At 43.9% G+C, this 57,671-nt stretch carries 49 protein-coding genes and 1 tRNA gene (1 of these 50 only partly in view); 31 read left to right on the top strand and 19 right to left on the bottom strand.

The window, feature by feature from the left end; all coding sequences use genetic code 11:
* Positions 1-245: 245 nt before the first annotated feature.
* The 4 genes from ACO1R6_RS02795 (at position 246) to ACO1R6_RS02780 (ending at position 9,340) form a co-directional block, all read left to right on the top strand.
* Positions 246-2,891, top strand: coding sequence for a DUF7133 domain-containing protein (locus ACO1R6_RS02795; RefSeq protein WP_486261992.1), 2,646 nt, complete (start codon positions 246-248; stop codon positions 2,889-2,891).
* 568 nt (positions 2,892-3,459) lie between these two features.
* Positions 3,460-5,316 carry an alpha-amylase family glycosyl hydrolase gene (locus tag ACO1R6_RS02790; RefSeq protein ID WP_486261990.1) on the top strand — a complete coding sequence of 619 codons (1,857 nt, stop codon included), beginning with the start codon at positions 3,460-3,462 and terminating at the stop codon, positions 5,314-5,316.
* A 202-nt stretch (positions 5,317-5,518) separates the two neighbouring features.
* The gene (locus ACO1R6_RS02785; protein WP_486261988.1) at positions 5,519-7,615 is read left to right on the top strand and encodes an outer membrane protein assembly factor BamB family protein; all 2,097 of its coding nucleotides are present in this window, start codon (positions 5,519-5,521) and stop codon (positions 7,613-7,615) included.
* 174 nt (positions 7,616-7,789) lie between these two features.
* Positions 7,790-9,340, top strand: a complete 1,551-nt coding sequence (locus ACO1R6_RS02780) for a M20/M25/M40 family metallo-hydrolase (protein ID WP_486261987.1) — start codon at positions 7,790-7,792, stop codon at positions 9,338-9,340.
* 302 nt (positions 9,341-9,642) lie between these two features.
* Here ACO1R6_RS02780 and ACO1R6_RS02775 read toward each other — a convergent pair whose 3' ends face one another.
* Both ACO1R6_RS02775 and ACO1R6_RS02770 read right to left on the bottom strand, forming a co-directional pair.
* The gene (locus tag ACO1R6_RS02775; RefSeq protein WP_486261985.1) at positions 9,643-11,235 is read right to left on the bottom strand and encodes a hypothetical protein; all 1,593 of its coding nucleotides are present in this window, start codon (positions 11,233-11,235) and stop codon (positions 9,643-9,645) included.
* 363 nt (positions 11,236-11,598) lie between these two features.
* Complete coding sequence (locus ACO1R6_RS02770) at positions 11,599-13,023, bottom strand: MATE family efflux transporter (protein WP_486261983.1); 1,425 nt, start codon at positions 13,021-13,023, stop codon at positions 11,599-11,601.
* A gap of 941 nt (positions 13,024-13,964) precedes the next feature.
* Here ACO1R6_RS02770 and lptB point away from each other — a divergent pair.
* The 3 genes from lptB to ACO1R6_RS02755 all read left to right on the top strand — a co-directional run bounded on the left by lptB (position 13,965) and on the right by ACO1R6_RS02755 (position 16,988).
* Positions 13,965-14,696, top strand: coding sequence for an LPS export ABC transporter ATP-binding protein (gene lptB, locus ACO1R6_RS02765; protein ID WP_486261981.1), 732 nt, complete (start codon positions 13,965-13,967; stop codon positions 14,694-14,696).
* 285 nt (positions 14,697-14,981) lie between these two features.
* The gene (locus tag ACO1R6_RS02760; protein WP_486261979.1) at positions 14,982-16,493 is read left to right on the top strand and encodes a GH3 auxin-responsive promoter family protein; all 1,512 of its coding nucleotides are present in this window, start codon (positions 14,982-14,984) and stop codon (positions 16,491-16,493) included.
* A 105-nt stretch (positions 16,494-16,598) separates the two neighbouring features.
* A complete protein-coding gene (locus ACO1R6_RS02755; protein ID WP_486261978.1) occupies positions 16,599-16,988 on the top strand; it encodes a hypothetical protein in 390 nt (129 codons plus the stop codon).
* Positions 16,989-17,287: 299 nt separating this feature from the next.
* Here ACO1R6_RS02755 and ACO1R6_RS02750 read toward each other — a convergent pair whose 3' ends face one another.
* Together ACO1R6_RS02750 and ACO1R6_RS02745 are read right to left on the bottom strand one after the other, a co-directional pair.
* Positions 17,288-17,926: a response regulator gene (locus ACO1R6_RS02750; protein WP_486261976.1), complete on the bottom strand. Its 639-nt coding sequence runs from the start codon at positions 17,924-17,926 to the stop codon at positions 17,288-17,290.
* A 434-nt stretch (positions 17,927-18,360) separates the two neighbouring features.
* Entirely contained in the window at positions 18,361-19,473 is a 1,113-nt protein-coding gene (locus tag ACO1R6_RS02745) for a PAS domain-containing sensor histidine kinase (protein WP_486261974.1), read from the bottom strand.
* Positions 19,474-19,660: 187 nt separating this feature from the next.
* Between ACO1R6_RS02745 and ACO1R6_RS02740 the strand changes: the two genes are divergently transcribed.
* On the top strand, positions 19,661-20,797 hold the full coding sequence (locus tag ACO1R6_RS02740; protein ID WP_486261972.1) for an ATP-binding protein: 1,137 nt from the start codon (positions 19,661-19,663) through the stop codon (positions 20,795-20,797).
* Between the two features lie 15 nt (positions 20,798-20,812).
* Positions 20,813-21,283 (top strand): response regulator, encoded by a 471-nt coding sequence (locus tag ACO1R6_RS02735; RefSeq protein WP_486261970.1) that lies wholly within the window; start codon positions 20,813-20,815, stop codon positions 21,281-21,283.
* A gap of 56 nt (positions 21,284-21,339) precedes the next feature.
* On the opposite strand, the gene ACO1R6_RS02730 is transcribed toward ACO1R6_RS02735, so the two are convergent.
* Entirely contained in the window at positions 21,340-22,224 is an 885-nt protein-coding gene (locus ACO1R6_RS02730) for a cyanophycinase (RefSeq protein ID WP_486261969.1), read from the bottom strand.
* Between the two features lie 577 nt (positions 22,225-22,801).
* Here ACO1R6_RS02730 and ACO1R6_RS02725 point away from each other — a divergent pair.
* Entirely contained in the window at positions 22,802-23,059 is a 258-nt protein-coding gene (locus ACO1R6_RS02725) for a hypothetical protein (RefSeq protein WP_486261967.1), read from the top strand.
* Between the two features lie 185 nt (positions 23,060-23,244).
* On the opposite strand, the gene ACO1R6_RS02720 is transcribed toward ACO1R6_RS02725, so the two are convergent.
* The 3 genes from ACO1R6_RS02720 to gltX all read right to left on the bottom strand — a co-directional run bounded on the left by ACO1R6_RS02720 (position 23,245) and on the right by gltX (position 26,273).
* Entirely contained in the window at positions 23,245-24,009 is a 765-nt protein-coding gene (locus tag ACO1R6_RS02720) for a TIGR00266 family protein (RefSeq protein ID WP_486261965.1), read from the bottom strand.
* Between the two features lie 89 nt (positions 24,010-24,098).
* Positions 24,099-24,404 carry a hypothetical protein gene (locus tag ACO1R6_RS02715; RefSeq protein WP_486261963.1) on the bottom strand — a complete coding sequence of 102 codons (306 nt, stop codon included), beginning with the start codon at positions 24,402-24,404 and terminating at the stop codon, positions 24,099-24,101.
* A 327-nt stretch (positions 24,405-24,731) separates the two neighbouring features.
* Positions 24,732-26,273, bottom strand: coding sequence for a glutamate--tRNA ligase (gltX, locus tag ACO1R6_RS02710; RefSeq protein ID WP_486261961.1), 1,542 nt, complete (start codon positions 26,271-26,273; stop codon positions 24,732-24,734).
* 250 nt (positions 26,274-26,523) lie between these two features.
* Here gltX and ACO1R6_RS02705 point away from each other — a divergent pair, with 250 nt between their 5' ends.
* On the top strand, positions 26,524-27,513 hold the full coding sequence (locus tag ACO1R6_RS02705; protein WP_486261959.1) for a YihY/virulence factor BrkB family protein: 990 nt from the start codon (positions 26,524-26,526) through the stop codon (positions 27,511-27,513).
* Positions 27,514-27,549: 36 nt separating this feature from the next.
* Here the strand turns inward: ACO1R6_RS02705 and ACO1R6_RS02700 are convergent, their stop codons facing one another.
* On the bottom strand, positions 27,550-27,933 hold the full coding sequence (locus ACO1R6_RS02700) for a RidA family protein (protein ID WP_486261957.1): 384 nt from the start codon (positions 27,931-27,933) through the stop codon (positions 27,550-27,552).
* 34 nt (positions 27,934-27,967) lie between these two features.
* Here ACO1R6_RS02700 and ACO1R6_RS02695 point away from each other — a divergent pair, with 34 nt between their 5' ends.
* On the top strand, positions 27,968-28,657 hold the full coding sequence (locus ACO1R6_RS02695) for a 3-hydroxyacyl-CoA dehydrogenase family protein (protein ID WP_486261956.1): 690 nt from the start codon (positions 27,968-27,970) through the stop codon (positions 28,655-28,657).
* A 72-nt stretch (positions 28,658-28,729) separates the two neighbouring features.
* Here the strand turns inward: ACO1R6_RS02695 and glmS are convergent, their stop codons facing one another.
* The 3 genes from glmS to ACO1R6_RS02680 all read right to left on the bottom strand — a co-directional run bounded on the left by glmS (position 28,730) and on the right by ACO1R6_RS02680 (position 32,812).
* Complete coding sequence (gene glmS / locus ACO1R6_RS02690; RefSeq protein ID WP_486261954.1) at positions 28,730-30,565, bottom strand: glutamine--fructose-6-phosphate transaminase (isomerizing); 1,836 nt, start codon at positions 30,563-30,565, stop codon at positions 28,730-28,732.
* Between the two features lie 68 nt (positions 30,566-30,633).
* The gene (locus tag ACO1R6_RS02685) at positions 30,634-32,016 is read right to left on the bottom strand and encodes a DUF4270 family protein (RefSeq protein ID WP_486261952.1); all 1,383 of its coding nucleotides are present in this window, start codon (positions 32,014-32,016) and stop codon (positions 30,634-30,636) included.
* On the bottom strand, positions 32,000-32,812 hold the full coding sequence (locus tag ACO1R6_RS02680) for a glycogen/starch synthase (protein ID WP_486261950.1): 813 nt from the start codon (positions 32,810-32,812) through the stop codon (positions 32,000-32,002). The genes ACO1R6_RS02685 and ACO1R6_RS02680 overlap by 17 nt, the downstream gene beginning before the upstream one ends.
* 135 nt (positions 32,813-32,947) lie before the next feature.
* Between ACO1R6_RS02680 and panC the strand changes: the two genes are divergently transcribed.
* From panC to ACO1R6_RS02645, 7 genes are all read left to right on the top strand, one after another.
* On the top strand, positions 32,948-33,793 hold the full coding sequence (panC, locus tag ACO1R6_RS02675) for a pantoate--beta-alanine ligase (protein ID WP_486261948.1): 846 nt from the start codon (positions 32,948-32,950) through the stop codon (positions 33,791-33,793).
* Positions 33,794-33,893: 100 nt separating this feature from the next.
* Positions 33,894-34,241 carry an aspartate 1-decarboxylase gene (gene panD / locus ACO1R6_RS02670; protein ID WP_486261946.1) on the top strand — a complete coding sequence of 116 codons (348 nt, stop codon included), beginning with the start codon at positions 33,894-33,896 and terminating at the stop codon, positions 34,239-34,241.
* Positions 34,242-34,250: 9 nt separating this feature from the next.
* Positions 34,251-35,294 carry a lysylphosphatidylglycerol synthase transmembrane domain-containing protein gene (locus ACO1R6_RS02665; RefSeq protein WP_486261944.1) on the top strand — a complete coding sequence of 348 codons (1,044 nt, stop codon included), beginning with the start codon at positions 34,251-34,253 and terminating at the stop codon, positions 35,292-35,294.
* On the top strand, positions 35,275-35,763 hold the full coding sequence (gene rfaE2, locus ACO1R6_RS02660) for a D-glycero-beta-D-manno-heptose 1-phosphate adenylyltransferase (protein ID WP_486261942.1): 489 nt from the start codon (positions 35,275-35,277) through the stop codon (positions 35,761-35,763). The genes ACO1R6_RS02665 and rfaE2 overlap by 20 nt, the downstream gene beginning before the upstream one ends.
* A gap of 10 nt (positions 35,764-35,773) precedes the next feature.
* Positions 35,774-36,460 carry a zinc metallopeptidase gene (locus tag ACO1R6_RS02655; RefSeq protein ID WP_486261940.1) on the top strand — a complete coding sequence of 229 codons (687 nt, stop codon included), beginning with the start codon at positions 35,774-35,776 and terminating at the stop codon, positions 36,458-36,460.
* Between the two features lie 190 nt (positions 36,461-36,650).
* The gene (locus ACO1R6_RS02650; RefSeq protein ID WP_486261938.1) at positions 36,651-37,790 is read left to right on the top strand and encodes an acyl-CoA dehydrogenase family protein; all 1,140 of its coding nucleotides are present in this window, start codon (positions 36,651-36,653) and stop codon (positions 37,788-37,790) included.
* A 160-nt stretch (positions 37,791-37,950) separates the two neighbouring features.
* The gene (locus ACO1R6_RS02645) at positions 37,951-38,874 is read left to right on the top strand and encodes an AraC family transcriptional regulator (protein WP_486261935.1); all 924 of its coding nucleotides are present in this window, start codon (positions 37,951-37,953) and stop codon (positions 38,872-38,874) included.
* Positions 38,875-39,290: 416 nt separating this feature from the next.
* On the opposite strand, the gene ACO1R6_RS02640 is transcribed toward ACO1R6_RS02645, so the two are convergent.
* From ACO1R6_RS02640 to ACO1R6_RS02630, 3 genes are read right to left on the bottom strand one after another with little or no spacing between them, the layout of a single operon-like run.
* Positions 39,291-40,064, bottom strand: coding sequence for a phosphoglycerol geranylgeranyltransferase (locus ACO1R6_RS02640; protein ID WP_486261934.1), 774 nt, complete (start codon positions 40,062-40,064; stop codon positions 39,291-39,293).
* Positions 40,054-40,647 carry a hypothetical protein gene (locus ACO1R6_RS02635; RefSeq protein WP_486261932.1) on the bottom strand — a complete coding sequence of 198 codons (594 nt, stop codon included), beginning with the start codon at positions 40,645-40,647 and terminating at the stop codon, positions 40,054-40,056. Before ACO1R6_RS02635 ends, ACO1R6_RS02640 begins: the two co-directional genes overlap by 11 nt.
* On the bottom strand, positions 40,644-41,018 hold the full coding sequence (locus ACO1R6_RS02630; RefSeq protein ID WP_486261930.1) for a phage holin family protein: 375 nt from the start codon (positions 41,016-41,018) through the stop codon (positions 40,644-40,646). Before ACO1R6_RS02630 ends, ACO1R6_RS02635 begins: the two co-directional genes overlap by 4 nt.
* Before the next feature lie 164 nt (positions 41,019-41,182).
* Between ACO1R6_RS02630 and ACO1R6_RS02625 the strand changes: the two genes are divergently transcribed.
* Positions 41,183-42,274: a tetratricopeptide repeat protein gene (locus ACO1R6_RS02625; RefSeq protein ID WP_486261929.1), complete on the top strand. Its 1,092-nt coding sequence runs from the start codon at positions 41,183-41,185 to the stop codon at positions 42,272-42,274.
* 3 nt (positions 42,275-42,277) lie between these two features.
* Here ACO1R6_RS02625 and ACO1R6_RS02620 read toward each other — a convergent pair whose 3' ends face one another.
* Positions 42,278-43,189: an isoaspartyl peptidase/L-asparaginase family protein gene (locus ACO1R6_RS02620; RefSeq protein ID WP_486261928.1), complete on the bottom strand. Its 912-nt coding sequence runs from the start codon at positions 43,187-43,189 to the stop codon at positions 42,278-42,280.
* Positions 43,190-43,615: 426 nt separating this feature from the next.
* On the opposite strand from ACO1R6_RS02620, the gene ACO1R6_RS02615 reads away from it, so the two are divergent.
* Entirely contained in the window at positions 43,616-45,847 is a 2,232-nt protein-coding gene (locus ACO1R6_RS02615) for a glycosyl hydrolase family 28-related protein (RefSeq protein ID WP_486261926.1), read from the top strand.
* An 8-nt stretch (positions 45,848-45,855) separates the two neighbouring features.
* On the opposite strand, the gene ACO1R6_RS02610 is transcribed toward ACO1R6_RS02615, so the two are convergent.
* Entirely contained in the window at positions 45,856-46,839 is a 984-nt protein-coding gene (locus ACO1R6_RS02610) for a phosphotransferase (RefSeq protein WP_486261924.1), read from the bottom strand.
* A gap of 152 nt (positions 46,840-46,991) precedes the next feature.
* Between ACO1R6_RS02610 and ACO1R6_RS02605 the strand changes: the two genes are divergently transcribed.
* The gene (locus tag ACO1R6_RS02605) at positions 46,992-47,354 is read left to right on the top strand and encodes a hypothetical protein (RefSeq protein WP_486261922.1); all 363 of its coding nucleotides are present in this window, start codon (positions 46,992-46,994) and stop codon (positions 47,352-47,354) included.
* A gap of 120 nt (positions 47,355-47,474) precedes the next feature.
* Here ACO1R6_RS02605 and ACO1R6_RS02600 read toward each other — a convergent pair.
* A tRNA-Phe gene (locus tag ACO1R6_RS02600) sits at positions 47,475-47,550 on the bottom strand.
* Positions 47,551-47,713: 163 nt separating this feature from the next.
* On the opposite strand from ACO1R6_RS02600, the gene ACO1R6_RS02595 reads away from it, so the two are divergent.
* The 7 genes from ACO1R6_RS02595 (at position 47,714) to ACO1R6_RS02565 (ending at position 55,498) form a co-directional block, all read left to right on the top strand.
* A complete protein-coding gene (locus ACO1R6_RS02595; protein WP_486261920.1) occupies positions 47,714-49,078 on the top strand; it encodes a 4Fe-4S dicluster domain-containing protein in 1,365 nt (454 codons plus the stop codon).
* Between the two features lie 202 nt (positions 49,079-49,280).
* Positions 49,281-50,054 (top strand): (Fe-S)-binding protein, encoded by a 774-nt coding sequence (locus ACO1R6_RS02590; RefSeq protein ID WP_486261995.1) that lies wholly within the window; start codon positions 49,281-49,283, stop codon positions 50,052-50,054.
* 209 nt (positions 50,055-50,263) lie between these two features.
* Entirely contained in the window at positions 50,264-50,449 is a 186-nt protein-coding gene (locus tag ACO1R6_RS02585) for a hypothetical protein (RefSeq protein WP_486261918.1), read from the top strand.
* Positions 50,450-50,519: 70 nt separating this feature from the next.
* Positions 50,520-51,002 carry a hypothetical protein gene (locus ACO1R6_RS02580; protein WP_486261916.1) on the top strand — a complete coding sequence of 161 codons (483 nt, stop codon included), beginning with the start codon at positions 50,520-50,522 and terminating at the stop codon, positions 51,000-51,002.
* Positions 51,003-51,086: 84 nt separating this feature from the next.
* Entirely contained in the window at positions 51,087-53,015 is a 1,929-nt protein-coding gene (locus tag ACO1R6_RS02575) for a CHU_0125 family OmpA-like outer membrane integrity protein (RefSeq protein WP_486261915.1), read from the top strand.
* A gap of 191 nt (positions 53,016-53,206) precedes the next feature.
* Positions 53,207-54,370 (top strand): AIR synthase related protein, encoded by a 1,164-nt coding sequence (locus ACO1R6_RS02570; RefSeq protein ID WP_486261914.1) that lies wholly within the window; start codon positions 53,207-53,209, stop codon positions 54,368-54,370.
* Between the two features lie 405 nt (positions 54,371-54,775).
* Positions 54,776-55,498: a proline and serine-rich protein 1 family protein gene (locus ACO1R6_RS02565; protein WP_486261912.1), complete on the top strand. Its 723-nt coding sequence runs from the start codon at positions 54,776-54,778 to the stop codon at positions 55,496-55,498.
* A gap of 118 nt (positions 55,499-55,616) precedes the next feature.
* Here the strand turns inward: ACO1R6_RS02565 and ACO1R6_RS02560 are convergent, their stop codons facing one another.
* A complete protein-coding gene (locus ACO1R6_RS02560) occupies positions 55,617-56,114 on the bottom strand; it encodes a DUF4293 domain-containing protein (protein ID WP_486261911.1) in 498 nt (165 codons plus the stop codon).
* Between the two features lie 352 nt (positions 56,115-56,466).
* On the opposite strand from ACO1R6_RS02560, the gene truA reads away from it, so the two are divergent.
* Both truA and ACO1R6_RS02550 read left to right on the top strand, forming a co-directional pair.
* Positions 56,467-57,258: a tRNA pseudouridine(38-40) synthase TruA gene (gene truA / locus ACO1R6_RS02555; RefSeq protein WP_486261909.1), complete on the top strand. Its 792-nt coding sequence runs from the start codon at positions 56,467-56,469 to the stop codon at positions 57,256-57,258.
* 119 nt (positions 57,259-57,377) lie between these two features.
* A protein-coding gene (locus ACO1R6_RS02550) for an ABC transporter ATP-binding protein (RefSeq protein WP_486261907.1) crosses the window boundary here: on the top strand, positions 57,378-57,671 show its start. 1,476 nt of this gene lie beyond the right edge of the window; the window shows 294 of its 1,770 coding nt (coding positions 1-294); it begins with the start codon at positions 57,378-57,380; the stop codon falls past the right edge of the window.

Genomic DNA, 57,671 nt, shown 5'->3' with positions numbered 1-57,671 from the left:
GAATATTTAAAAATAAAAAGGATAAATAATTGTAAAATAAAAAGGTTATAAGATCAAGCAATTAAGCAAGTATGGCCTTATTAGCTATTATACATAATTCGAATATATATCAAAAATATAAAACACTTATTTTGAAACGATTAGTAAACTTGAGTATATTAGCAGGCTCAAGATAGGTGTATAATTGAATTATTTAGCGAGCGCTGGTATTTCAAAGAAAAGCAGTAATTATTAAATTTTATTACATGTTAAAAATTCCTCTTATTCTTTTTTATATATTTTTATTGTGGTTTGGTATAGTTGAAAAATTAGGCCTTTCACAAACTAAAAACCAGGTAGAAACTACCAAAAAGATTAGTGCGCGGGCAACTGCACCAGAGGGACCAGCCGAGTTAGTAATAACCAATTTTACGGGTCCTGATCTTACTCCTAGTCCGGCCTGTTTAGCCGTAGCGCCAACCGGCGAAGTATTTGTAGGAGTAGATATGATGGGCTCTTTGGGCAAAAGCCCGGATAAAGGCAGCATTGTTAAACTGGTAGATAAAGACAATGACGGTAAAGTAGATCAGCATACTACTTTTGCCAAAGTTGATAATCCGCGCGGCATAATTGCCCTCGGCGACCAGGTTTTTGTTTTGCACACTACCTTTTCCCCGGAAACTGGTAAAGCATCGGGTATGGATCTGGTCGTTTTTGAAGATAAAAATCAGGATGGGACAGCCGATGGACTATCTAAACCGCTTATTCAAAATATTAGCTCGCCTAAATTTTTGCAAAGCCGAGGCACCGACCATGCTACTAATGGTATCCGGATGGGTATTGACGGTTGGATTTACATTGCTGTTGGCGATTTTGGCTTTCATGATGCAGTAGACCGGACCGGTAAAAAAATGACTATGTTGGGTGGCGGTATTGTGCGGGTGCGCCCCGATGGTACCGAAATGGAAGTTTATACCCACGGTATGCGCAATATTTACGACGTAGCCATAGACCCATTCATGAATATTTTTACCCGGGGCAATACCAACGATGGTGGCGGCTGGAACATCCGGTTCAGCAACCAAATTCAATCCGGCGAGTACGGTTACCCGGTATTATTTAAGCATTTCACCGACGAAATTATTCCGGCTCTGGTAGACGTAGGTGGTGGCTCTGGTACCGGCGCTTTATTTATGGACGATGCTACCTGGCCCGAAAAATACAATAACGTACCCATGATGGCCGATTGGGGTAGAAGTCAGTTGTACATTCATCGGGTAACGCCAGATGGCGCCAGCTTTAAACAAAAAGAAGAGGAATTTATCAAGCTCCCCCAAATCACAGATATTGATATTGATGGTTCCGGGCGGGTATATATGTCGGCTTGGGATGGTGCCGGTTATTCGGGTAACCCCGGTAAAGGTTTTGTAGTACGGGCTGTGCCTAAAAACTGGAATTATAAGCCGTTTCCTAACCCCAAGAAAGCTTCGGAGAAACAATTAACAGAATTATTAAAATCTAATAGTTCGGTGGCCCGCTTACACGCACAACAAGAGTTGTTATTACGCTCCGATAAAAAAGCTGCCAAAATAGCGCTTAAAATTGCTAACGATAAAAGTTTATCGCTGGCGGTTCGGGTAGCTGGGGTTTATACCTATGCCCAGGCAGCCGGCGAAAGTGGCGTAAAAGAATTGGTTAAGCTAACCGCCGAACCCCAAATGCGGGAGTTTGCTTTACGAGCCCTAGCCGACCGGAAAACCCGTTTAAAAGGAGTACCTGCCGAACCATTTATGCAAGGCTTAAAAGATTCATCGCCACGGGTACAGGTAGTAGCTGCAGTAGGCTTAAGCCGGTTAAGCTATAAAGATGCAGCTGCCGCTTTGCTGCAAACCAAAGTGCCGGCTTCTTTTATTGCGCCAGCCAAAGGTACAGAAGGGCCACATGCAACCCCCAATTCTGCCATTATTCCGCCGCATATTGCCGTGCGCTCTTTGGTAAGCCTGCAGGCGGTAGATGCCTGTGTGAATGCCATTGGTACCGAAAACTCTACTTTGGCACTTTGGGCTTTACGTTACCTGCACGACCCCAAAGCGGTGGATGGGCTAATTGCGGCTTACCAAAAAACCAAAGACGAAAAGCTGAAAAAAGAAATACTTACGACGGTTTCTCGCTTATACCACCAAGAAGCGCCTTACGATGGTTCGTGGTGGTGGAGTACCCGCCCCGATACCCACGGACCTTATTATAAAGGCATTGCCTGGGAAGCATCGCCCAAAATAGAAAGCTTCCTGAAAGAAGAATGGAATAAAGCCACCGACAAGCAGTTTTTTGCTGACCTGAACGCCCGGCACCGAATGGGCATAACCGAATTTGGCGGCGAAGAGAATTTAGCCAGTACAGAAGAAGTTAAAGTCGATTTGGAGAAAATCCGGAACCAAAAAGGCCAGATTGGTAAAACATCTATTGAAGACGTAATGTTAGCCATGGCGAAAATAAAAGGCGACCCCATTAAAGGAAAAGCCCTTTTTGCCCAGCAAGGTTGTATTGCCTGCCACAGCCTGAACAAAGGTGAAACCATGAAAGGGCCATTTATGGGCCAGATTGGTTCTATCATGAACCGCGAACAAATTGCCGAATCTATTTTAAAACCCAATGCTTCAATTTCGCAGGGCTTTGCTACGGTACAGCTAACGGCTAAAGGTGGCAAAAACTATATGGGTTTTATCTCGGAAGAGTCGGGCGATAAGCTGGTGATGCGCAATATTGCCGGTGAAGTTTTTACCATTAAAACCAGCGATATTGTTTCGCGCAAAGAATTAGAAACTTCTATGATGCCGGCCGGACTGGCCAATTCTTTATCGTATGAAGAGTTTGCTTCGCTTATTACTTTCCTGTCGCAGCAAAAGAAATAAATATTCCCATCCCATGCGCTTACGTATAGGTTCATTACCTGTAACGTAAGCGCTTTTTTTAAAGTAGTTTAGCCTTTCACCAATCAATTGTAAAGTCTTTTATCTAACAGAATACAAATTTATACCGATATTAAATCGATAGTGTGCTTAATCAAATGCTCTCGCCAGTGTTCCGCTGGTGAGGCTTTCTACCGGCCTCTGGCCCCTATTATTCCTGAAAATAATCAAAGGGCAAGTGTATAGCGGCCGGAGGTCGGGAAATAAGACCCGGGTGAGGCGTGCCCGCACCATATACCACTTGGTGCTTATTTTCTTTAAGCGCAGAACTAAACGAATTATGGTGTAATTAAGTAAATGGCTGTAGTAAATGCTGAATGTACTTAGGTTCAAATTGTTTTCTTTTCTAAAAAAAATACTTAAAATTTAGTATTGCTAAAGGCTGGCAGAAGAAATATATTGGCTTGATCCTCCAAAGAGCTTAAAATTAGCTTAAGTAAAAAATATTCTTTTTCTCAGAAGAGGTATGTACGCTGATTGCTAATATTATTTTTCTTAATCAACGCCAATCATGAAACCGAAGCGCATTGCCGAAATTGATCTAGAAGCTTTAACCAACCGGACCTTTCATCCGTCGCCTTTTGCCTGGGAAGACCAGGTTTTATATTTTTTAATGCTCGACCGGTTTTCGGATGGAAAGGAAAACCGGTACCGCGATAATAATAATGAGCTGGTTACTACCGGTTCTACGCCGCCTTTTAACATAGAACAGCCTAATTACATAAGCCGCGAAATATGGGAGCAGCAGGGGCATGGCTGGTGCGGCGGTACTTTAAAAGGGCTTACAAGTAAAATTGGGTATTTAAAACGGTTGGGCATTACCGCCATCTGGATTAGTCCTATTCTCAAGCAGGTTTCTTTTCAGGATACTTACCACGGTTACGGCACCCAGAATTTTCTGGATATTGATCCGCATTTTGGTACTGCCCAGGACTTACAAGAATTAGTAACTGTAGCCCACGCCCAAGGCTTATACATAATTCTGGATGTGATTCTGAACCACGCTGGCAATATTTTTTCTTATAGCCCAGATCGCTATTGGACCGAACGAGATGGTAACTGGTTTTTAGAACCCCGTTGGGATGGTAAACCGTACACCATTGCCGGTTTTAATGATAAAACAGGTCAGCCCACTATCTCTTTCGATGCTGTAAATAAGGCTGCCTGGCCCGATGGCGCGGTTTGGCCGCAGGAACTGCAAGCTCCGCAAACCTTTACCGGAAAAGGCCAGATTACCAACTGGGACCACGACCCGGAATACCTGGAGGGTGACTTTAGTGATTTAAAAGAAATTAAATTAGGTAGCGGCCCCACCGACCAGTACGTACCTTCTCCGGCGCTTTTAACTTTAATTGAGTGTTATAAATATTGGATTGCTTTTGCCGACCTGGATGGTTTCCGGGTAGATACCGTAAAGCACATGGATACGGGTGCCGCCCGCTATTTTGCCTCGGCTATTCATGAGTTTACGCAATGTATTGGCAAAGAAAACTTTTACCTGATTGGCGAGATAACCGGCGGACGTAAATTTGCCTACGAAAAGCTGGAAACCATTGGCATGAATGCCGCTTTGGGCATCGATGATATTCCGGATAAATTAGAATATTTGGTAAAAGGCTACCGCAACCCCGCCGATTATTTTAACCTGTTTCGCAATTCGGTGTTAATGCATAAAGAGTCGCACGTTTGGTTCCGAAATAAAGTAGTAACCATGTTCGACGACCACGACCAGGTGCGTAAAGGCAAGTGGAAAGCCCGTTTTTGTGCCCACGACCAAGGCTGGCGGGTAATTTTAAATGCTCTGGCCCTAAATGCCACTACTTTGGGCATACCCTGTATTTACTACGGCTCAGAGCAAAGCTTTAACGGTAAAGGAATTACCGAAAGAGATGGCAACGATTTATTTCTACGGGAATGTATGTTTGGCGGTCGGTTCGGGGCTTTAGAAACCCAGAACCAACATTTTTTTAACGAAGATAGCTGGGTTTACCAGGAATTATCTAAAATATTGGCTATCCGGAAAAATAAAATGGCGTTGCTCCGTGGCCGGCAATATTTGCGCGAAATTTCGGAGAATGGCCAGGGTTTTGGCTTGCCCACCTTAGTAGGTAATGAGCTGCGAGCCGTAGTGCCCTGGTCCCGTATATTTAATAACGAAGAAATTTTGCTGGCCATTAATACCGATTATGATAATGCGCGGGCGGCCTGGGTTATTATTGATAACAACCTGCACCCAGTCGGAAGTAAATTAACCTGCTTGTATGCAACCGATGCTACCAAAATTGGACAGGAAATTACCGTTGAAAATAAAGAGGGTAAAGCCGTTTGGCTCGAAGTGCCCGCCGCTGGCTTTGTTATATATGCATAAATTAAAATAAAGAATATTTTTAGCTTGAGTAGCCTTCATAAATATTTAGCTATTGCGCTGTGAACCCAGGTAATAAACCTGCGCCGTTATTTTAATTTCAGCCAGTTTCAGAATAATTAGTATATTCGGATTATTGGGTTAACTATAAGTTTAAACCGGATTTTCTGCTCTTCTGGTAAGTACCTGTAATAGTTTAAGCTGGATGAAAAATAAAGTATTACTCCTTCTCTCCGTAGGGCTTTTTACTTCTTGTATCAATTCTTTATTACCCAACACCAATTGGAGCGAGTACAATGGCGATGAAGCCAAAAGTCATTATTCACCGCTCCGGCAAATAACTAAACACAACCTTAAAAGATTAAAACCGGCTTGGGTATATGCCTCCGGCGGAGCCGATACCGTACAGAATAAATCCCAGATGCAGTGTAACCCGATTATAATAGACGGAACTTTGTACGGGGTTTCGGCTAATACACAGGCATTTGCTTTAAATGCGGCTACTGGCCAGGAGCGCTGGAAAACAAATCTGCAAAATGTTGGCGGTACCATTAGCCGGGGTGTAACTTATTGGGCCGCTGATAGCGATAAGCGAATATTTTTTGGGGCCGGCGAATGGTTGTATGCACTAGATGCTAATACCGGTTTGCCCATAGAAAGCTTTGGCCAGGCGGGCCGAATTAATTTAAAAGTGGGTATAGAACGCCCCGGTGCCGATAATATGGTACGGCCCAATACGCCCGCTACAATTTATAATAACCTGGTTATTGTGGGAGCAAGGCTAGCCGAAAGCGAAACCGCGCTGCTCGGCGATGTCCGGGCTTATGATGTACGTTCGGGTAAGCTGGTTTGGACTTTCCGGACCATTCCGGCCGAAGGGGAGTTTGGCTATAATACCTGGGCACCGGCTCACCCGCGGGAGCGCCTGGGTGGCGCAAATGCCTGGGCCGGTATGGCTATCGACCGGAAACAGGGCATTTTGTTTGTTCCAACCGGGTCGGCGTCTTACGATTTTTACGGCGGCAACCGCAAAGGCGATAACTTGTTTGCCAATTGCTTAATTGCCCTGGATGCCGCTACTGGTAAGCGCCTCTGGCATTTCCAGTTGGTACACCACGATATTTGGGACCGTGATTTACCGGCACCACCTAATTTATTAACTATTCGGGCGGGAAAAGGTAAAAAAGTGGCAGCCGTGGCCCAGGTTACAAAGCAAGGGCAGGTATTTGTATTTAACCGCGTAACCGGCGAGCCGCTTTTCCCGATTGAAGAGCAACCGGTGTCTACCGATGCCATTTCCGGCGAACATCCCAGTCCTACCCAACCGGTACCCCTAAAGCCCGCGCCTTTTACAAAGCAAACCTTCACCGAAAAAGATATAAATCCGTTTGCGGCTAACCCTGAGGCTATTGCGGCCACTCTAAAAAAAGCGCGCACCGGTAGCCCGTACCTGCCTTTGGGTAAAGACATGACCATATTCTTTCCGGGTACCGACGGCGGAGCCCAGTGGGGTGGGGCGGCCACTGATCCCAAAGGCATTATTTACATTCCGGCAAAGCAAAATCCGGTTTTTTCGGCATTGGTAGAGCGGGAGCAGATTAAAAACAAAGGTGTAGTAACCGGTGCGCAGTTGTATACCCGTACGTGTGGTGCTTGCCACGGCCCCGACCGCCAAGGCAGCCACGACGGCACGTATCCGTCGTTATTGGCGCTCGATAAAAAATTGTCTTCTGAAAATGTTTACCAGATATTACGTACCGGGCGGGGCCGCATGCCTTCTTTCTCGCATTTACCGGAACAGGAGCAAAAAGCAATTGTAGATTATCTATTTAATAAAGCCGATACCGAAGTAAAGGTAAACAGCCCCCAGGAAGGTATGCCTTACCAACATACGGGTTATAACCGCTGGTACGATGCCCATGGTTACCCGGTAAGTGCACCGCCCTGGGGCACGCTAACGGCTATAAATTTAAATACCGGCAAGCATTTATGGCAAGTACCCTTGGGCGAGTATAAAGATTTAACGGCCCGCGGCATTCCGCCAACGGGCACCGATAATTACGGCGGGCCTTTACTTACGGGTAGCGGATTAATTTTTATTGCCGCCTCTAAAGATGAGCAGTTCCGGGCTATAGATAAAAAGACCGGGAAAATATTGTGGCAGGTTTCCTTGCCGGCTGCCGGGTACGCCTCGCCGAGTACTTATGCGGTAGGAGGTAAGCAGTACGTGGTTATTGCCTGTGGCGGCGGTAAACTCAATACCAAATCCGGCGACAAGTACATTGCTTTTGCCTTGGAGTAGCAAATCAGGTTCTTTTATGGCTCTGCAGTAACCGGATGATTAAATTTTTAAAGCAGCTAAAAAGCTAACGCTCCTACATTTGTATGTAGTCGGGCTCAGGAAATGGCCATAACTGCTTAATATTTTGATTTATTCTGTAATTTCGGTGATTAGTTATCAGCAAAAAGAAATTACATGAGAAAAATTTCGCAAATATTCTTCCTTTTGTTTCTGCTATTGGGTAACGGAGTCTTTGCCCAAAGTAAAGACCCCGTAGTAGATAATATTGTAAAAGAAGCTACTACCAATTCGCAGTTAGAAAAGCTGGCCCACGAATTAATGGATGTAATTGGGCCCCGCCTGGTGGGTACACCGCAAATGAAACAAGCCAACGATTGGGCCGTTGCCCAGTACCAAAGTTGGGGTATAAACGCCCGCAACGAAAAGTGGGGCGAATGGCGCGGTTGGGAAAGAGGTGCATCGCACATCGATCTGGTTTACCCGCGCACCAAAACCCTGGAAGGCATGCAACTGGCCTGGAGCCCCAACATGAAAAAGGCGGTTACAGCCGAAATGATTATTATTCCGGAGGTAACTGATTCGATAGCATTTAAAAACTGGTTACCGGCCGTAAAAGGCAAATTTGTCATGATTTCGATGCTGCAACCAACGGGTCGGCCAGATTACAACTGGAAAGAATTTGCCACGCCCGAATCTTTTGAGAAAATGAAAGCAGCCCGTTTGGCCCAGACCGAGGCCTGGCGCAAGCGCATCGGCAAAACGGGGCATACGGCGCGTACCTTACCGGTAGCTTTAGAAAAAGCTGGTGCAGCGGGTATTGTAATGTCTAACTGGTCTAACGGGTTTGGCGTAAACAAAATATTTGGTGCTTACACCAAAAAAATACCTACCATTGATATTGCTCTGGAAGATTACGGCCTACTTTACCGTTTAACCGAATCGGGAAATAAACCCCGAATTACCGTACGTACCGAGTCTAAAGAAAAAGGCGTGGTACCTACTTTTAACACCATTGCTGAAATCAAAGGTACCGAAAAACCCGAGGAGTACGTGATATTATCGGCCCATTTCGATTCCTGGGATGGCGGCACAGGCGCTACCGACAACGGCACCGGCACCTTAACCATGATGGAGGCCATGCGCATCCTGAAAAAAGTTTACCCTAATCCCAAACGGACCATTCTGGTGGGTCACTGGGGCAGCGAAGAACAAGGCTTAAACGGCTCGCGCGCCTTTGTAGAAGACCACCCGGAAATTGTATCGAATACTCAGGCGGTATTTAACCAGGATAATGGTACCGGCCGGGTCGTAAACCTTTCGGGACAAGGCTTTGTAAATTCGTATGAATATCTGGGCCGTTGGCTAACCAAAGTTCCCGACGATATCCGGTCGCAAATCCAGACGAGTTTTCCGGGTACGCCCGGCACTGGCGGTTCCGATTTTGCTTCTTTTGTGGCAGCAGGGGCTCCGGCTTTTTCTTTAAGTTCTTTAAACTGGTCGTATGGCACGTATACCTGGCATACCAACCGCGATACTTACGATAAAATTGTGTTTGATGATGTGCGCAGCAATGCCATTCTAACCGCTATTTTAGCTTACATGGCCAGCGAAGACCCGCAAAAAACTTCGCGCGATAAAAGTGTTTTACCCCTCGATGCCAAAACCGGTAAACCCGGCAACTGGCCAACTCCCGTTAAACCTAACCGGCGTGGTGGCTTGAATTAAGTAATCAGTTTTAAGTGATCAGTAGTAAGATCTTATAAAATTGTTCTTTAACTACTTATAAGAATAAATGATGTAAGATAATGCTGCCCTAATATTTAATTAGATATAGTGCTTAGAATATTATGAGTTTATTGCGCTTCTTGCGCTTCTTGTCAAAACATGTAAGGCTGTTATAGCACCTTTGGCAAGTTTAAAATAGCCAAGACGCGGGTTATAGTAATTTCTGGTTTAAAGGTAGTACAAAATAAAAGCGCCTGGAGAAAAGAATCTCCAGGCGCTTTTATTTTATAGCCAAGTTTGGGTTAATTTTCGGGATTAAAGTCTTTAAAAGTTTTGCTGATGTTTTCGTTGGTGGCTTTGTTTTTATTTTGCCAACCTGAATCCAATTCCAGCGCTACCAAGCCTTTTAAATTAAGCACCGCTACAAACTCATCGGTTTCTTTTACAAATTCTGACCGGCGCCGGGCCGATTTAAGCGAATATTTACGGGCATAAATATCGCCTTTGGTTTGTAACTCATTGCGTTTTTCAATAATGTAATTCAGGCGGTCTATTAAATCTTTCGTAGAACGGCCAATTACTTCGGTTGCTTCCAGGGTCCCAATGGTCATAACCAGGGTGCCTCCAATGGTAGTTATTTTTTTGGTGGTGTTGGGCACTTCTATTACAACCGGCGAAATACCGGTAGCGGCTCCCAGGGTAGCACTGGTGAGCGAACGGCCTTTTTTGCCTTTACGGGCCCGGTTGTATTTACGCTTCAGGTCTTTTTCGGCTTGCTTTAGTTGTTCCATCAGGTCATAAGCCCGCACCAACGACGAACGGTATTCGCTGTATAGTTTCTGGTCACTCTCGGCCTCGTTAACCGCATTCACAACTGAAAAGGCTATTTTACGTTCATGCTGCTTATTTGATTTATCCAGCACAAAAAACGTAATATTAAAAGAAACCGAATCTTGCGGATCTTTTACAAAGTCGTAGCCCGGTTTCCAGATAAATTCATACTGAGACGGGGTGTTTTTTACAAGTGCACTGGGAGGTACACCCGGATTTTCCGAAATAAAGCTAAACGAAGCAATATCACTTTCTCCGTTCGGGTCGTCTAACTGAAACTTTAAATTAAGGGTAACATCTTCTTTAAACTTAAACCTTTTCTGGGAGGGAATGAGTATGATATTAGGAGGCAAATCCTCCTGGGTTACTTCAATTTTGAATTGACCTTTAGTGCGGGCTTTGGTTGGTTGGTCTTCTACGTAAAACTCCAGCTCTATGGGGGTGTTCCGCAACTGGTTAAACTGGGTACGCGAAGGTTTCCAGGAAAATTCTCCCTGCGCCGACAGTTTAGCGCCTTGCGGCATGCTACTTAAAATAGGAATAATAGTAGTGGGATCATTGTCTTCATCTTTTATAGCCGAAGATTCTATGGTATAGGTGTTATTGGTATTATTTTGCACATACAAAGGCTTTAGTTCGCCTACAATGGGTGCTCGGTTTACGTGCTCAACCTTAAAATCCACTACCTGGCTTACCCGCTCGTCTTTTTCGTTTTTTGCTTCAAATAAAAGTTGTACGGTCCGTTCTTTGGCCAACCTATCCACAAAATCGTAGCTCGGTGTCCAGGAAAAATGGCCTAGGGTATCAAACTCCAGCCCTTCTATACGGCCTTGCGTAACCGAATACGTAAACCGGCTACCGGTCCCGCCGGTGGCTTTTACCTCAAACTGAAGTTTTTTCCCTTCTTTAAGCACATTCCAGCCTGCCTGATTGGGAAAAACAAGTTTTAAAGGGGCATTTGAAGCGGCGGGTGTAGCTTTGACCGCATCAGGTGTTATTTCTTGGGCATGGGTTTTAACCAGGAGTAGTAAAACAGCAGAGAAAAAAAGAACGCTCTTCTTCATGAAAAGGAATTAATGTATTAAAGCTGAAATCGACTTTAAAGGTAACAAAGACTTTAATGTTAGCCAAAGTAAAGATGCTACAATCATTTAATGCAAATAAATTTACGACTTAGCCATAAGAGATAATTCTTTAAAACAAAGATTATTCCAAAATAGGCCAGGATTATTAAACAAATATCAAATACATTTAAGTTGAAGTCTGGGAACGAGGAAATTTAAACGAATATTCTGTAGCAAACCTGAAGCATTGTCAAAAATCAGCATTCTTCAACGTTCCGGCATCAAAAGTAGCTTCAATTAGGTAGCCAGCCTAATTGTGGTTGGCTACCTAACTGAAGCTAATAATTTAAAAACTGAAAAGATTTACACCTTAACTTTTTTCCAGTTGCCTTTCCGGAACAAAATAATGCCGGCTATAGAAATAGAAGTTTCGGAAATGGGTATTGCTACAAACACCCCCGTTGGTCCCATACCGGCGTAAATGGCCAGGAAATAGGCCAACGGAATCTGGAATAGCCAAAACCCACCTAAATTTACCCAGGTAGGTGTCCAGGTATCGCCGGCACCGTTAAATGCATTTATTAGCACCATGCCAATGCCGTAAAAAATATACCCCAAGCTCATAATCTGGATGGCCCGGACGGCAATAGCTTGTACCTGGGCATCGTTCGTGAAAAACGAAATAAACAAAGGAGCGCCGCTTAAACTTAAAACGGTAATTACGGCCATAAACAGCACATTGTACTTAGCGGTTGTAATTACAGCCTGTTCGGCCCTTTGCAGTTGTTGTGCGCCCAGGTTCTGGCCAACCAGCGTAGATGCCGCATTACTTAAACCCCAGGCCGGCAGCATAAAAAACATAAGCAGGCGCAAAGCCGTTTGATAACCCGCCGAACCATGGTCGCCGCCGGTAGTAGCCACCAGTTGGGCCAGAAATATCCAACTGCACGAAGCAATTACAAATTGTAGCACCGCCGGCGACGCAATCTGCACCAAGGATTTAATTTGTGCCCAATCGGGCAGAAAATGGCTTAGCCTTACTTTTAGCGTATTGTTGCCGTTAAATAAATGATAAGCTTGGTACAAAACGCCTAAACCCCGGCCCACAGTAGTAGCAATGGCCGCCCCCGTAAGGCCAAAGGCTGGTACCGGCCCCCAGCCGTTAATAAACAAGGGGCAAAGAATAATATTGGCCACATTGGCTACCCACAGGCTTTTCATGGCAATAGCCGCGTTGCCGGCGCCTCTAAAAATGCCGTTTACCAGGAACAGGAGCATAATAAAAATACTACTGCCCATCATAATCTGCATAAATGGGGTGCCTTGCTTCGCCGACTCGGCCGAGGAACCCATGAGCAGTAAGATATCGGTAGCGTAAATAAGGCCCAGGGCACTGATAATTGTATTTAGGGCAACAGCAATTAAAATGGCCTGCATACCGGCTTTGGCGGCAGCAACCGGGTCTTTTTCGCCGATGCGCCGGGCCACTACCGCTGTTGCCGCCATACTTATACCAATGGCCAGCGAGTAAATAACCGTTAAAACCGATTCGGTAAGACCAACTGTTTGTATGGCATAGCTGCTGTTGTGCAGGTGCCCTACAAAATATAAATCTACCAGAGCAAATACCGATTCCATAATCATTTCCAGCATCATAGGGATTGCCAGTAAAATGACCGCTTTTTTAATACTGCCGGTGGTATAATCTACTTCCTCGCCTTGCAAGGATTGTTTTATAATATGGTAAGCACCAGATAATTTTCTTCTGAATAGTCCGGATGAAGACATAAAACTAAAATAATAATATAGGAAAAGACTGGGTAGCCTGCAGAGCGCTACCAAATTGATAAGCTAGAAAGGAGAATTGCCCTTACCGCGGAGGGAGGGCTGCTAAAGCTATCATAGTCATTTAAAATCTGGTGGACAAATATAGTATATTACTGGGGCTCCGTATAACTTTTAATATTATTTTTTCTGGGAAAGACCTAAAACAGTCAGAAATCAGGCCATAAATATTACTTTTTACCCACAAGGCAACAAGCATCGGAATGCCATAAGAAAAATATAGAAAGGCTAATTACAGAAAAGATGCATCAGTTCAGTTTCCGTACCCAAGTCGATTAGAATAATATGAAGACACTTTTTCTTTAGTCTGAAGTATCATATTTAAACAAGAGCCGAGATTATTGGAATATGACTCTGTCTTTCGGGAATAGGTGGTAAATACCTAGAAATAAGTATTGTTCTGCACTATAAACATCAGCAAGTTTGTGCATTAGCTTAACCAGTCGCCAAAAGGTAAAGGAGTATTGGGTCGCAGCTTTTTAACAATTGCTATACACCGGAATATTCAAAAAGTTAAAGACATGTTGGTTTGTTGGTTTACCAGATAAGTACATTGTTCAAAATAAAATTGCCGGTATTAGCTTCATATTTCTTAAAAACAATTACTGGCTATTTCGGCTGGTCTTGCTAGGTCTCTTTATTAATTAAAATTGCTGTGTTTGTATTTGGGTGAAAAGCCGGTACTTATGGTACCGGCTTTTATTTTTTTCAGGTTAAGGCCAGCCATACACTTTTAAACTTTAGCGGGCGTTCAAAAGTAAACCTTTACAAACTAAACGGCGGTAAAAACAAGCGCTATTTAAAAGCAAAATAAACCGTAGGTTAGGCCGCCAAAGTATACCTTGGCTTGTTCTATCCCGTTTAATTTCCTTAATTTTGAACCAATGATACTGAAGGCAGAACATCTTTTTAAAAAATATAAAGCACGCACCGTAGTAAACGACGTGTCGGTAGAAGTAAACCAGGGCGAAATTGTGGGTTTGCTGGGCCCAAATGGGGCCGGTAAAACCACGTCTTTTTATATGATTGTGGGCCTGGTAAAACCCAATACCGGTAAAATTTACCTCGATACCGAAGAAATTACCAGCTTACCCATGTACCGGCGGGCCAAAAAAGGTGTGGGTTACCTGGCGCAGGAAGCTTCGGTTTTCCGGGATTTAACCGTAGAAGAAAATATACTGGCCGTACTGGAAATGACCGATAAGCCCAAAGTTGAACAACGCGAGAAAGTAGAAGCCTTGCTGGAGGAGTTTTCTTTAACGCACGTGCGCAAAAACAAAGGAATGGTGCTGTCGGGTGGGGAGCGGCGCCGGACCGAAATAGCACGGGCCCTGGCTGTAGATCCTAAGTTTGTGCTGCTCGATGAGCCTTTTGCCGGCGTAGACCCCATTGCCGTAGAAGAAATCCAGAGTATTGTGGCCAAACTAAAAAACAAAAATATTGGTATCCTCATTACCGACCACAACGTAAACGAAACGCTCTCGATAGTTGACCGCGCTTATTTGCTTTTTGAAGGCAAAATATTAAAGTCTGGTACCGCCGAAGAACTGGCCGCCGACGAGCAGGTGCGGCGCGTTTACCTGGGCAAGCACTTTGAGTTAAAACGAAAAATTTAAGTTGAGAAGCAATTAATCCTAAACCACTCAACATGGCGAATGTAGATTGGTTTAGCGCGGCTATTTTGTGTTTTACTGAAGTAATAAAAGATAGTAATAAAATAGGATAAACACAGTTAGCAATGTGTTAAATTGGATGCTTTGTGTTTAAAAAGCCGGCATAAAATATACCTGAGAAAGCAATTGCTAAATTATTTAAAACCATTCGCGGCTGAAAGATTATTTACTACATACTAATTTGTGAATATTTATTTTCTAATTACTAAAAATTAAGACCGGAAAGCTTTGGAGATAATTAATTCGATCATGACCTGGGTCATGAAAAAGCGCATACACCAGATTGAATTATTTAGGAAGTACCCGCACGATGTGCAGCGCGAATTATTTATTAACCTGCTGCAAACCGCCAAAAATACTGATTGGGGTAAAAAATACCGTTACGACGAAATCACCTCGCCGGAGCAGTACCGGCAACGCGTACCCATATCGGCTTACGAAGATCTGTATCCCGAAATAGAACGCACCATGAAAGGCGAGGCCAATGTGCTGTGGCCGGGCGTAATTACCTGGTTCTCTAAATCGTCGGGTACTACCAATGCCCGGAGCAAATTTATTCCGGTTTCTAAGGAGGCTCTGGAAGATTGCCACTACAAAGGCGGCAAAGATATGCTTTCGATTTACGCCAACATGTACCCCGAAACAAAGCTGTTTAACGGTAAAATGCTTTCGATTGGTGGTAGTTTGCGCCCCAATGAGTTTAATTCCAATAGCCAGTGCGGCGATATATCGGCAGTAATTATGCAAAATTTACCCATCTGGGCCGAGCTGGGACGCACGCCGCCGCTAAAGGTTGCCCTAATGGATAAGTGGGAAGAGAAAATAGAAGCCATGGCCGAAGCTACCATTCCGGAAAATGTTACCGGCATTTCGGGGGTGCCCACCTGGACCTACGTACTCCTAAACCGCATACTGGAAATAACCGGCAAAAAGAATATTACCGAAGTTTGGCCTAACCTGGAGCTGTTTGCCCACGGTGCCGTAGCTTTTAGCCCTTACCGGCCGCTGTTTGCCAATATTATTCCTTCCGATAAAATGCATTATCTCGAAATTTATAATGCTTCGGAAGGTTTTTTTGGCATTCAGGACCAGCCCGGTACCGATGACGAAATGCTGCTGATGCTGGATTACGGCGTGTATTACGAGTTTATTCCGGCCGATCAGTTGGACGCTGAACAACCCCTAACCATTGGTTTAGACCAGGTAGAGCTAAATAAAAATTACGCGCTGGTAATATCTACCAATGCCGGTTTATGGCGCTACAAAATTGGCGATACCGTTAAATTTACCAACCTGGAACCCTACCGCATTAAAATATCGGGCCGCACCAAACATTTTATCAATGCTTTTGGCGAAGAAGTAATTATAGAAAATGCCGAAGCTGCGGTTACGGCCGCCTGCGAGAAAACCAACGCTATTATTTATAATTTTACGGCGGCACCGCTGTATTTTGAAGGCCGCAACCGCGGTGGCCACGAGTGGATTATTGAGTTTTCGCGGCAGCCCGAAAATTTAAGCCAGTTTACCCAGGTTTTAGACCAAACGCTCCGGCAAATTAATTCTGATTACGATGCGAAACGGCAAAACGATATTGCCCTGCAGGAACCTATAATCCATGCCGCACCAACAGGTACTTTTTACCGCTGGCTTAGCCAGAAAGGTAAATTGGGCGGGCAACACAAAGTACCCCGTTTATCTAACACGCGCGAGCACCTGGACGAGATTCTTAAATTACTGTAACTGGTTTATTGGTAGTAGTTTATATTCTCCAGTGCAGCTTGTTTTTTGCTGCTCAATGCAACCAAAATAAATCAGAGTGGGTCATGGTTATAAAAGGATAAAGCCATGAAAAAGATATTATTGTTTGCTATCGCAATTACACTGATGGCCTTTTCTTGTGAGAAAGAAGATGAGCCCTATTTATTAACCGCAGTGAATACCTGTGCTGTAGAAAAACCCTTAGAAGAACTGGCGTGGCTAAAAGCCGAAGTACAGCGCCGGGAACAGAACCCATCGGATGTTGAGAAATATTTTTACATTCAGCAAGCCGATTATAAGGGGCAAACAGTTTTTATCTATAATAACTGCTGCCCCATGTGTATGACTGTTTTGCCGGTTTATAATTGCCAGGGTGAGCTATTATTTATGTTAAGCGATAAGCCCGAAGAAGGTAAAAACATTAAAAACACCAAAATTCTCTGGAAGCCAGCCAACTTTGCCTGCGCTACAAATTAAAAGTAATGTTCCATAGCAAAAAAAAGCACCGGCAGATACAAGTACCGCCGGCGCTTTTTTTTGCTATTTGCTCGGTGTTGCTACAACCAGAAAAATAAAAAGGGTACTTATAGGTACCCTTTTTAAATAATAAAGCTATGGCAATAAAAAATAAAGCTATTGTTTAACAACATAAATTTAGTACCCCTTAGCCAGCATAAATGTTTCTTAGCTTATAGTAATCAGGTAGTTGTACGGAACAAAATACGGGTTTCTAGCTTTTTAGGTATTTATTACCAGTTTATCTATATAAATAGCTTCTAGTCCAGCAAATGATGGCGGGCGGCGTATACAATCAGGTGGGCCGTGTTCCTGGATTTTGTTTTCAGCAGAATATTTTGCCGGTGGGTCTCAATAGTTCTTTTACTATTAAAAAGCATATCGGCAATTTGTTCGTTGGTGTAGCCATCGGCAATTAAACGCAGCACCTTTAATTCCCGTTCCGATAATTTTTCGGGTTTAGATGTCTCAATCGGGTTAGCCTGGGCTTTTTCCAGAAAGGATAAACTAATATCGGAAGTAATATATTTATAGCCGCTCGCCACAATCCCAATGGCTTGTACCAGTTCTACCCGGGTAGCTGTTTTCGTTAAATAGCCCACTGCACCTGCTGCCATGGCCTGGGCTACGTAATTTTCATTATTCAGCATAGATAGAATAATTACTTTAATAGCCGGAAAATGTGCTTTTAAATGAGCCGTTGCCGCCAGGCCATCGGTGCCTGGCATGTTAATATCCATGAGTACAATATCTGTTGGCGTATTTTGCAGCACTTGTAATAACTCGGGTACCGAGGCCACATCGGCTACTATTTTAAAGTTGGAGGCGGTATTTTCCAGTAAACTCCTTAATCCATTCCGAACCACCTGGTGGTCATCTACTAATATTATCCTAAGCATAGTAGTATCTTTTATAAATGCATAGTATCCTAATAAAGAATAATTTCTTGTAAAGCATCAGTTACTATTTTGGTTTTATGATATAAAAGTGTAAAAAGGTTGAAACACTTCCAGAATAGGCCGCGGTGGCTCTTTTAGAATTTTACACAGCCTTTCCGTTAAAAGAACTTAATGCGGGCATCAGGTAAAAACTGTCGTATCTGATAAGCAGATGATCGGGTAATAATATTAGCGTTCTTGGGTAGAATACATAACATTATAAATTCTGGTTCAGGTAGCCGTGTTCTTTAAGTAAAAAAACACGTATTTAAGTATCTGGCTAATAAATTAAAGGTATAAGTAGCCGGGAGTAAGTATTTATCTGCTTATTGCATTAATTTCTTTGTCGCGGCTAGCCTGGTTGTGCCCCGTAAGAATTATTTGCGCTGGCGGGTCTAGGTTTTAGGAACTTCAATGTAGAAAGTAGTGCCTTTATTTTCCTGGCTTTCGAACCAGATGTGGCCGTGGTGCCACTCCACAATGGTTTTGATAATAGACATGCCCAAACCCACCGAAGGCTCGCCTTTCAACCCGGGCCGCCGGGCTTTGGTAAACTTCTCGAATAAAGTAGCGTGGTATTTTCCGGGAATGCCAATACCGGTATCGGTAACTTTAATTAAAACAGTAGCTTCTTTTTCTTCCAGGGCCACGGTTATTTCTCCCCCATCCGGCGTAAATTTTAGGGCGTTCGAGATTAAATTGTTAATAACCTGCATAAACTTATTATCATCCAGCTCCAGGAAAATAGGGTCGGTGGTATAAATAAAATGAAAAGTTTTGTGCGTGAGTTGTTGTGTTTGCTGGTATTGCTCCAACGATTCTCTTATGGTTTGTACCAGGTTTACGCGCCGCTTAATTAACTCTACGTTGGCCGATTCCAGAAATTCCTGCTTTACAAAATCCTGAATTAACTGTATGCCTTGCTGGCTGCTTTTCTGAATTAAGCAGATTATTTCCTGTACATCTGTATTCTGATAAGTTTTTAAATCGGATTTAAGCACTTCGGCCATATTACCAATTAAACCTAGCGGCCCCGCTAAATCGTGGGAGAGAATATTAAGAATAGCATTCTTTTTATCAGAGTACTTCTTCAGAACATCATTATATTGCTTTTGGGCAGTAATATCGGTGGCATAACCCATAATTACGCCTTGTTCTTCCTGCAACAGCGGCTTTACACATACCCATCTTTCGGTGTGGTTCCGTAAATTAATCCGAAATTCAACCTCATTAATAATTATTCCCTTAAGTAAATCCTGGTAAATCTGCTGTACGTGTTGCTTATCTTCCGGGTGCACCATGCTCATCAGCAACAAAGGCCTTTCCTGGACACTCTTACGGGTACGGTGTAGGATTTTTTCGAAAGCCGGATTAAGATAGGCCAGGCGATTAGCCGCGATTTCGTAAACAAAAACCACGTGGTCTACTTCGCTGGTAAAGGTTTTTAAATAATCGAAAGATGGTTCCAAGGCCATGGCTTCAGCAGAAACGCTGTTACCCCATAGCATAGGTCGCCTCTGGTTATACTACCTTTATTAAGGCCTTTAAGTTCAATTATTTAGCACAGGTACATATTTAAGCTTTTATCTGCCTTATTCTAATCCTAACTAATAATTTACACCAGACTGTAATTGCTGGTAAAACCTGTTTTATAATTTATAGTAGAAGGAATAAATCAGGCAAATTACATTATTCATGAACAATTATTATTCGGCCGAAAGCATAAACACTTACTTTATAGAACAAATAAAGAATTATGCTGTTTTTGCTATGGATACAAAAGGTATTATAAAAACCTGGAACAAAGGCTGTGAGCGCATAAAATGGTTTACCGAAGAAGATACAATAGACCAGTTTTATGGCATGTTGCACCCCGATGAATACCAGCAAGCCGGCAAACCCCAGGAGGAACTGGACGAAGCTTTAAAAAATGGCGTTTACGACACCGAAGACTGGCGCAAACGCAAAGATGGTTCTTTGTTTTGGGCTAGTGTTACCCTTACGCCTATATTTTCGGCAGATGGACAGCACGTAGGTTTTACAAAAATTACCGGCGATATAACCAAGCAAAAAGAGCTGCAGGATAAACTGGCCGAACGCCAGCAAGGTGCCTTAGAGGATAAAAACGACCAACTACACAAAATTAACCTGGATCTGGATAACTTTATTTATACGGCGTCTCACGATTTGCGGTCGCCGATTACCAATGTAGAAGCGTTAATGAATTTATTGAAAGACGAATTAACTCAATCAGACTGCCTGACCGAAGGAACAGCAGAAATAGTGCAGCGGGTTAACGCCTCAATTAATCGCCTGAAACGCACCATCGATGACCTGACTGAGATTAACCGCCTGCACAAAGATTTCAGCGAGAATCCGTCTGCCGAAATAATTAATGTAAAGGACGTTTATGAAGATATTATTGCCGACTTAGACTTTGTGCCCAGCCAAGATCATTATTTTATAAAAACCGATTTTCAGGTGCACCAGCTTAAGTTTTCGCGGAAAAACTTCCGGAGCATCTTATACAACCTAATTAGCAATGCCATTAAGTACCAGTCGCCGGAACGGGATTGTATTATTAATATTGATACCCGCCTGGAAGAACCTTATGTAATATTACGGGTAGAAGACAATGGACTAGGTATGAATGAGCGGCAACAAGAACAATTATATACCATGTTTAAACGTTTTCATGACCATGTAGAAGGCAGCGGCGTAGGCTTGTTTATGGTAAAACGAATTGTAGAAAATGCCGGTGGTAAAATAGAAGTAAATAGTGAAGCGGGGACGGGTACCGAGTTTAAGGTGTATTTTAAAGCGGAAATGTAAAATTAATTTTAAATATTGCCTCAAATTCCTGCCCAGATTAAAAAATATATAGTAGTGGAAGAAACGAGTACCAATAGAGATAAACCAGAAAAGCTAACCCAAATAAATACGGTTTTGGTTATAGATGACGATGATAACTGGTGCTTTTTGTCGAAGAAAATTTTACAAAAGGCCGGGGTTGGCAAAAAAATTATTACGGCTTCTAATGGACAGGAAGGAATAAATAAATTGCAGGCTTTGGCTAAAGCCGGAGAGACCCTGCCCGATATTATTTTTTTAGATATAAAAATGCCGGTAATGGATGGTTTTGAATTTTTAGAAGAACTAAGCAAAACTACCGGGCTTAACCTAAGCCAGACTAAAATTTTTATGTGTACCAGTTCTTTTCATCCCAAAGACCGGGAAAGAGCAAATATATATCCGATTGCCGGCTTTCTGACCAAACCATTAACGGCCGAAGGACTAGGAGAAATTTTACAGGCATAAAACCGGCTACTTTATACGCTGGTAATATGGGGAGATTATTTATAAAGGATGCTGGTTTAAATATGTAACTGCTCGTGCACCGGAATGCGGTAATGTTCACCGTTCCGGAGTAAATGAACTTTTAAGCCTCTTACGGTAAAAGGCTCGCCGCTATTTATTTCATAAATATTGGTATGGCTAATATCCATACCATCTACTACCGTTACCAAACCACTGCCCAGTACTTCTATATTTCTGCCCTCCGATACCAGTATAGCGGTGTCTTCTTCTAAACCAATACCAATACAACCCGGATTGGTGGCAATAGCCTGCGACATCCGGATGATGCGGCCCCGGGAGATAAAGTGGGTATCAATGGCTACGTCTTTTATAAATTCTAAGCCGGTAGTTACCTTCACATCGCCTTTAATCATGCCCCCCTGCACTTCGCCTTCGTAAATCATGGGCGTAGACATGGCCGCAGCCCCGGCGCTGGTACCGGCTATTATAATCCTGTCAAAAGTATATCGCTCTTTCAGGCGTTGCAGCAGTTGGGTTCCGCCCAATATGGCCGTTAGTTTTAATTGATCGCCGCCCGTAATAAAAACGCCGGCCGCCTGATCTATCATTTCTAAGTAAGCCGGTTCTTTGGCGTCCAGACGCGTCCGGATGTCTACTACCGCTACGTTGCTAATTTTTAGTTTTTTAAATACGGCCTTATAATCGTGGGCCATTTCTTCCGGCATACCAGATGCCGTAGGTATAAGGGCAATCAGCGGATTATGGCCTTGCAGTTCCTCTACAAAGCGGCCTAATATTTCCAGGTTATGAAAATTGTTATGTTGCCGATCTTGCGGGGTGTTTCCTTTGTCTTCTTTTCCGCCTATCGAAAGCAATTTGCCAGTAGGCACGGGTAAGCCGTTATGGTTTTCCTTTTTCTTGGAATTTTCTTTTTTTGCCATACATAGGAGCCCTCCTGGTCAAGAAATTTATTGATTAGGTTTTAGGAAAAAGCGTAACGAACAAAAAAGCAAAATCCTTCTCCTGCGCCTCTGATTTTACCTTTTACAGCGGTTTAATGTTTTAAGATATAACTATTTGGTTCTATAAATTTTATAGTGAAGTTGTTTAGAGTTTCTCTAAAATGTTAGTTTGGCCGCCATTGGTGGTGTTATCACCGCCAATTTTTAAACTCCTGCCCGACTACTTGCCGGTGATAACACACGGCAAGGGCATATTTTTTGGTGATTTACAAAACTCTAAACTAGTTCAGTATTAGTGCAGTATAAAAGAAATAGAAAGCTCTCCGCCAATATCTTATTGGGCAAATAGCTTACAAGTGCAGCAGTGGGTATAAAACCAGAAAATTTGTTGATACCTGGGTAGGGCTCAAACGCGGTTTAAGAAGTTTTCTTAAGATTAGAATACGTATTTATAGGTGCATTTTCTTGCGTATTTATTCCGGGAAATCCGCTTATTTACCTGGTACCAAAAGTTGCCGCAGGCGTATATAAGCTACATTCTAAACACCACAAACAGATGGAAAATTTTCAGAAAGAAATTTCGTATTTTCTTAGCCACAAACAAAGACTTTGTGCAGCTTACGCAAACAAATATATTGTTATCCGGAACAAGACCGTAGTAGGTGATTACGAGAGCTACGCCGATGCTTTTTCGCAATCTTTAGCTCAATACAACCGGTTTGATTTTTACGTAGCACATTGCGTGCAGCCGCCAGCTTTTTTAGCAGATTCTAAAATCAAGAATAAACCATTATTTAAATCGGCCAGATCTTAGCCAGAAAAGCTTTACTGGTTAATATACTTAGTTTTTAATAATGAATTGCTTTTAATAAAAAATCAGGAGGAAATTCCCGGCTTACAGCTTTAGAATTTCCTCCTGATTTATTTTAGGGAGTACGCCTACAGTTATTGCCCAAAAGCAGGCAAATATTCAGGTTTAATTAGATAAGCCAAGGCTTATTATTCCAGAAAGCTACTCAGCAAACCACCTTCTTTATTGGCATTCTGGCCGCGGGGCATTAAAGCCTCAATCAGTTTCTTAACCGGCATTGATTGCAGCCACACCCGACCGGTACCGCTTAAAGTAGCCAGCATTAAACCTTCACCGCCAAATATCATCGATTTTAAGCCACCCGCCCGCTGAATATCAAAGTCGATGCCGCTTTCGAAAGCTACTACGCAGCCAGTATCTATGCGTAAGGTTTCGTTTTGCAGGCGTTTTTCTATAACCGTACCGCCGGCGTGCACAAAGGCTAAACCATCGCCGGTAAGGCGTTGCAGAATAAAGCCTTCGCCGCCAAAAAAGCCCGCGCCTAAGCGCCGGTTAAACGTAATATTTATTTTGGTGCCCAGCGCTGCCGCTAAAAAGCCATCTTTTTGCACAATTAAACCCTGGGGCATCTGGCTTAAATCTACGGGCATAATGGTGCCGGGATAAGGCGCCGAAAAAGCAACCCGGCTTTTGGGCCGGTAACCCCGGTGGGTAAAATGGGTCATAAACAAAGATTCGCCGGTCAGGAGCCGGGAGCCAGCCGAAAATAATTTACCCAAAACGCCTTGCTCGGGTTCTGAGCCGTCGCCCATCTTGGTTTCAAAGGTAATGCCGTCTTCCATGTACACCATAGCGCCGGCTTCGGCAATTACGGTTTCATGCTGATCTAACTCTACTTCCAGTACCTGGATATCATTGCCATAAATTTTATAATCAATTTCGTGCGAACGCATAGTTTTAAGTATTATCGGTTAAAGGGTTTATGTCTTTTAAGCAAGTATAAATACTTTTCGCCGGGTTCGCTAAGCTGGCTTTAAAATATTTACTTCTTGCGTTTAGAACGGGGCGGTAAATCATCTTCTGCGGTATTATCATCGGCGCCACCTTTCAGAAAATCTTCGTCATTGTCTTCGTTTTCGTCTGATTCCTGCACATGAAACTCATCGTCATCGTCGGCCTCTTTGTTCACCAGCTTTTTGTCATATACATTTTTATCCAGGAATTTATTTATCTGGTCTATGTCGTAGTTAGAGGTTATTTCGCCCAGCGGATTTATCTTTATCTCAAAGCCCTCGAGCTCTTTGTGAACCCGGGCTTTCTTTTCGGAAGTTTTTTTCTTTTTTGCCATGGTAATTGCCTGGTTTAGTCTAATTATTTTTTCTGAATAAAACCTTTTTAAGGCTTTAGGTACTTAAAACGCAAAAAACCGCGGCACGGATGAAGCGGGTTCTGGTTTAATTCCTGTTTTGAAAAAGAAGACAAGAGCTTTGTCTTTAAATATTAGCTAATTCGCTTTTTTTCTTCAGCTTCTTTAGCCGACGACACCGCATAAACTCCACCTCGCTTTATTCGCGGGCAAACAGCATTATTTTACGCAGGTGGTGGGAAAAAAAATGGTCTGCCGGGATAGGCAGACCACAGATAATATTTCTTACTATAAGCTAATCGCTAATAATTAGGCCGTAATATACGTTTGCAGTTTTTCTTTAGCCGTTTCTATCCGGCGGGCAGCTTCGTCGGGGCCAATAATCTGGATAATAGCCATTAAATCGGGGCCGGCTTCTAAACCGGTAATGGCTAAACGTAAGGCCTGCATTACCTGGCCTATTTTCATGCTGTGCTGCTCCAGAATTTGTAGTAATAATCCTTTTACATTATCGGCAGTAAAATCGGGCAGGGTAGCTAGCTGGTTTTTAAAATCGTCGAATACGGCAACGGCTGCATTGTTCCATTTTTTTTCGGCTACTTTTTCGTTGTATTCCTGCGGCGCCACAAAGAAATAAGCCGCTTCGCGCCAGAAATCCTGCGGAAACGTTACCCGCTCTTTCATTACACCGGCAATTTGTATTGCTTTTTCTTCGGTGCAGGCAATATTGTGCTCGGCCAGGGCGGCCAATAAATATTGGGCTAACTCGGTGTCGGGTTTGGCACGCAAATATTGCTCGTTATACCAGCGGGCTTTGTTTATATCAAAACGGGTACCCGATTTACCAATGCGCTCAATCGAAAAGGCTTCGGCCAGTTCGTCCATGGTAAATAATTCTTGTTGGGTACCGGGGTTCCAACCCAAAAAGGCCAGGAAGTTTACAAAAGCTTCGGGCAAATAGCCGCTCTCGCGGTAACCACTCGATTTTTCGCCGGTAAACGGATCAAACCATTGCAGCGGGAACACCGGAAAGCCTAATTTATCGCCGTCACGTTTGCTTAACTTGCCGTTGCCATCGGGTTTTAAAAGCAATGGTAAGTGGGCAAATTCGGGCATGGTGCTTTCCCAACCCAGGTAGCGGTACAGCAGCACGTGCAATGGTGCCGATGGCAGCCATTCTTCGCCCCGGATTACATGGGTAATACCCATTAAATGGTCGTCTACAATATTGGCCAGGTGGTACGTGGGCATACCATCCGATTTCATTAAAACTTTATCGTCGATTGAAGAAGAGTGCACGAGTACCCAACCCCGGATTAAATCTTTAAGCCGGATTTCTTCTTTACGCGGTACTTTCAGGCGGATTACATAAGGCGTGCCGCTTTCCAGGAGTTGTTTTACTTCGTCTTCGGGCAAAGTAAGGGAGTTGCGCATGGTAGCGCGGGTAATGGCATTGTACTGAGGGGTAGCTACTTTGGCCGCTTTAAGCCGCTCGCGCATGGCATCGAGTTCTTCGGCGGTATCAAAGGCGTAGTAGGCATGGCCGTCGTTTACCAGTTGCAGCGCGTACTCCATGTACATGGGTTTGCGCTCCGATTGCCGGTAAGGAGCGTGCGGCCCACCGTGCAGGGGGCTCTCGTCTAACTTAATGCCGCACCACTCCAGCGACTGAAATATATAATCTTCGGCACCAGGTACAAAACGGTTCTGGTCGGTGTCTTCGATGCGCAGCAACATTTTGCCACCCATTTTTTTGGCAAATAAATAATTGTAGAGGGCCGTCCGGACACCGCCAATATGTAAAGGCCCCGTTGGGCTGGGCGCAAATCGTACTCTTACTTCTCTTTCCATGTCAAAAATAACTATCTGACGCTATTCTGGTCGTGTTATTAAAAATTCGTGCAAAGGTACACAATCTATTGCTGATTTGCACCGAATATCTGCTTTCGCGTGCGGGGGTATATTGTGGTAATACCTATATCCGGAGCCGGTAATTTGTTCTGTGGCTAAATACCCGAAAATTAATGTATTTAAATATATACTACTTTTTACCATACGGCTAAAGTTTTTTACGTATCATTCATAAATTAGTAGAATATCCATGTGTGCTTTAAAGAAACGGCCGGTTTTACGGTTGTTGCCCGTAATCGGTAAAAATTCGTGGTGCCTGCTCCGCGATACCTGGTACGAGTTTTCTGATACCAATGCATTTGATAAAGGTGCGGCCCTGGCGTATTATACCATATTTGGGTTGCCGCCGGTGCTGATTATCATTATAAATACCGTTGGTTGGTTTTTTGGCGAAGATGCCGTGAGCGGCGAAATTTATTTTCAGATAAAAGGCCTGATTGGCTCGGCAGGCGCTTTGGAAGTGCAGCGTATGGTCGAGAATATCAGCCAATCCAGCGAGTTTACCTTTGCGACTATTGTGGGGGTAGTTACTTTACTGATTACGGCTACCACCATGTTTATTTCCATGCAAAACTCCCTGAATGTAATTTGGGGCGTAAAGCCCAAGCCCCGGCGCGAATACCTGAAACTGGCAAAAGACCGTTTACTCTCTTTTGCCATGATTTTGAGTATTACTTTTTTGCTTTTGGTTTCGCTGGTGGTGCACGCCATTATGGCCAAAATAGGCAGATATTTAGTTCAGCTTATGGGCGAATCGGCTGCAATATTGTTGCAAACTATTAACAATATGTTCTCGCTGGCGGTAGTTACTTTTTTGTTTGCGGCCATTTACAAGTTTTTGCCCGATGCTAAAATCCGGTGGCGCGATGTTTGGGTAGGCTCTATTGTAACCGCCTTGCTTTTTACGTTGGGTAAATTTTTAATTGGCTTGTATTTGGGTAACAGCAATATTGCCAGCGTATATGGCGCCGCGGGCACGGTAGTGGTTATTTTAACCTGGGTTTTTTACTCGTCGCTTATTTTGTTTTTTGGAGCAATTTTTACTTTAATTTACTCACGTAAATTTGGCTCTAATATTTACCCGGCTACTTACGCGGTGCGGGTAATCCGACAAGAAGTAGAAGCCGGTAAAACGGCCGTAAACCAGGAGCCCGCAGTAAATGAAAAACGGCAAGACTAATATTTAGATAATAACCGGCGTAAAGCCGGTTTACTATTAAACCGGTACCGCTATGCAAGAAATTTCTACATTTACGTCTTTGGGCAGGCGGCTTACTTCTACGGTTTCGCGGGCAGGCGGATTTTGCGCAAAATAACTGCCGTATACCGTGTTAATAGCCGCGAAATTATTTAAATCTTTTACAAAAATGGTGCACTTTACTACTTGCGCAAAACTTAAGCCAGCTTCTTGTAAAATAGCGCCTAAGTTTTTCATTACCTGGTGCGTTTCGGTTTCTATGTTGGTTTTAACCAGCTCGTTAGATACCGGATCTAAAGCAATCTGACCAGACACATACAGTACTCCGTTGGCCAACACGGCCTGGCTGTAAGGGCCAATTGGAGCAGGAGCGTTAGAAGAATTGATAATAGTATTTGCCATGAGTAGTTTTTAATATACTTAACTTGTGGCCCAAATGTACTCGAAAATGCAAATAGTTGTTGTTGCCCCTACCGAAATAAAAGCAGAATTTAAGCAAAAATTTACCTCCGACCAGGAATATATATTTGTGCAGGATTACAACCAAATCCGGAATAATTTAAAAGAAGCGCAGGTTGTATTTGATTTTTTTCTGGCTGATTTTCCGGATCGCCTGAAACTATACAGCGAACGGCAGGGGCTAATGGTTTTTTGCCACGCGGTTAATATTTCGCTGGGGCAACTAATACAAAAATTAGCCTTAGAACCCAACTGCGTACTGTTTGGTTTTAATGGCTGGCCCGGCATGATTAACCGGCCGTATTTAGAAGTAACTGTTTTACAAGAAGCCGATATACCTTTATTGGAAGACGTTTGTACGCAGCTAGGTACACAATATTTGGTTGTTGATGATCGGGTGGGTATGGTAACCCCCCGGGTGCTGGCCATGCTGGTAAACGAAGCTTTTTACACCCTGCAAGACGGAATTGCCACGGCTGCCGATATTGATTTAGCCATGCAACTAGGCAATAATTACCCGTACGGACCCTTAGCGTGGGCTGAAAAAATTGGGTTAAAAAATATTTACCATTTACTCGAAAGCATGTACACCGATACCCAAGACGAGCGCTATAAAATTTGCCCTCTGCTTAAAAAAAGATATTTACAGGAGTTTTTACAGCCCTGAAAGAAAAGTATTTAAACTAAAAACGGAAGCCACAAGCTTCCGTTTTTAGTTTAAATACTTCAATAATAATATTTATTCTACTGTTACCGATTTGGCTAAGTTACGCGGCTGATCTACGTTGCAACCCCGCATTACCGCAATGTGGTACGACAATAATTGCAATGGAATGACCGATACCAAGGGCATTAATATTTCACTGGTTTCGGGTACTTCAATCACAAACTCGGCCATAGCAGGTATTACCTGGTCGCCTTCGGTTACAATGGCTATAATCCGGCCTTTGCGGGCCTTTACTTCCTGAATATTAGATACAATTTTTTCGTATGAGCTATCGCGCGTGGCAATTACCACTACCGGCATGTTCTCGTCAATCAGCGCAATAGGGCCGTGTTTCATTTCGGCGGCTGGGTAACCTTCGGCGTGGATATAAGAAATTTCTTTTAGTTTTAAGGCACCTTCTAAAGCTACCGGAAAATTATAGCCCCGGCCTAAGTACAAGCAGTTAGGAGCATCTTTAAACTCTTCGGAAATTTGAATAACCTTATCGTTCAGTTCCAGGGCTTTTTCTACTTTAGCCGGTATGTTTTCCAGTTCAATCATGAGCTGGCGCAGCTTGCTGTCTTCAATGGTGCCGCGTTTGCTACCGATTAGCATGGCCAGCAACGTAAGTACCGTTACCTGGGCTGTAAATGCTTTGGTACTGGCTACTCCAATTTCGGGGCCGGCGTGCGTATACGCCCCGGCATCCGATGCCCGGGCAATAGATGAACCTACCACGTTGCAAATACCAAAAATGGTAGCGCCTTTTGATTTAGCCAGCTCAATGGCGGCTAACGTATCGGCTGTTTCGCCGGATTGCGAAATGGCAATAACAATATCACCTTCTTTTATAATTGGATTGCGGTACCGGAACTCTGAGGCATATTCTACTTCTACCGGAATGCGAGCCAAATCTTCGATTAAATATTCGGCTACCAAGCCGGCGTGCCACGAGGTACCGCAGGCTACAATAATTATTCGCTTGGCCTTAACAAATTTATTCTCGAACTCCCGGAAACCACCCATTATTAATTGGTTATGGGCAGCAATTAAACGGCCCCGCATACTATCGTGGATAGAACGTGGCTGTTCAAAAATTTCCTTTAACATAAAATGGTCGTAACCACCTTTTTCAATAGAGTCTAGCTCCATTTGTAAAGTCTGGATATACGGGGTAGTTGGAATATCTTCGCGGGTTTTAACTTTTAGCACGCCATCTTTTATAACCGCAATTTCGTAGTCGTTTACATAAACTACTTCGTTGGTGTATTCAATAATGGGCGTAGCGTCCGAAGCGAGGAAAAACTCGTCTTTGCCTACTCCTATCACCAAGGGGCTACCTTTGCGGGCCGCTATTAACTGGTTGGGTTCATCTTTCGATAATACCACAATGGCGTAAGCACCAACTACTTCGTGTAAGGCTAACCGAACCGCTTCTTCGAGGGTACAATCGTTTTCGTTCTGGATATCTTCGATCAGGTTTACGAAGACTTCGGTATCGGTGTCGCTGTAAAATGTAAAGCCTTTAGATTGCAACAACGTTTTTAAAGAAGCATAATTCTCGATAATGCCGTTGTGAATAATGGCCAGCCGGCCAGACCCGGAATAATGCGGGTGGGCATTTGCATCGTTGGGCTCGCCGTGGGTAGCCCAACGGGTGTGCCCCATACCTATGTGGCTGTTGGTATCTTTATCCGAAATAAAATTTTCCAGGTCGCTTACCTTGCCTTTTTTCTTGTAAACGTTTAAGGTACCGTTTAAAAGCGCAATACCGGCGCTATCGTAGCCCCGGTATTCTAAGCGTTTAAGACCCTTTATAATTATAGGGCAAGCTTCCCTATAACCAATATATGCTACAATTCCGCACATGTATTCTTCTGTATAAAAGCTATAAATTAATTAAGAGGTTAAGCTTAGGAGTATGCGTGCAAATAGCTTTATTGGTTAGTAGAGTAGTATACCCGCAGTTTAATGCCGGTACCAGGCTCCGTATTCAACAGTGTTTGCCGCAAAGTTTGTAATTGTAAAGCAGTTAAGTTGGTTAAGGCTGGGGTAGATGCCGGCGATAACACCAAACCGCTGTTTTGGAGTGTTACGCCGTTAGCTAGTTTACGGTTGTATAATAAACCAGCTAAATACGTGGTAATATCAATGGTATAGCTTTGGGTAGCAGGTCGGTAAGCCCCGGCCGTTGGCTGGGTAACTGCTTCTATTGGGTTACCATTAGCCGCAATACCCCAAATATTACCTTCGTAGCGGGCAATACGGTTGCCATTGGTAGCCCCAAATAAATAAAGGTAAGGCGATGGCTTGTACGTATCGGCTGATTTAACCGGAATTACCAGTTCGGCCCGGTTTATAGCTACGTTGCCTAAAGCATCGCGGAATTTAGCCAAATAAGGAAAAGTTAATTTGGTTTTAAGCCCTACCGACTCTTGCAGGTAAGCCGTATTATTGGTGTTTGCTGCCGGAATAGCATTGCCGCCTTGCTGCAAAGAAGCCAGTGGCGTATTGCTGCGGTTAGCGGTAAGCTGTGTAGAATGGTCAGCAGAAATAAATAAATCGTACTTGAGTTTTTTATCGCCGGCGGTATAATATACCCGGAAATAAGTACTGTCTGTCTGAATAAAGCCTAAAGCAGCCTGGGCGTTATTGGTGGTTGTTAAAGCCAGGCCCGGTAGAAATTTGTTAAACTCGGCCTGACTCGAAAGTGGCGTTTTACCGCTTTGAGCCAAAAGGTCGGTACCAAAAGTATTATTTAATTTAATCCGCACTGGGTACGATTGGGTAACGGTGGTGCTGGTATTATTAACAGTAACTACTTTTCTGTTTATTTTCCGGGGAGTTGGTTTAAAAGTAGCTGTACCAATAACGGTTGGTTCGTAAGGCAAAGCGGTAGTGGTATAATAAGTAACCTCATCCTGAAAAGTTTGCTGCATTTTATGCACGTTAACAGTCAGGTTCTGGAGGGTATCGCCGTAGGCTTCGTTGTAATCCAGTACCAGTACCGTAGAGTCTATCCGGGCCGTAGCAGCATCTGTAAACGTGCCGCCGGGGGTAATACCAATCCGGCTAAACGACTGGGCCGTAACCGCGCCAAAGAGAGGGTTAGTAAAACGGCCTACGTATAGAATTGGCTTTTGAAAAGCAACAATCGAATCGGGGAGTAAAATAGTGGCGGCTTTAACCGTAATAGTGTCGGTAAAAGCGGTGCCCAGAGGAACTTCATTTTCTAAACCGATTTCGCTGGCTTCTTCGCAGGAAATAAGGGTAAAAAGAGAAAAAATAAAAAGAACAGGTGTTCTAGTTAGCCAATTCATTATAAAGGTTGTAGTAAGAATCTAAAAAGTTTTCGTCTGAGTCGGCGCTTACTTGCCGGGTTTTGCTAAATCCATTAAACAAAGCATTGATATTATCACTAAAGCCATCTTCATGCGATTTAACCACCATATCGGCATATTCCATGCCTACTTTCACAAAGCCTTCAAAGTCAGCAGATTTTAATCCGGTAAGCATGCTGTCTTCAATGTCCAGCATTTTTACTTTTTCGAGCAGGTCGTTATCAAATTTATGATCGAAATTGTTGTTATAAACCGTAAATATTGATTTAGCATCTTTAAAAATAGGATCTTTTTTGTAAGTGCTTTTCAGGTACATCGGTATTAAACCGGTCATCCAGTCGTTGCAATGTACAATATCCGGCGACCAACCTAATTTTTTTACTGTTTCCAGTACGCCTTTACAGAAAAAGATTGCCCGCTCGTCGTTATCTGCATGAAATTTATTGTCTTTATCTACCAAAACGGACTTCCGGTGAAAATAGTCTTCGTTGTCAATAAAATAAACCTGCAGCTTGGCATTCGGAATAGAGGCCACTTTAATAATGAGTGGTTTTTCTTCCTCGCCTACCGCAATATTTATTCCGGATAATCTTACTACTTCGTGCAACCGATTCTTTCTTTCATTAATCAAACCAAAGCGCGGTACAAAAATACGTATTTCCATACCTCTTTCCTGCATGGCTTGGGGCAACATTCTCAGGAATTCCGCTACTTTTGTGGTTTGTAAGAAAGGATTGATTTCGGTGGCAGCGTAAAGTATTCTTAGCTTTGACATAGGCTTGAAAAGTATAGGTTAGATGAGGCACAAAATTCGGCAGCACAAAATTACGTAATTTTTACAATATTTTCAATTTTATTCTTTAAAATATACCTTTGCGCCCCATTATAAAGTAAATTTTAAATAAACTGCATGGATATTATCTCAACCGCAGCATCTATTAAGGAACAAACAGAACGTATCCGGAGTTCCGGCCAAACCATTGGTTTTGTGCCTACTATGGGCGCATTACACGCTGGGCACCTGCAATTGCTGCGTACAGCGGCCGCCGAAAACGATGTTACGATCTGTAGTATTTTCGTAAACCCCACGCAGTTTAACAACGCCGCCGATTATACCTTATACCCCCGCTCGCTGCAGACCGATGCGGCGGTTTTAAGCCAACATAATTGCCAAATTTTGTTTGCGCCGGAAGTGCCGGCCATGTACCCTGAGCCCCTGCAGTTAAAATTTGATTTTGGCGACCTGGAGAATGTTATGGAAGGGGCCTTTCGGCCGGGGCATTTTACGGGCGTAGCCGCCGTGGTAAGCAAGCTTTTTCATTTAATAAAACCCCATAAAGCTTACTTTGGTCAGAAAGATTTACAGCAATTTGCCATTATAAACCGTTTGGTAACCGATTTAAGTTTTGATTTAGAGTTGGTGTGCCACCCCATTGTACGGGAACCAGATGGCTTGGCCATGTCGTCGCGTAACCAACGGCTGACGCCCTCCGAACGGCAAGAAGCTATGCAATTATACCGGGCTTTGCAATTGGCACAGGAACTGCTGCCCCACCAACCCTTAGCCAACGTAAAAGCCGCCGTAACTAATTTCTTGCAATCCTACACTTTAATTAAGCTGGAATATTTTGAGATAGTTAACCCCCACAGCTTGCAACCTTTGGCGCAGGTAGGGCCGGGTACCCCGGTAGCCTTGTGTTTAGCGGCTTATGTGGGGCCGGTGCGCCTTATCGATAATATGGTACTGGGTATATAACCATAGCCGTTACCATTAATGCCTGAACGCGAATAAACCTGGTGCTGGTTAATCTTCTTTAAAAATGCATACCTTTGCATTTTATTTATTTATTAAAAGAATGTTAATTGAAGTTTTAAAATCTAAAATACACCGGGTAAAAGTTACCCAGGCCGAGCTGCATTACGTGGGAAGTGTAACCATTGATGAGGACCTGATTGATGCGGCTAATATGGTAGAAAACGAAAAAGTAACCATTGTAAATATAAACAACGGCGAACGCTTTGAAACCTATGTAATAAAAGGCGAACGGGGCACGGGCACTATTTGCCTGAATGGGCCGGCAGCCCGCAAGGTGCAGGTAGGCGATGTGGTAATTATTTTCTCTTACTGCCAGATAGAATTTAGCAAAGCAAAAGAGCACCAACCCACCTTGGTATTCCCAGACCAGCATAACCGATTGGTGTAACCTTTGTATATGAAAAAACTGCTCGACATTTTAAAATATGCGCTGGTTTTTGGCCTGTCGGTATTTTTAATGTGGTACGCTTTAAAAGGTATTGATTTTGAGCTGTTAAAAGCCCAGTTATCACAAACCAATTACGTTTGGCTAAGTATTTCGCTGGCAGTGGCTTTATCGGGTTTTTTAAGCCGGGCTTATCGCTGGAAAATGCAGTTAGAGCCATTAGGCCGCCAGGTAACCTTTGCCGATACTTACCACGCCATGATGATTGGTTATTTGGCCAACCTGGTACTGCCCCGGATGGGCGAGGTATTCCGGTGTTCGGTATTAAAAAGAAGTAGTAATATACCGGTGCAAGCCTCGTTTGGTACGGTTATAACCGAGCGCCTGATTGATATGGTAATGCTCTTATCATTAATGGGTATTGCTTTCCTGGTGGAGTTTGACCGGCTGCATACCTACTTTATTGATTTATTTACCGAAAGATATTCTTCTCTACAAGCCGATAAAACCTTGCTTTACGTGGTAGTAGGCATAATAATAGCGGGTACCCTGGGGTTGCTGATAACGGTGCTTTTCTTTTTAAATCATTTACGCCAGTTTAAGTTTTTCCAGAAAATTATGGCCTTACTGCAAGGCTTGTTAGCCGGTATTTTTAGTATTGCCAAATTGCAGAACAAGCCGGTGTTTATTGGGCATACCTTATTTGTTTGGTTTACTTATTATTTAATGGGCTACCTGTCATTTTTTGCCTTACCGGCTACGGCAGGGTTAAGCCCCCTGGCTGCTTTTTCCGTACTGGTTATTGGTAGCTTGGGTATGAGCGTACCCGTTCAGGGTGGTATCGGGGTTTTTCACATGATGGTGAGTAATACTTTATTGTTGTACGGCATTTCAAAAGAAGCCGGTATGGCTTTTGCCCTAATTAACCATACGTCGCAAACCCTTATGGTAGTAATATTAGGCGGTATCAGTTTTATTTTAAGCTTAGCCCGGAAACCTAAATCGCCCAAACCGGTATTAGATAAACATACAGCTTATGGCAACAGCGGCAGATAAAATTGTTTCCCGTTCCGCTGCCGTCCGGCAGGTAACTGCCTGGCACGAGCAAGGCTTGCGGGTAGTATTTACCAATGGTTGCTTCGATTTGCTGCACCTGGGGCACGTAGATTATTTAGAAAAAGCCCGGCAATTAGGTGACAAAATGATAGTTGGGCTAAATACCGATGCTTCGGTTAGTCGTTTAAAAGGCCCGGACCGGCCTTTGCAAGACGAAATGTCACGGGCTAGAATTATGGCATCCTTGTTGTTTATAGACTTGGTAGTATTGTTTGAGGAAGAAACCCCGTACGAGCTGATAAAAGCAGTTCGGCCAGATATTTTAGTAAAAGGCGATGATTACACCATTCAAAATATTGTAGGCCAGGACCTCGTTCTGGAGAATGGTGGTGAAGTAAAAACCATTGCGCTGGTAAAAGGTTACTCAACTTCAAACATTGTAGATAAAATTAAGCGACAACTAAACTAGTTAAAATAAAATGGGTGGAATATATTTAATTATGATCATCTTCATGCTGGCTAGCATGGCGGTGAGCTGGACATTAAAAAGTAAGTTTAAGAAATATTCGGAAATTGGTTTACAATCAGGTATGAGCGGCCGCGAAGTAGCCGAAATGATGCTGGCCGACAATAATATTACCGATGTACGGGTAATTTCTACGGAAGGTATGCTAACCGACCATTATGACCCTACAAATAAGACGGTAAACCTAAGCGAAGGCGTTTACGCTTCGCGGAGTGCCGCCGCCGCGGCAGTAGCCGCCCACGAGTGTGGCCATGCCGTGCAGCACGCTACAGCTTATAGCATGCTTAAATTCCGGTCGGCCATGGTGCCGGCTTTAAGTGTAGCCTCACGTTATATGCAATGGATATTGTTGGCTGGTATTATCATGATACAGACTACTATACTTCCGTTGGCAATTGGGGTCGCATTATTCGCCTTAACTACTTTATTTAGCTTTATTACTTTGCCGGTAGAATTTGATGCCAGCCGTCGGGCCTTGGCCTGGATGGATAACCGGGGCATTGTTACTACCCAAGAGCATGCCATTGCCAAAGATTCGTTAAAATGGGCTGCCATGACGTACGTAGTTGCGGCTTTGGGTTCACTGGCTACCTTATTATACTATGTATCTATTTTGCTGGGCGGCGGTCGCCGTGATTAAGCTCTCTTAATAAATTATAATTTTACAACGCTGCCCCCGTTATTAAACGGGGGCAGCGTTTTTTATACCGGTTTACAGGCAAATTATCATATAAAAAATGTATGCTTGCATACTAGTTAATATTTTATTAAATTCACTTTAACGTAGTAAATCATATAAACTGTCCACCTAAATAAAGATTTATTCTGATATGAATTTCGAGTTAACCGAAGAACAACTGGCCGTACGGGACGCCGCCCGAGATTTTGCCCAAACCGAATTGCTACCCGGTGTAATAGAACGCGACGAGCACCAGAAGTTTCCGGCCGAGCAGATCCGGAAAATGGGCGAACTGGGTTTTTTAGGCATGATGGTAGATCCCCAATACAATGGTGGTGGCCTCGACACCGTTTCTTACGTGTTGGCGATGGAAGAAATATCAAAAATAGATGCTTCGGCTTCGGTGGTTATGTCGGTTAACAACTCGCTGGTTTGCTGGGGCCTTGAAAAATACGGTACTGAAGACCAAAAGCAGAAATATTTAACCCGCCTGGCTACCGGCGAAATAATTGGAGCCTTTTGTTTATCAGAACCGGAAGCCGGTTCTGATGCAACCATGCAGCGGACAATGGCAGTAGACTGCGGCGATCATTACTTGCTTAACGGCACCAAAAACTGGATTACCAACGGCAGTACAGCCAGTGTTTACCTGGTAATTGCGCAAACCCATCCGGAGCAAAAACACCGCGGAATTAACGCCCTGATTGTAGAGCGCGGCATGGCTGGTTTCGAGATTGGCCCCAAAGAGAATAAGTTGGGCATCCGGGGCTCCGATACCCACTCGCTTATGTTTACTGATGTAAAAGTACCTAAAGAAAACCGGATTGGAGAAGATGGTTTTGGTTTTAAATTTGCCATGAGTGTTTTAGCCGGCGGCCGTATTGGTATTGCTGCCCAAGCCTTAGGTATTGCCTCAGGTGCTTACGAACTGGCTTTAAATTATGCCAAACAGCGTAAAGCTTTTGGTGTGGAGATTGCCAAACACCAAGCTATCCAGTTTAAACTGGCCGACATGGCTACCAATATTGATGCGGCCCGTTTGTTGTGTATACAAGCTGCCGCCGACAAAGATGCCGGCCGGGATTATATCAGATCCGGAGCCATGGCCAAATTATTTGCCTCACGGGTAGCCATGGAAACTACCGTTGAGGCCGTACAGGTACACGGCGGTTATGGATTTGTAAAAGAGTACCACGTAGAGCGCTTAATGCGCGATGCCAAAATAACCCAAATTTACGAAGGAACCTCTGAGATTCAGAAAATAGTAATTTCAAGAGAAATACTAAAATAAGATAAAATCGTGATATAAAAATAGTCCTGTAACGTTGTTTTAGCCTTTTACGAATAATTTTATGAAAATTTTTCAATTTATTTTGAATTTTTAAAAGATAAGCATTAGCTTTATGCTTCGAAATATAACTTTACAGGAAAAAATATAAATTATAAGCATCATGGAAGATTACAATAAGGTAATTGAATCACTCGGCGTCCGATATATCAAATCTAAGAATCAGGTATTACAACAACCGTTTATGGTGCGCAACTTTTATGATGTGGGTAACAACCTGATTCTTTTGCATAAAGGTTTGATAGCATTTGGCGACGAGCAGCACGTAGTAGAAGAAGGCGAAATGCTTTTTGTACCGGGCGGACGCAGCACAAAAATTTACTACGGCGAATTGGATGGTCGTACCATTTCGAACGACGACTTGATAACCAACCGCGATAAATTCTTTAAAAGCAACACCGATTTAGATTTAATCGCTGATGCCGAAGATAGCCACAGCTTTGTAAGTTTTGAAGCCAAAGTTTTTGATTCAGTTAATTTCTTTGCCTCGCTGGATGTGCCGGCTTTCTTGATTTCGGGTAATTCTAAACTGGCTACCTTGGTAATTAAGGTAATTGAGGAAAGTTTACAGGATTTGCCTGGCAAAGAGCGGCTTATAACCATCTATACCGAGAATATTGTAGTAGAAATTGTACGCTACATCTTACGCAATAAGATGTTTGTGGAGCAATTGGCTACTAACAGTACTTACTTTAAAGATCCGCGCCTGATAGATCTGTTTAACTACATTAAAGAGAATATTGGCGGCGATTTATCAAACAAAGTGCTCTCTAATGTGGCTAACGTATCCGAAGATTACGTAGGGCAATATTTTAAAATGCTTACCGGTATTAACCCGCAAGATTACATCGAATACCAGCGGATGGAACGGGCTGTATTCTTGTTGCGTACTACCAAAAAGAGTATTCGGGAAATTGGCAAAGAAGTGGGTTACAAAGATACTGCTTACTTCTGCCGTCGGTTTAAGATGATGTTTGGTATTCCGGCTGGTAAAATGCGTCGCCGGGAATCGGCTATGAACGAATAAGGTTCAGAACCAAATTTATTTATAAAGAGGCTGCCCCACGCATGTGGAGCAGCCTCTTTTTTTATCTGAAGTGCATAACAATTTAACTTGGTTCTTCTCCAGCAAAACTCATTGTATTTTCTGATTGGGCTTGGCGGTAATCTGATTGGCTTTTAGGATGGTTTAAATCCAACAAATAAGAAAAGTGTAAATTGCTGGCTGAAGAAAAGATTAAGTTAAACAAGAATCAAAATCTCATTCAAATAATGGCGTCTTTAATTAATCCAAATATGGCTGCAGTTACTTTTGCTTCATAATTGGACAATTAAAAATTCTGGCTTAAAAAATCATTGTTATATAAGTGGCCGTAAAATATGGGTTAATCAAAAAAGCAGGCTAACTGCCAGGAGCAAAATATTACCGGTAAGTTGTTGAAATTATAAAGCTACTGTGGCGCGGGCATTAAAAGACTGTACTACCTGGGCAATCTGAGTAATAAAATCCGGATTTTTCTCGATGTGGTTGCCCACTACCAGTACATCGGCACCGGCAGTTAATGCTGCACTGGCTTTTTGCGGACTATTTATACCACCACCCACTAATAAGGGAATATTTATTACCTGGCGCACGGCCTGGATCATATCGGGCGTAATGGGGTGCAAAGCGCCGCTACCGCCATCGAGGTAAATCAGGTGCAGGCCCAGCATTTCGCCGGCCAGGGCTGTGCAGGCAGCTACACCGGGTTTGTCGTGCGGCAACGGGGTGGTGCCACTCATGTAAGAAGCGGTAGTTTGCCGGCCAGAATCTACAAGCATATACCCGGTAGGTAAAATTTCTAAGCCGCTGGCTTTAAGTATAGGCGCCGCAATTACGTGCTGACCAATTAAAAACTCAGGGTTGCGGCCCGATATAAGCGAGAGTAACAGAATGCCGTCGGCATCGGGGTTAATTTGCAGGCTATTGCTGGGGAATAAAATAACCGGAATAGCAGAATTTTCTTTGATTAGGTTAATTAAAGCAGGTTGGTTGTTTTGGGTTACCAGGCTGCCACCCACCAGAATATAGTCTACGCCATGGTTGTTGCACCGTGCTACTACATCCAGACAACCTTTTTCATCGAGGTTGTCTGGGTCCAGCAAAACGGCAAAAGATTTATAACCGGCACTGTGTTTATCTTGTAGTTTCTGATATAAATCGCTTTTAAACGGCATCCTCTTCGTGGTAGGAAAAATCGATATCTTTGGTTTCGGGTTCTTCCGAAGCTGCAATATCGGTATTTTTAGGCATTTGCAGGTACTCTTCGGCTTTTTTACTCAGATAAACCAATAAGAAAGCCGTTACCTGCTGTGATATAGCCTTGGCCATATCAGACTGAAAAAAAGCTTGCGCAATACTGCTTATAGCCGAAGGTTCTTGTGTATTAGCCTGGTAGCTATTGGTGTTATGGCTACTGGTGTAGGTCTGGGCCGGGTCCTGGTGCAGGGCAGTCGTATAATCCAGGCTGCCATCGGGCTGCACCACTTCATCGGCGGGCCGGTAAGCTGGTGGCGTTAATAACAAAGGAGCCGTACGACCTTTTAATCGTTTAGGGGCTTTTTTTTTACCACGAAACATGGAGCTGATCATCCAAATGCCGGCTAAGGCGCCACCCGCAATTAACAAGGTTTTACCAACCTGCTGCGATTTATTTTTTAGGTCAGATACATCATTCAGCAAAGCATTTTTATACTCTTCCTTTTGCCTTTCCAGAAATTCTTTTTGGTCCTCAAAAAGCGGATTGTTTAAATCACTCATAATGGGTCGTTACGTTTATCTTGTTTGTAAATAGTATTATCAAAAGTTTTGTCGGCCAGGCCCTGAAATACTTTTTTATCTAATCCCATAATTAAGATTACAAATAAAATTACGTAAAAAAGTGTTATGATGCCAAAGCCCCAGAAGCTGCTGTCGAGCAAATGGTTTAGTAGCAGGCCTAAAAAAATATTTAAAAATATAACGGCCATAAACCCAGCAAAACCCAGCAAAATAGCGTGCAGCATAGAAATAAAACCACTTTTCATTTTGGTCTGTATTTCCAGCTTTATCAGGTCTATCCGGGTATCTATGTAACCCATCAGGTTACCAATCATGCTGTCCGTTCGGTTATTTTTATCGTCATTCATCATAGTTTTATTTTATTTTTACAAAATCTGGCACATTCTGGTCGTAAAATTGTTCTTTATATTAGATAAACACTATAATATTCGAAAATTGTATTACGAAAAACAAAACAGATTGTCTGAGATTTTACGTAATTTAATATAATAGATATTCACGCAATATTACTTCTTTGCAATCAAACTACTATACTATACTGGGTATAACGGCCTCAGCTACGGCTAAGGAAATTAAGGTGGCCTATAAAAATCTGGCTATCCAGTACCACCCGGATAAACACCAGGGAAACACTTATTTTGAGGAAAAGTTTAAACAAGTAAACGAAGCTTACCAAGTTTTGTCTAATCCGCAGAAGCGGGCTGTTTACGACCTCAAACTGCAATATTTATTGCAAGCGCGCCTCCGGCAGCAGGCACAGCAGCAATACCAGTACCAGGGACCGGTACGGCGGCCGGCTTCGGTAACGGAACGGCATTACCGGCCTATTCCTAAATCGCAGTTTCTCCGGAAAGACTACTACATTGTAGCAGCTATTTTTGGAGCCGTAATTGTTTTTAGCCTGTTACTAAAGCTGGTAATGGACCACGTTACTGCCGTAGACCGTTACAAAGAGGCCTTAACTTATATTGAGCAGGAAAAATGGAGCACGGCCCATAGCTTTTTAACCGAAGCCATTCATTTTAAACCCAAATACGCCGAAGCCTATTTTAAGCGGGCTTACATTGAGATGGAAGTAAGCCGCGACTACCCGGCCGCTTTAGCCGATTTGGATGCTTCTATCTCTTACGCCGAACAGATAACCCCGCAAATGTATTACCTGCGCGGAAAATGCTACCAGGCCATGGGTAATAACTTTGGCGCCGAAGCTGATTTGTCGCAGGCTATTGATAAAGATAAACGCTTTGGCCTGGCTTATTACGACCGGGGTATGCTCCGGGCCATGATGTTAAATAAATTTCTGGAAGCCATCGAGGATTTTAACCAATATTTTAAACACAGTTTGCCCAACGAGGCCATGCGTAAAGATGCCCTGTATTACCGTGGCTTTTGTTATTACCTTACCCAGCAAAATAAATTGGCTTTAGTCGATTACCGGCAGGTATTACAGCAAGACCCCCAAAACGCCCGGGTTTATTTTTTAATAGGGAAAGCCCAGATTGAGTTGGATAGTATGGCAGCTGCCTGCACCAACTTTAGCCGGTCTTTTGGGTTAGGTTACCAGGCTGCCTTCGGCGATATTCAGCGGTATTGTACTACCCGATAAAGTTTAGTCTTCCCAAATGGCCACGTACGGTTCTTGGTTTGCTCGCCGGTAGCCCCTAAACATAAGTTGGGTTTCGTACTCCATGGCAATATTACCTTGTGGGTCCAGGGCAATTAAGTTCCGGTCTTTCTCTATCAGGTCGTGGTAAACTTCGCGGGCTTGTTTAGCGGCTTCGGCAATTGGTAAACCTTTGTATTTTACCAGGGCATACACTTCGTGGGCAATTACTGCCCGCATAATGCTTTCGCCGTCGCCGGTGCAGGAAACCGCACAAACCTGGTTATTGGCGTAGGTGCCGCATCCAATTAGTGGGCTATCACCAATGCGCCCCTCGCGTTGACCGGTAAGGCCGCCCGTAGAGGTTGCCGCCGCCAAATTGCCGTGTTTATCTAGAGCTACGGCACCCACAGTATCTTTAGAAGGTTTCGCCAGAGCTTGTTCTTTTTCGGCTGCCAGTTCCTCTTCTTTTTCGGCAGTTGTGAAATAATCTTCCGGTACTATTTCCAAACCCACTTCCTGGGCGTAAGCCGTAGCGCCTTTGCCGCTTAAAGCTACGTGCCGGCTGCGTTCCATAATAATGCGGGCCAAACTAACCGGGTTCTTTACGTTTTTTACCCCCATTACAGCCCCTGCGGCCAGAGTTTTGCCGTCCATAATGGCCGAGTCAAACTCATGTTGGCCGTTTTGGGTAAGGGCACCACCTTTGCCCGCATTAAACAAGGCATTATTTTCGAGGCTGCAAACAGCGGCTTCTACGGCTTCTACCGCCGTGCCGCCGTTATTTAAAATTTCCCAACCGGCTTGCAAAGCCGTGTGCAGGCCCTGCCGGTAGCTGGCTTCTTTTTCCGGCGATATTTCTTCGCGACCTTTATCTTCGGCACCGCCGTGTATAACAATTACAAAATCCTGGGGCATAAAATTATCTTTAAGAAGTTAAAATGATAATTTCTAGTTAAATTGAGTGATTCTTACGTGCCCCCGCAGGCAGTGTTCCGGAAAAAATACGTAAAAGCAGGTGCGTAGAATTGCGGTATTAAGTAAAGAATAAGCCGTAATTAATATTATTGCACTATTTGTAAAACGCCAAACTTTATCTGACTACGTTACTTTAAATAAGGAAGTACAGCAATATTTGCGGGGATAGATTTACTTAATAGTTGTAAAATCGGCTTAAATTTTAGCTAAGCAAACTAGGCTTAAGTTACATGCCAATGAACGACCCTCAGCAGCATAATAATTGCTGCTAGAGTTTTTGTTTTAGGATTTGCCGTAAAATAGCTGCTTACGCCGTAACTCTTAGAGAATAAAATTATAGTTCAATCAGTATCCAAACCTAGCTTAATGCCCGCACCAGAATTATCAGCCCATAACTTACCGCATTATACCCAGGCCAACGCAACCAGCCAGAAAGTAAAGACTTACCCGGCCGTACTAAAAGTAAAAGCTCCTACGCCGCTGCCCGCCACACCCGGCGAAAAGTTTACCCCACCCGCTCCGCAAACTACCGGCTTAGATACACCCGAAATAGCCGAATGGACCCGCACCGCCGGCCCCGACGAGTCGATTGTACTAACGGGTATTAATTTTACCCCCGATACCCGGTTTGCGGTTTATGCCCACGATGTGGTAAAAGATGCCAAAGTAATGCAAATATTCCCCGACCGGGCGGTGATAACTTTGCCCAAAATACTGCCGCGCTGGTCTATGTACTGGGTGTGGCCGGTTAATAAAGCGGGTTATGGTTTGCCGGTAGCGGTAAATAAAACTGAAGCCTGGTGGTTAGGTCCGGATAAAGTGAGCGCGGGACAGGTGATATCGGTATTTGGTACAAATTTGGCCGAGCAGAATGGCACCGGGGCGCTGAAGAGTTATATTTATATTACTAGTCGTAGCGGAAGCGGCCGGTGGGCCAAGGTAACAGGTATAAATCCGTATAAAATAGATTTTGAAGTACCGGCTAATTTAGTTGCCGGCGAATACGAAGTTTGGGCTTATAATGGGCACGGCGGTAATTTTGGGTGGGCCGCACCTTTAAGATTAACCCTGACTGAAGCACCCCGGATCTCGGCTAAAGAATTTAACGTAAAAGATTACGGCGCTTCGCCAGCCGCTTCGCCGGAAACAAACAGTAAGGCCATTGGCAAAGCTATTGCGGCCGCCCGGGGTATTGCCGGCGCCACGGTCGTTTTTCCGGCGGGCACCTTTTTATTGAACGATTACCTGCCCGCCATCGATAATTTAAATTTTAAAGGAGCCGGCAAAGACAAAACCATACTTAAATGTGCGCCCAATTATGCCAAATCGGCGCAAGGTTTGTTGTCGGGCCGGGTACAGCATTTTAGCATCAGTCATTTAACCCTCGATACCAACCATAACTACAAAGGTGCCCTGGAGAAACCCATATTTTTGCGCGGTAGCCAGCATATAAAATTAACCAATGTGGGCTTGCAGTGTGCCGGTTACGATATTATGGACTTACACGATTGCCGGTATATTTATTTAACGGGCTGCGACATAGTAGGCAAGGCTACTTTTTTAGGCAACGGTTCGCAATTGTTTTTCGATAAAAATAATTTTAAGTTAACCAACGATACCGATATGGCGCTGCATACCTGGGGCGGCGTGGGCATAAGTTTAACCCGCAATACCTGCCAGGACTTAGATAATTCCGATCCAGACAATGGCGCCGGGTGGGGCAAAGGCCGGTTTTTTACCGGCAGTGGAACCTGGGGGAGTTGCCGCAATACGTACCTCGGCGAAAATATTACTACTGATTTAACCGTGCGGCCGCAGCATAACCCTATCTGGCACGGCAAAGACCCCGACCAGAATTCTGGTGAACAGTTTTTATGGGAAGGCGGCGAAGGTAAATGGGCTGGCTACGCATTATCGGCTACCGAAAGCACGCTTACCCTCTCAGATTATAAAAATAATGCCCCTAATGCCCAATATGCTATTATTTCTAAAGGCAAAGGTTTTGGGCAATCGCGGCGCATAACCGCCAACCAGAACGGCACCGTAACCTTACACGAACCCTGGCGGGTTATACCGGATAAAACCAGTTTTGTGTTAATCGGCGATTACCATGACCGCCTGATTATTTACCGCAACTTTTTAGATGGCAAACCCCGCGCCGCCAATAATGGTGCCCATACGGCTGCTGCCGGCATTGAGCCTTACGGCGGGGTGCTTAACTTCATCGCCGCCGATAATACCCTGCAGAGTTTACGCCAAGGCATTGCCAGCTTTGCTTTGCAGCACAATGTAGGCCACGAGCCCAACTTCTTTCATTTGTATGTAAATAATAAATTTAAAGGCTGCCGCTGGGCGGTTCAAAATTGGGCTTTCCCCAACGCCGGCAAAACGGTAGCTTCTGAAGGGCCTTATTTATTTGGTTTAATTTACCGGCGCAATGTAGCCCAGAACTCGGTAGTAGCCGATATTAATAACCAGGTGCCTACCAGCGGCAAACCCATTGTAGATTTGGTGGTGTACGAACATAATACCTTGCAAGTAGGGCCCACCAAAGTAGCCGGTATAGGTACCGAAATATTTTACGAGAACCGGAAGTAAAGAATATTTTAGGTTATTTCTATCTGGTGGTATTGCAGCCAGTTTTTAACCAGGCTCAGGTAATGCTTCAGGTAATTTGCTGATAAAAATATATTCGACCAGTTATCGAAGCGTTGGCACTGCACGCCTAAATAAAATATCCAGACGGCTAATCCGGCATAAGGCAGTAGCTTTAGCTCCGCCTCGGGTAGAGGCGTAATTTCCTGATAACCCTTGTAAAAGCTTTTTAGCTTAACTTCAAATATTTCTTTATCGGGTTCGGTATTAAATAACTGCAGTACAAAATAAGCCAGATCCAGCACTAACCAGCCATTGCCGCAAAAGTCAAAATCAAAAAGGGTTATGGTGGCATCATTCTGTATACTCATGTTGTCGTACCACACATCCAGGTGTACCACGCCGGTTCTTAACGGAGGAGCAGCGTTAAATAAAGTAGCTAGCTGGTTGCCGGCCTTTTGCAGGAACTGCATCTCGGGCATAGATTCCGGGAAAAAAGCTTTTGCGTACTCGTAAGGCAAATGGGCTAAAATGTGGGCTTGGTAAGTAATTCTGTTTACCGGTAGGTTAGCGGTTACGCGGTGCAGCCGGGCCAGGAGCAAACCAATATGGTAGCAGGTCTCTTGCGGTAAATTCCTGATTTTACTACCCTGTGCGTAAGAAAAAAGTACGGCATAGCGGGTGCCTTCGGGCGCCGGCAGCATTTGGATATATTTCCCTTGTTTATCCCGGATAGGGTAAGATACCGGTATGTTAGCCACTTGCAACAGGTTTAGCACCCGCAGCTCTTCTGCTATTTCGGTTTCGGTGCGCCAGTTGTAGCTGTAAACCCGGAATACATATTGGTTTTCGTTTTCCGAAACCAAATACGTATGATTAATTCCCGTCCGGAAAACTTTGCAGGTAGTGGTGCGGCTAAAACCATATTTCTCTCCAATAAACAAGGCTAGTTGCCCGGCAGAAAGAACAGAATGAGTAACCGGGAAATGTGTCATGTAGGATCTGGTTTATAATATTTTGCCGGAGTGTTTCTGCGCTGGTTGGCGTTAATCTTTTCTGTATTAAACTTTTACTAACGGGTGGCTTTAATCCGAAATACTGTTTTAACGTATTATACCGTTAAATAGAGAAACCAAGAAGTTAGTAAATGAATCTGGAATTAAAAAGTTGGAGCTATTACATAGAACGCTTATCAGATAATATTAGTAACTGGGAATATTATTTAATGCTTATTTATGCCAATAAATTTACGGTAGCGGCCGTGCTGCTGGTGCTGTTGGTCCTTTATAAGCTGGCCAAAAGGCACTACATGAAAACCATCAAATATTTTCGCTCCGGCGATATTATCCAGGTTTGGAAATTAACCGGTAAAACCCGTTCCGGAGTATTATCAAAGTTCGATAGTAATAATATTTACTTTATACCCAATAACAGTTACCACATTGTGCAGCGCAAATGGTATTGGCTTTTTCTGATGGAAAATGTTTCGTTAGAAGAAAGAGGAAAATAGGCCGGTAGTTTGTTATGATTGGAAATTTATCCCCGGTAATTTAAGGCAATTTACTAACAAAATTGGTGGTTAAGCAAAGGGTATAAAAAAAGCCTCAGATTTCTCTGAGGCTTTTTGTGCTGGTGGTGATGATTGGAATCGAACCAACGACACAAGGATTTTCAGTCCTTTGCTCTACCAACTGAGCTACATCACCAGCACCTTTTGATTAAAAAGTATGCAAAAGTAAGTAATCCGAATTAAGTGTGCAACACATTCGTGAAAAAATATTTTTACCCGAGAAATTACTTACTTTTATTATCATTACGTACGTTAAGCTTTATAGAAGTAAGTAACCTTAAGTTTTAGACCTAAACTGCATGATTAGCAATATTATTTTTCTGCTGGTTGCCGTAGCCGGTATTGGGCTATTTGTTTGGCAGCTCCGGAAAATTATTAAAAATATAAATCTGGGCCGCGATAAAAAGATTTTGGGTAACCCGCAGGAACGCCTGAATAAATTATTATTGGTGGCTTTTGGGCAGCAAAAAATGTTTAAACGGCCCTGGCCGGCTATTCTGCACGGCATTGTGTACGTAGGTTTTCTGGTAATAAATATTGAGGTACTCGAGATTTTAATTGACGGTATTTTTGGCACGCACCGCGTTTTAAGTTTTTTAGGTCCGGTTTATAGTTTATTAATGGCAGTAAACGAACTGCTGGCTTTACTGGTAATTGTGGCTTGTGTTATATTCCTGGCGCGCCGCAATATTACCCAGGTGCCCCGTTTAACCCGCGGACCCGAAATGCGCGCCTGGCCCCGGCTTGATGCCAATATTATTTTGGTTATCGAAATCGTACTTATGTTCGCACTTTTTGCCTTTAACACCGCCGACCTGAAAATATTCGGGTTGCGAGGCGAAGAACTGCCGGGCAGCTTTCCGGTTAGCCAATTATTTGTAAATGTTTTGGGCAATGATGTCGCTACGCTGGAAGTGATTCGGAGTGCCGGCTGGTGGATTCATATTGTTGGGATACTGGCTTTCCTGAATTATTTGCCCAGCTCCAAGCACTTCCATATTATTATGTCGTTCCCCAACGTCTATTACTCGCGGCTGGAGCCCAAAGGTAAATTTACGACCAACGAGAGCATTACCCACGAAATTAAAGCCATGCTGGACCCCGGCTACCAGGTGCCTGCGCCGCCCGCCGATGCTGAACCGCAGAAATTTGGGGCCAAAGACGTAGAAGACCTGAGTTGGAAACAACTAATGGACGCCTACACCTGTACCGAGTGCGGCCGCTGTACCGATGTGTGCCCGGCTAACTTAACCGGTAAGCTGCTGTCGCCGCGCAAAATTATTATGGATACCCGCGACCGGCTGGAAGAAAAAGGAGAACATCCCGCTATTTTTCGGCCCAACCATTACAAAGAAATGGGCGAGGAGCGCGTTAAAACCACCGAAGAAAATACTTTGCTGCGCGGCTACGTTACGCCCGAAGAGCTTTGGGCCTGCACCACCTGCAACGCCTGCGTAGAAGCCTGCCCGGTAAATATCGATCAGCTTTCGTCGATTATGGATATGCGGCGGTTTTTGGTACTGGAAGAGTCGGCGGCCCCCAACGCTTTAAATGCCATGTTTACCAACATCGAAAACAACGGTGCGCCCTGGGCTTTCTCTCCTTCTGACCGCCTGAATTGGGCCGATAATTTGTTTGTAGCGGAGAAAGAAGGTAACGCTTAGCAATTAGCGGGTAGCTGTTAACAATTAGTGTTTAGCAGTTAACCCTTTAAATATGTAAGTAAACTGAATTTTATAAGAGCAATTAGAAGCAGATTTAACGAGCCTGACTTCTATTAACAACTAAATACCACTAGCTAATAGCTAACTGCTAACAGCTAATTACTAATTACTATCAATGAAAAAACAAATTACGGTACCCACCATGGCCGATTTTATGGCCCGCGGCGAAATGCCCGAAATATTATTCTGGGTGGGTTGTGCCGGCGCTTTCGACGATCGTTATAAAAACGTAACCCGCGCTTTTGTACGCATACTGGAACACGTGGGCATTAAATACGCAGTGTTAGGTTTGGAAGAAACTTGCACCGGCGACCCGGCCAAACGGGCCGGCAACGAATTTTTGTTTCAGATGCAGGCCATGACCAATATACAAGTGCTGGATAGCTATGGCATTAAGAAAATTGTAACGGCTTGTCCGCACTGCTTTAACACTATTAAAAACGAATACCCCGATTTAGGCGGTAATTACGAAGTAATTCACCACAGCACTTTTTTGCAGCAACTCATAAACGAAGGCAAAGTGCGGTTGGCAGATGGCGGCGAGTTTAAAGGCAAGCGCATTACCTTCCACGACTCTTGCTACCTGGGCCGGGCCAATGGCATTTACGAAGCTCCGCGCGAAGTACTGGCTGCTTTAGACGCCGACCTGGTAGAAATGAAGCGGAGCCGTGCCAATGGTTTGTGCTGCGGTGCCGGCGGGGCCCAAATGTGGAAAGAACCTGAACCCGGCAAAAAAGACATAAACCTGGAGCGTACCGAAGAAGCCTTGGCTACCAATGCAAATGTTATTGCCTCGGCTTGCCCGTTTTGTATGACCATGCTGTCTGATGGGGTTAAAAACAAAGACCGCGAAGGCGAAGTAAAAGTTTTTGATATTGCCGAATTAATTGCCTCGGCCGAAGGGTTAAATGCTTAGTTCTATCTCTGGTTGTTGATTGCTAACTATTAATTATTGATTATTAATTGTTTACTAAACATAAGTCTTTGTTATAAAACAAAGGCAAAACGCGACTACCTCCGCCCTTGCCGCGTCTTATGACCGGCAAGTATTAAGAAAGGACACCGCAGCCGCGGCGGCCTGATTTATGTTTTTGGAAATTCCGGTTACACTTACAACCTTTTAAAATGGAAATAAGACTTAAAATTTACGAACTTTTGCTGCTAGCTTTAGGGCTGATTTGCCTTGGTATAAATATCGGGTTAACCCTTGCCGAAGTATTCACCGTTCAAAGCGGAATTATTTATGCCGGCCTGTTTTTATTTCCTATATTATCTATTGTTTTTAGAAAACGATTTAGATTAACAAATTAAATAATGAAAGTTGATTTTTCCTTGGCTCATACCCGCAGGATTAATCAGTTGTTAAAAACAAATAATTAAAATGTACATTCCTTTTCACCAGTTACCTCAGCACTCCCGGGTTTGGATTTACCAGGCCAGCCGCGACCTGACCGATGCCGAAGTAGAAGAACTTAATCCGGTACTTACCCAATTCGTTACCGAATGGACCAGCCACGGGCAAAAATTACAAGCCTCAGCCCAGCTTTTTTACAACCGTTTTTTAGTAATTGGCAACGACGAAGACGTAAATTCGCCGAGCGGCTGTTCTATAGATGCCTCGGTGCGTTTTGTGAAACAGCTCGAAGAACGCCTGAACGTAACTTTCTTTGACCGCACCCAGTTAGCTTTTTATAATAACAGCGCCGTAGAAGTAGTGCCATTAAAAGCCATTAAAGACAAAATTAACGCCGGCGATTTGCAGCAGGATAGTCTTTATTTTGATAATACCGTGGCTACAGCGGGGCAAATTCAGAATAACTGGCCCAAACCCGCAAAAGAAACCTGGCTGGCGCGTTATTTCTAAAATATATTTAGGTAAATATGCGTTGTAAATAAGATTATTTAAATAAGCCTTAACTACCATTTATTTATACTGCTGCCCAAATTAATGAAGCAAAAATTATACACACTCCTTTTCTTAAGCTGGTTTATGACCATGGCTGCCTGCGGCGTGGTTAATAAAGCCGGTAAAGCAAATAAATTATTTGAGCGGGAAGAATACCAGGGCGCTATTCAGCTTTACGGCAAATTATTAAAAAATAAACCCAACGATGGGCTCTTGAATTTCCAGATGGCCGAGTCGTACCGCAAATCTAATCGGATACAACTGGCCGAGCCTTATTACAAAGCGGCCCTGGATAACGGCTATAAAAAAGAAGATGTGTACTTAAACTACGGTTTGGCCTTGCGGGCCAACGGTAAGTACAACGAAGCCAGCACCGAACTTACCCGTTACGCCGAAGTGGGTGCGAATAAAACGTACGTAGAGCGGGCGCGCCGCGAAGTAGCTAACTTAACCGAACTGCCGGAAGTACTGAACAAGAAAAATTATTACGAAGTAAAACCATTAGACCCCATTAATACCGATGCGGCTGATTTTGGCATTGCCATGGCCAACGGCGAATTAATATTTGCCTCGTCGCGGGGTGGTGGGGCCGTTTTTAAAGGCAATGGCCAAGGCTTTACTGATTTATACGCATTTAAACCCGATAACCCGAACGATGTGACCAGTGCCGGTGCCGTGCGCAAGTTTGATGAGCAAATGAATTTGGCGGGTATTCACGATGCAGTAGCTACTTTTACCCCCGATGGCAAAACCGTAATATTTGCCCGCAGCAACGAGGGTACCAAAAAAGGCCGCCTGAGTGTAGATTTATTTATTTCCCGGTTCCGTTCCGGCGCCTGGACCGAGCCACGTTCCATCCGGCTAAATAAAACCGATGCCTGGGACTCCACACCATTTTTAGCGCCCGACGGCAAAACCCTGTATTTCGCCTCTGACCGCAAAGGCGGCCTAGGTGGTACCGATATTTATAAAGCCACCCTGGATGATAATGGTAATTTTTCGGCACCCGAAAATTTAGGTGCCCCGGTAAATACACCTGGCAACGAAAGTTTTCCGGCAATAGGCTCTGATGGCACGTTTTATTTTTCGTCGGATGGGCACCCCGGCTTAGGTAAGCTCGATATTTACCGGTTAGAAAATAACCAGGTAGTAAATTTAGGCACCGAAATAAACTCTACCGGCGACGACTTTGGCATTTACCCGCTTAACGCCGAATCAGGCATATTTTCGTCGGAGAGAGAAGGCGGTAAAGGCAGCGACGATATTTATTTCTTCCGGAAAAATCAGCCCAAACTGGTTAATTTCTTTGTAGATGTAAAAGTACTGGAGCGGCTGGAAGGTAATGCCAACACCACCAAGCCCATGAACAACGTAAAAGTTACCCTGCAAGATGCTCAGGGTAAACGCATTGAAGACGAACTAAGTAACGAAGCCGGTAATTTAAGCTTTGCCCTCGATACAGCCAGCACATATTCTATTATTGCCGAGCGGCCGGGTTATTTTGCGGCCCGCCAGGCCATAACCACCGTTGGCAAAACACCGCCGCAAGCTTCGCTTACCAAACCTTTAACCGACATCCGGTTATCGGCCACATTAACTTTAGCTAAAATTGTTAAGAACAAACCCATTGTAGTAGAAAATATTTACTACGATTTAGATAAAGCTGATATTCGGCCGGATGCAGCCCTGGAGTTAGATAAACTGGTACAAACGTTGGTAGATAACCCTAAAATTACCATTGAGTTAAGCTCCCACACCGACGTACGCGGCAAAGATGCTTATAACTTAGATTTATCGCAGCGGCGGGCCAAATCGGCGGTGGAATATATTATTTCTAAAGGCATAGACGCCAAACGGGTAACAGCTAAAGGTTACGGCGAAACCCAGTTAATCGTGAAAAACGCCAAAACCGAAGAAGAGCACCAACGCAACCGCCGCACCGAATTTAAAGTTACCCGCATTGCGGAGTAGTGGTTAGTGGTTCGTATTTAGAGTTTAGTTTTCAGCGTTAAGCTAATTAATTCAGTATTATATTTTAGAAAACTCCTGCCAGAAAGCCGCTTATTAAAGCGGCTTTCTTATTTTTGTGCCAGTAATTAATTTGTTGGTCTGCCTTACTACCGAAAGCTAATAACTAATTACTAACCACTAATTACTTTAAAATGGAAAATCGCTATTTGCGCCGGGGTGTTTCGGCCTCGAAAGAAGACGTACATGCCGCCATTAAAAATATAGACAAAGGCTTGTTCCCGCAGGCGTTTTGTAAAATAATTCCGGATTTACTCGCCGGCGACCCCGCTTACTGCAACATTATGCACGCCGACGGCGCGGGTACTAAATCGGCACTGGCTTACCTGTACTGGAAAGAAACCGGCGATCTATCGGTTTGGAAAGGCATTGCCCAGGACGCTATTATCATGAACGTAGACGATTTGTTGTGCGTAGGGGCTATAGATAATATTTTGCTTTCGTCTACGATTGGGCGGAATAAAAATTTAGTACCCGGCGAGGTAATTGCGGCTATTATTAATGGTACCGAAGAAATATTGCAACTGCTCCGCGATAATGGTATGGGCATTTACAGCACTGGCGGCGAAACCGCCGATGTGGGCGACCTGGTGCGCACCATTATTGTAGACAGCACCGTTACGGCCCGCATGCGCCGCGACGAAGTAATATCTAACCATACTATTCAGGCCGGTGATGTAATTGTGGGCTTTGCCTCGGCTGGCCAGGCCACTTACGAAACCGAATACAACGGCGGCATGGGCAGCAACGGCCTTACTTCGGCCCGCCACGATGTTTTTGCCAAATACCTGGCCCAACAGTACCCCGAGAGTTTTGACCCCGGCGTGCCCGCCGATTTGGTTTATTCCGGCGGGTATAAACTCACCGATGTAGTACCGGGTCTGGGGGTTACCATGGGTAAGCTGGTATTATCGCCGACCCGTACGTATGCGCCTTTGGTGCGCGAAATATTGCAGGAGCATCGGCCGCATATACATGGTATGGTACATTGCAGCGGCGGCGCGCAAACCAAAGTGCTGCACTTTACCCAACAGGTACATATTATAAAAGACAATTTGTTGCCGGTGCCACCTTTGTTCCAAATCATTCAGGCAGAAAGCCAAACCTCCTGGCAGGAAATGTACAAAGTATTTAACATGGGTCACCGTCTCGAAATTTATTTGCCCGAAACGTATGCCCAGGATTTAATACATATAGCCGCCGGCTACAATATTCCGGCCCAGATAATAGGCCGGGTAGAAACATCGGCTACTAACCACCTTACCATTAAAAGCCCTTACGGGCAGTTTGAGTATTAATTTTCAGGAATAATCAGTAGCTGCGGTACCACTAGCAGGATTGTCCAAATCTGGTTGCCGGTAAATACTGCAATCTTAATTGTTGGTGCGGGCGTTCTTGTCTGCACCCTTTTTCTATCCTAGGTAATGATATAATCATTAAATTTTCCCCGGCTTTTTATCTGATACTAAATAATATTTGGTAGTAACTGAATTAAAATATTGAGACAAAGGCTCACTTCCTGCGTTGGGAAAGACTTTTTAGGACAAACCTTCTGGAAATATTAGTTTTTGTTTCAAACCTCTACGCAATAACTTTTCTAAAACTTTATAAACAAGCATCAGCAGGCGTAGGCTAGAAGTTCTGGCATAATAATTGGCTTAGGGTATATATGATATAACCTTTACCTCTTAATAAAAAAAGCTATGAAACCTTTAGTGGTCTTATTCTTCGGAATATTTATCTGGACCCAACAAGCCCTTGCCAGCCGGGCCAGTGTGGCCTTTGCTTCTAAACGCGGCGAACCTTTTCTGGTAATTATAGATGGGCGGTTAATAAACCGCAACCCTACCGACCGCTTACGTTTAAATGATTTGCCGCCTGGCTACCACGCCGCCGAAATTCGTTTCCCCGACCGCATGGGCGCTTTGATACACCGCACCCGTGTGTTTTTAGAACCTGGCTACGAAACCGAATTTTTGGTGCAAGTTACCGGCCGCCGGCCGCGGGTAGTTTTAAGCAAAGTAGGCCAGTACCCTATTAATGGAGGCATCGTATCGCCTGTTTACCCTACGCCACCGCTGCCCGTACCCGATTACCGCCCCGACAATCGGCCACGCTCGTCAGATTGCCCCGATTTATTAGTGGGTGCCGAGTTCGAAAGGTTTTATAACGCGGTAGCGGCTCGTCCTTTTGATGATGATAAGTTATCGTTGGCCAAACAGGTTTTAGGCCAGAGCAGCATTTATGCCGAAGATTTAAAAAGTGTAATGAAGCTTTTTAGCTTTGATAACCGCAAAACCGATTTGGCCAAGTTTGTTTACGCCAATGTGTGCGACCGCCGTAATTTTTACGTGGTGTACGAGGCATTTACCTTCGATTCCAGTGCCCGGGAATTAGAGCGGTATGTAAACGGGTTGGGCAGGTAAAATATTGGCTTTATTTCCCAAGAAAAAATGTGTATTAAATAAAAAACCGAAAAGCCTATCGTGTAAGATGGGCTTTTCGGTTTGATAATAGTTATGAAGTCTCTCTGGTAATCAGAAATTACCGCAGCCGGTCTACCGAACGTACCAGGTCTTCGTCGCGTTTAATAAAACGGTTGGCTAGGGAGTTTACAATTAAACCCAGAATTGGTAAATAAAAACCAGCCTGGTATTCGCCGGGTGTAGTTGTTTTTACCAGTTCGTCGCCTACGTACGACGAAAAATAAAAGATAGTACCCAACAAAGCGGCCAACAACAAAGAGTTGAGTAAACCCAGTTTGATTTGCGTAAAACGGCTTTTAAACTGGAAAATCTCGTAAAGGGCAACCAGCGCAATAATAATAGCTAAACCAGCAATGGCCATGGTGTTTTTATTGATGGTGCTCAGGGTGCTAACACCATCGGTAGGGGTAGCTGCCTGCGAGCTTAACGAGAAAGCCGTAAGAACAACTTCCTGGTTATTTTGCGGATTGGTTTTGGCCCATAATGGCAGGAACAACAAGCTGACCATGGCTATAATCAGGATAAGCAGAAATACACTTTGAATTCTTTGGATCATAATATCGTTAATTAACTTGCAAAATTATTTGCAAAATTAGGTAAACCAATTGTAAAGAAAAACCATGCCGGCCGCTTATATTCCGGATTTAACCTGGCCTGTAATCAGAAAATTAGGCAGGATATGGGCTATTGTATATTCCCGGCAATTATATGGCTTGGCTTATTCAAATATTGTTGATTATAAACCAGAAATTACCTCTATTTAAATAAAAAATTGGGTGTGGAGTTAACCTGCTAACACAGCTAACTACAATGTAGTCCTATATTACCGGTAAGGATAATTTGTAATATTTTGCAAGAAGAAATAAAAGGCTACTTACGCCTTAATATATAAAGTAGGAACAGATTTAATGCGTTATTTTTTAGATATAACTTATGATGGTACCGGATACCACGGCTGGCAAACCCAACCCAATGCCCGCACGGTACAGGAAATATTAAATACTGCTTTGTCCATGATTTTGCGGCAGCCCATTGAAACCGTGGGTAGTGGCCGGACGGATACCGGGGTACACGCCGCGCAGCAAATAGTTCATTTTAATGTACCGGAAACCTTACCCAATGCTACTGCTTTTTGTTATCGCCTGAACCGCTTACTTCCGCCGGATATTAGTGCCAACGCTTTATACCCGGTTGGCCCGGAGGCACACGCCCGCTTCGATGCGGTTGCCCGTACCTACGAGTACCGCATCACCTTGCATAAAAATCCGTTTTTGCAACGCTATGCCCATTATTTAAGCCGACCTGTAAATCTGGATCTGCTAAACGAAGCGGCTACGCATTTGCTAGTCCACGAAGATTTTACCACGTTCTCGAAAGTTAAAGGCGATACTTTGCATTACCGTTGTCAGATGCTGGCAGCATACTGGCAGGCAACGCCCCAAGGGCTGTTGTTTACCATTCGGGCCAACCGGTTCTTGCGGGGGATGGTGCGGCTGGTAGTGGGTACTTTACTGGATGTAGGTACCGGTAAAATTTCGCCGGCCGATTTTAAAAAGATATTAGCTGCACAAGACCGGCGGCAAGCCAGCGGGGCGGCCCCGGCAACGGGCCTGTTCCTGACCCAGGTAACTTACCCCAACAATTATTTCGCGGAGCAAAAAGAAAAATTTAACCAGAATAAAACCTCGGCCTTGCTTTAGCAGTTACACCTTAGGCTGTGCGGGCTACGCATAAAAGTAGTAGCTTTGCCGTTATATTTTACAATACCCCGCAGTACCTGCAACCAAGTAGCAGGCGGTCGGTTTAAAACAATATACTATTGGAACAGAATACAGGTAATCAGGCAGGGCGCGTCTTCGATTTTCAGACCCTGAAGCGCTTGTATGCCTTTGTTACACCTTATAAGCATATATTTTATTTTATTATTATTCTAACCGTTGCGTCGGCTATACTGGCGGCGTTGCGGCCATTCCTGATTCAGTACACCGTAGATAACCACATTATGCTGGGCGACATGACGGGCCTGAACAAAATGTTTCTGTGGCTGGGCGTGTTGCTGGTGGTGCACACGTGTGTAGAGTATATGCATACGTATTTTGCCGGTTGGCTGGGG

It is taken from the genome of Adhaeribacter sp., from assembly GCF_057359045.1.
This window is presented reverse-complemented; position numbering and strand designations above follow the sequence as displayed.

Coding starts and splice junctions, on each gene's coding strand:
- ACO1R6_RS02795 (WP_486261992.1), top strand. CDS start 246: ATGTTAAAAATTCCTCTTATTCTTTTTTATATATTTTTATTGTGGTTT.
- ACO1R6_RS02790 (WP_486261990.1), top strand. CDS start 3,460: ATGAAACCGAAGCGCATTGCCGAAATTGATCTAGAAGCTTTAACCAAC.
- ACO1R6_RS02785 (WP_486261988.1), top strand. CDS start 5,519: ATGAAAAATAAAGTATTACTCCTTCTCTCCGTAGGGCTTTTTACTTCT.
- ACO1R6_RS02780 (WP_486261987.1), top strand. CDS start 7,790: ATGAGAAAAATTTCGCAAATATTCTTCCTTTTGTTTCTGCTATTGGGT.
- ACO1R6_RS02775 (WP_486261985.1), bottom strand. CDS start 11,235: ATGAAGAAGAGCGTTCTTTTTTTCTCTGCTGTTTTACTACTCCTGGTT.
- ACO1R6_RS02770 (WP_486261983.1), bottom strand. CDS start 13,023: ATGTCTTCATCCGGACTATTCAGAAGAAAATTATCTGGTGCTTACCAT.
- lptB (WP_486261981.1), top strand. CDS start 13,965: ATGATACTGAAGGCAGAACATCTTTTTAAAAAATATAAAGCACGCACC.
- ACO1R6_RS02755 (WP_486261978.1), top strand. CDS start 16,599: ATGAAAAAGATATTATTGTTTGCTATCGCAATTACACTGATGGCCTTT.
- ACO1R6_RS02750 (WP_486261976.1), bottom strand. CDS start 17,926: ATGCTTAGGATAATATTAGTAGATGACCACCAGGTGGTTCGGAATGGA.
- ACO1R6_RS02745 (WP_486261974.1), bottom strand. CDS start 19,473: ATGCTATGGGGTAACAGCGTTTCTGCTGAAGCCATGGCCTTGGAACCA.
- ACO1R6_RS02740 (WP_486261972.1), top strand. CDS start 19,661: ATGAACAATTATTATTCGGCCGAAAGCATAAACACTTACTTTATAGAA.
- ACO1R6_RS02730 (WP_486261969.1), bottom strand. CDS start 22,224: ATGGCAAAAAAAGAAAATTCCAAGAAAAAGGAAAACCATAACGGCTTA.
- ACO1R6_RS02725 (WP_486261967.1), top strand. CDS start 22,802: ATGGAAAATTTTCAGAAAGAAATTTCGTATTTTCTTAGCCACAAACAA.
- ACO1R6_RS02720 (WP_486261965.1), bottom strand. CDS start 24,009: ATGCGTTCGCACGAAATTGATTATAAAATTTATGGCAATGATATCCAG.
- ACO1R6_RS02715 (WP_486261963.1), bottom strand. CDS start 24,404: ATGGCAAAAAAGAAAAAAACTTCCGAAAAGAAAGCCCGGGTTCACAAA.
- gltX (WP_486261961.1), bottom strand. CDS start 26,273: ATGGAAAGAGAAGTAAGAGTACGATTTGCGCCCAGCCCAACGGGGCCT.
- ACO1R6_RS02705 (WP_486261959.1), top strand. CDS start 26,524: ATGTGTGCTTTAAAGAAACGGCCGGTTTTACGGTTGTTGCCCGTAATC.
- ACO1R6_RS02700 (WP_486261957.1), bottom strand. CDS start 27,933: ATGGCAAATACTATTATCAATTCTTCTAACGCTCCTGCTCCAATTGGC.
- ACO1R6_RS02695 (WP_486261956.1), top strand. CDS start 27,968: ATGTACTCGAAAATGCAAATAGTTGTTGTTGCCCCTACCGAAATAAAA.
- glmS (WP_486261954.1), bottom strand. CDS start 30,565: ATGTGCGGAATTGTAGCATATATTGGTTATAGGGAAGCTTGCCCTATA.
- ACO1R6_RS02685 (WP_486261952.1), bottom strand. CDS start 32,016: ATGAATTGGCTAACTAGAACACCTGTTCTTTTTATTTTTTCTCTTTTT.
- ACO1R6_RS02680 (WP_486261950.1), bottom strand. CDS start 32,812: ATGTCAAAGCTAAGAATACTTTACGCTGCCACCGAAATCAATCCTTTC.
- panC (WP_486261948.1), top strand. CDS start 32,948: ATGGATATTATCTCAACCGCAGCATCTATTAAGGAACAAACAGAACGT.
- panD (WP_486261946.1), top strand. CDS start 33,894: ATGTTAATTGAAGTTTTAAAATCTAAAATACACCGGGTAAAAGTTACC.
- ACO1R6_RS02665 (WP_486261944.1), top strand. CDS start 34,251: ATGAAAAAACTGCTCGACATTTTAAAATATGCGCTGGTTTTTGGCCTG.
- rfaE2 (WP_486261942.1), top strand. CDS start 35,275: ATGGCAACAGCGGCAGATAAAATTGTTTCCCGTTCCGCTGCCGTCCGG.
- ACO1R6_RS02655 (WP_486261940.1), top strand. CDS start 35,774: ATGGGTGGAATATATTTAATTATGATCATCTTCATGCTGGCTAGCATG.
- ACO1R6_RS02650 (WP_486261938.1), top strand. CDS start 36,651: ATGAATTTCGAGTTAACCGAAGAACAACTGGCCGTACGGGACGCCGCC.
- ACO1R6_RS02645 (WP_486261935.1), top strand. CDS start 37,951: ATGGAAGATTACAATAAGGTAATTGAATCACTCGGCGTCCGATATATC.
- ACO1R6_RS02640 (WP_486261934.1), bottom strand. CDS start 40,064: ATGCCGTTTAAAAGCGATTTATATCAGAAACTACAAGATAAACACAGT.
- ACO1R6_RS02635 (WP_486261932.1), bottom strand. CDS start 40,647: ATGAGTGATTTAAACAATCCGCTTTTTGAGGACCAAAAAGAATTTCTG.
- ACO1R6_RS02630 (WP_486261930.1), bottom strand. CDS start 41,018: ATGATGAATGACGATAAAAATAACCGAACGGACAGCATGATTGGTAAC.
- ACO1R6_RS02620 (WP_486261928.1), bottom strand. CDS start 43,189: ATGCCCCAGGATTTTGTAATTGTTATACACGGCGGTGCCGAAGATAAA.
- ACO1R6_RS02615 (WP_486261926.1), top strand. CDS start 43,616: ATGCCCGCACCAGAATTATCAGCCCATAACTTACCGCATTATACCCAG.
- ACO1R6_RS02610 (WP_486261924.1), bottom strand. CDS start 46,839: ATGACACATTTCCCGGTTACTCATTCTGTTCTTTCTGCCGGGCAACTA.
- ACO1R6_RS02605 (WP_486261922.1), top strand. CDS start 46,992: ATGAATCTGGAATTAAAAAGTTGGAGCTATTACATAGAACGCTTATCA.
- ACO1R6_RS02595 (WP_486261920.1), top strand. CDS start 47,714: ATGATTAGCAATATTATTTTTCTGCTGGTTGCCGTAGCCGGTATTGGG.
- ACO1R6_RS02590 (WP_486261995.1), top strand. CDS start 49,281: ATGGCCGATTTTATGGCCCGCGGCGAAATGCCCGAAATATTATTCTGG.
- ACO1R6_RS02585 (WP_486261918.1), top strand. CDS start 50,264: ATGGAAATAAGACTTAAAATTTACGAACTTTTGCTGCTAGCTTTAGGG.
- ACO1R6_RS02580 (WP_486261916.1), top strand. CDS start 50,520: ATGTACATTCCTTTTCACCAGTTACCTCAGCACTCCCGGGTTTGGATT.
- ACO1R6_RS02575 (WP_486261915.1), top strand. CDS start 51,087: ATGAAGCAAAAATTATACACACTCCTTTTCTTAAGCTGGTTTATGACC.
- ACO1R6_RS02570 (WP_486261914.1), top strand. CDS start 53,207: ATGGAAAATCGCTATTTGCGCCGGGGTGTTTCGGCCTCGAAAGAAGAC.
- ACO1R6_RS02565 (WP_486261912.1), top strand. CDS start 54,776: ATGAAACCTTTAGTGGTCTTATTCTTCGGAATATTTATCTGGACCCAA.
- ACO1R6_RS02560 (WP_486261911.1), bottom strand. CDS start 56,114: ATGATCCAAAGAATTCAAAGTGTATTTCTGCTTATCCTGATTATAGCC.
- truA (WP_486261909.1), top strand. CDS start 56,467: ATGCGTTATTTTTTAGATATAACTTATGATGGTACCGGATACCACGGC.